Here is a 46,319-nt window from a genome sequence, read left to right on the forward strand (position 1 = left end):
AAGTGCTAGAATCGCTGATAAACCAGTGAACATCGCTGATAAAAGTACTGAAATCGCTGATAAACCAGTGTACATCGCTGATAAAAGTGCCAGAATCGCTGATAAACCAGAAACATCGCTGATAAAAGTACCAAAATCGCTGATAAACCAGAAAACATCGCTGATAAAAGTGCTAGAATCGCTGATAAACCAGTGTACATCGCCGATAAAAGTGCCAGAATCGCTGATAAACCAAAGAACATCGCTGATAAAAGTGCCAGAATCGCTGATAAACTAGAAAACATCGCTGATAAAAGTACTGAAATCGCTGATAAACCAAAGAACATCGCTGATAAAAGTGCTAGAATCGCTGATAAACCAAAGAACATCGCTGATAAAAGTACTGAAATCGCTGATAAACCACCGAACATCGCTGATAAAACCACCAAAATCACTGATAAACCAAAAAACATCACCCAAAACCAGAAAACCTCCCCAACATGTCGGGGAGGTTTCTGTATGTTAAAAGACAATATATTTTACGTAGTCTTTCCAGCCGATTTCTTTAAAATGCTGCCACTCAATCTTTTGAAGAGGCATTGTGCGGAAGGTGCGAGCTAAAATATTGCGTTCTTCATTTGTAATTATAGGTGTTCCAATGTTCATGGAGCCTGTGAAGATAGTAGAATCTGCTGTTTTAAAGGCTACCTTAATATCCTCAAGGCGAATTTTGCCGTTTTCATCAATAGTATAAACGCTACGTTTATTTTTCTTTCCAGATTTCACCCATTCGGAATTCACTTTGAACGCATCGGATGCTTCATTTACGGTAATAGAAGCCTTACCAACAGTTGAAAATGGAATGTCTTCTAGAATGTTATCGGGATGCAATATTACCTCATAGCTTGAAGGTTGAGGTAGTTTTGCAGTTTTGGCTAACTCATTTGTCCAAAGTGATTCATTATTTGTAGCGATTTTTTGTTTTTGGAACACAACGCCTGATAGATCATCTTTGAAATGCTGCAAGTTAAAATCAACGGTTTGTCCATCTTTTACCTTTTGCCATTCATCTTCAGATAAGTAGGCAAGCATAGCCTTTTCTGATGAATAGATTTCGAATGTTACAGCACCAGCTTCTTCTGTGATTTTTGAAATTACACCGTCTGCTGGGCAAATAACACCTTGGCGTGCCTGAATTTGGGCTATTTGCGCATCCATTAATGCTATTTGACGAGTTGTCTCGGCGATGTGACGGTTTAAAATTGCCACTGCTGTTGATGGAGATGTTTGCTGACCTAATTCGAATTGAACAGAGACATTTAACTTATCACTAACCTGATCGGTATTAATAGAGCTTTGCGGGTCACTGTTTTCACCGTATTCAGATTCTATCTGATCTAAAGCAGATTCTAAATCACTTAATTCGGTTTCATAGGCAGTGCGTTCAGCCTCGAGCTTTGTTAATTCACCGTCAACTTCCTCTGTTTTATAGGTAGCTAATATGTCATTGGCCATTACTTCCTGTCCACGTTTTACATCTATTGCAGAAAGGCTTTTTGCATCTGCTGAAATCGTATAGGTTTGTGAAGGTGCAACAATCGCATCCTTTTCAACCGTCTCTACACGTTTACCAGTAGTAGCTCTCTGAAATTCAGCGATAAAGTAGGATCTGGCTACTTTACTATCGTCCTTAAATACAAAATAAGCATTTACACCGATTAATAACGCAATCACAATAATACTCAAACTTGTCCAAGGTCTAGATTTAATAAAACGCATCAACCTAACCCCCTTGTAAACCATTCTTGTAGTGGTAACACACTAACCATTCCGATAAAAATAGCCATTAACACATAAAGTCCGATAATTTTCGCTAATAATGCTTTACGATTGGACTCTTCCTCCCATTTCGAAAGGAACGTGTATTGTACAATAATTGTTAGTAAAGTCGCTACAGTAAATTGATTGATGGCGAATAGCACAAAATCTGTATCAATTACTTGCTGAGCAATTGGTGCAAGTGAAAAGAAGGAGAAGTTGGTTGTGTACCCAACTGCATAAAATACAGCAAATAAAATTGTTTTTTCAATTAGTAAAAATACCATTACATAAAGTTGTACCTTTTGAATCCATTTGTAAGGGATGTCTGTTAATAGATGTAACAAGTATGTAACGCCGTAATAATGGAAGCAATAATAAATGATTCCCCAGGCAATAATCCCAACCATTGATAGTAAACGGGCTGTATAGTATTCATTCAGATTATTCGATGCAAATAATGTTGTTAAGCTTTCAGTGCCCATGCCCCAATACTCACGAATGACAAATAGTATCATAAAGAGCAGGAAAACTGTGAAGGATCGTTTTTTATAGCCTCGTATTTCCCCTTGCTCGACAGCTTGGGTAAAGTTAGTGGGATGCGTTAAGCTATGCCAAAACTTATATTGATAAAACATATATAGCTCCCTTTCTAGTAAATAAATATTAAAGTTGTAGTATACACCTAATTACTGGTAAATAACATAGTAGAAATGCTAAGTTTTTCATAGATTTCCCTCAATAAAGAGAAACATTTTTTTAAGACAATTATACAAAGTTTTTATTACTCGATGTGAGTATTTTTTTTGACCCAATAGCAGGAAGATAATATAAAGTCTAGTAGCACTTTTACTCGTAATTAGACACCTTTTGCCAAAATTTGCACCAGATCAATGCACATAATTCAATTATATAGTATCCTAACAATAACTTCCTATAAAAAGACTATTCAATCTAAAAATAGCAATTATCTTTATGTTAGTAAAGTAGTTAAGCGACTTTATGAAAATAGCTTGAAATAGAGTGGTAAGCACCGATACTAAAGGTAGTAAATTAGAAATAAATATACATATCTATTTTCCTATAATATAGAAAGGGTGGGCATTTTGAAGAAACAAATTAAAGTTGGTATCATTACAAGTCTATTACTAACTCCGGCAGCGATTGCCAATGCTCAAGAAACACAACCTCAAACAATCTCTCAGGAGAATCAAGTAACTAATGTGAATGTAGCAGCAACAGACACTAAATCACAAACCATTGCACAATTTGGAAAACTATTTGATAAATCGACAGCAACAGATATGGCTGCTGCAAAAAGAGATTTAGACCTTTTAAGCTCATATGGTTTTAATAATGATGAAATTGATTTTATTAAAGCGAAATATTACTATACCGAAAATCAAATCAATTTATTAAGAGAAATTAAGGAAATTGGTGCAAGCATTAATGGCATCTCGTATTCTAGCAAAACTTTTGTTCAGGATGTGAAAAAGGTATCAGATCGATATAAGGAATTTTTAGGCACAGAGGATTCTCCAGAAAAATCTTATTTATTTGTTCAAAATACCTTTAAAAAAGCTGTTAATACTGCAATTAACAATACAGCTAAAGATATTGTCGTTAACGTTACAGGCTCATCCTTACAGTATAACTTTGATGATAATGGTCGTAATGGGTATTTCAAAAATAATGGGGCAGATATCGCAAAGCTTAACAAACTGGAAGATGATGCAAATGCGGTAAGTGTAACAATTGAGAACTTAAATACTCTTGTCACATTACTTGGTGACCAATCTTCTACCTCAACTCAAATTGCGGAAGCTGCAGCTAAAATAACTGCTAGCTTTAGCCCGCTCACAGCTGATCAAAAGAAAATTGTCATAGCGCATAATCCAACTAATGCAGCGGTGACACCATATAAAAAATATACAGATGTGTTAGCCAACCTATCCTCGGCTGATCAAGTGATTGCAAGTATTACACAGCTGAATAATAAGAAGCCAGAAGACTTTTCAACTGCTTCAAGCTTTATTAGTGCTGTAACAACAATTGAAACTGCCTACAATAGACTAGATGAAGGCTCAAAGCGTTTAGTTACAAATTATAAAGATTTTGAGCCATATCAGGAAGCGGCTAATGTTTCCAAGCAAATTACAGCATTACGTCCGTCAAGTAATGCCGATTATCGTAATGCAGTAAAGGCAGCAAGTGATAAGTTAACAAACTTAGATAAAAAATTATTTGTGAAAAATTCCGCTGATTTAGAATTAGCTGTGGCAAATATAGCAACAGCACAAGAAATTGAAAAATTAATTTCAGAAATTGCTACAACTACAGATAAAATTACACAAATAGAGAAAGCACGTGCAGCTTACAATACACCAGTCGCACCTGCGGGACAAAAAATAGACGCGACCACTGTCAAGAAAATCGTGAACAATTTGCCGGAGCTAACAAGCTGGGAAAGTTCACATAAAGCTGTTTTAAATGTTATATCTCTTGTAGAAAAGCTAGACCCAACTGCGAAGGATTATACTAAAAAAGTGAAGGCTGCTAACACGGCTTACCAAAAGCTAGACCCTACAAAACGCGAATACGTGAAAAGCTATAAAACGTTGAAAAGTCAAGTAGAGGCGATGGATATTGTGGCACGAATCATGGCCTTAAACACGTCGCAAAAAACATATAAGGAAACTGTCGAACTGTTATCAGCAGACTACGAAAAGCTATCATCCGAAGCGAAAGCACTTGTAACAAATAATGCAGATCTTCAAACAGCAAAAGGCTATATTGCCACAGCGAAAAATTTCGATGATCGTGTGATTGCTTTAGGTAATGAATCAGATACTATATTTGTAGCAAAAGTGGCAGCGTTGTCTTCTGAGTATAAAACGATGGACAAAAATGCAAAAAAATTAGTCACACAATACAAGACATTAACAACTTATGAGAAAAATAATGCCAATGTAGTGAAGGTTATTAAATTAATTGCAGACTTAAATCCAGCAAATAAGGATTATACAAAAAAGGTTTTAGCAGCACGTAAAGCATACAATGCATTAGATCCTGCCTCACAAAAACGTGTCACAAACTATAACCAATTAACTGCAGTCGAGGATGTAGCTACATTAATATACTTAATCGAATCATTGAAACCAACAAGTAAAACGTTTTTAAATGATTTAGATACGGCACGAAAAAATTACGATGCACTACCAACAGAAAAGAAAAATGCTGTCACTAACTATGAAAAGCTTGTTACTGCTGAAACTGAGCTGAAATCTGCACATACAGTTATAGCATTGATCGATGCGGCAGTGCCTGATGATCCGGATTATTTAACGAAGCTCATGAATGCTCGCGTTGCTTACGATAAACTATCATCAGGACAAAAAAAGCTTGTTTCGAATGTGAAGTTGTTAACGGATCGTGAAAAGCAAGTGAAGCCTATTTTAAATGCCATGGTGCAAATTGATGCATTAGAGCCGGGAACAAGTAAATTTGTCAGTCAAGTAAACTCAGCGCGAAAAGCGTACGATAACCTGACAAAGGATCAAAAGCAATATGTAAAAAATATTGATACATTACAAAAATATGAACCAACTGCAAAAGTGATTGAATTAATTAGTAAGCTAAAGCCGTCTAATAAAACATTCAATGCGGATACTGCACAAGCACGTGCATTATACGATGCCCTAAGTAAGGACATGCAACAATATGTAACAAACTACAATTTATTACAGGCTGCTGAGGGAAGTATTTTAGGTGCAGGTAATGTACAGAGCATGATTGATGAGCTTCCGTCTGTCTCGCCAAATCAATATGTTAAACGAATTGAAGAGATACGTGCAGCATATAATGCATTACCAAAAGATCAACAACTAGCTGTTGAAAACTATAGAATATTGCAGGAGCAAGAAAAGCTTATTAAACCAGTTATTAGTGTTGTAAATGAAATTGACAAACTGATGACATCTAAAGATATGGACGGCCAATACCAAAAGATTTTAAAAGCATATGATAATCTTACTGCTACTCAGCGTAAATATGTTTATAACGATCAGTTGCTTCTATCATTAGATAACGTTATTAAAGTTTATAAGAGTATTGAAGATTTAAAGCCGAGCGACAAAATGTATTTTGGTATGATTGAATCTGTGCGAAAAGATTACGATAGCTTGAGTACAATGGATAAGCAAAGAGTATCTAATTACCATATTTTGCTCGAAGCTGAGAAAAGTATGAGTGAAGTGAAGAAGGTTGTAGAAATTATTGCGGGTCTTAATCCGGCGTCTAGCACATATATTCAAGATGTAGCGAATGCTTCTGCGGCATATAAAGCATTAGACTCTAAAATAAAAGGACAAGTCCTTAACTACGATACTTTAAAGAAAGCAGAAAAAGATACAGCGGCAGTATTAAAAGTTGTAGAAGCGATTGGTAAGTTGGACCCTGATGCTAAAACATTTGAAAAGAATGTACTATCTGCAAAAAAACTATACGATGCTCTTACTCTTGAACAACAGGATTTAGTGTATAATTACCGTATTTTACAGGATCATATGAGAACATTAGGTTTAGAATAAGGAGAGAGGGTTAGCCCCTCTTTTCTTCATTTATATGGCCTTGAGGAAAGGGAGCATTAAATTGAAGTTACATAAAGCGTGGGCTGTTGCCACTGCGGTAGCAGTAGTACCATGTGATGCAGTCATTCCTACAGAAGCAGCTACAATGCCATTTACAGATATAAAAAATAGCGGAAGCGAAGCAGAATTATACAATGCAGTTAGTGAATTATATAGTCAGGGAATTGTATTTGGTACAACATCGACTACGTTCAGTCCTTATCAAAATTTAACGCGAGGGGAAGCGGCATACTTTTTAGCTGAAGCTCTAAATTTGGAGACAAAAAATGTGGTGAATCCTGGTTTTAATGATGTACCAGCCTCTCATAAATATTACGGTCATATTGCTGCACTCGCCGAAAAGGGCATTATCCAAAAAGGTACAAATTATAATCCAGATCATTTTATGAAGCGAAGTCAAATGGCAAAGATGTTGACTCTTGGCTTTGATTTACAACAAGCAACTACATTATCTGCCCCTTTTTCAGATTTTACAAAAAATAATGAAACTAATATGTATATTCAAACGTTATTAAATTATGGGATTACACAAGGTACTAGCGCGACAACATTTTCACCGTACACAGACGTTCGACGCGGCCAGATGGCGTTATTTTTATATCGCACCTTACAAAAAAGTGAAAATAATTTTTATATTATTAACATTGAATAAAAGCAAAGACTCACTCTTAGGTTATCCTCAATCTTGGAGTGTTTTTTAAAAAACATTTAGGAAAAAATAGGTATTAATGGTATATTTGCCACTCGGCTGAGCAATCTTATTAAATCTGTAATAACTCTTTTATTACCACGAGTGACTTATCAGAATGGAAATTAACAACAAGTACCATAATTCTCTATCAACGAAAGAGATAAAGATAGTGATTTCTGTATTGTGAAGCCGTTTCATATGTTAGGGCATTGTCGTCAGGAAAGTACTATACATAACTGTATAAAGGGGAGGTAGCTATGTTTAAAAAAGTTTCTGGTGTTGTTGGCATGTCACTTATATTGCTGACTTCATCATACGCTGTGTCTCTGACTAACACATCTGGAGAAGTATTGGCGGCCAGTATTGCAAATGATATTTCACAATCACATTGGGCAAGTAGCTCGATAGAACATATGCTCGAGAAGAACTATATGACAAATTATCAGGATGGCTTCTTTAGACCAGAGCAACCGATTACTAGGGCAGAGGCTGCAGCTGCAATTGCTCGTTCCATGCAGATAAAACTTGATACTACATATACGCCAAATTTTACAGATATAACGATCAACCATCCATATTACAAAGAAATTTGCGCTTTAGTTGAGTTAGGTATTTTACAAGATGGTGATTGTTTCCATCCTGAAGCACCGTTAACGCGTACACAAATTGCCAAAATGTTAACGCTCGCTTATCAAATTGAAGTTGATTCCCAAAATAAAAGTAAGTTTAGCGATGTTAATGAAGGACATTGGGCGAAAGACTATATTGAATCACTTGCAGATGTCGGCATTATTAAAGGGGTCAATGCACAACAATTTGCACCTAATCAATTGGTAACACGTGCGCAATTTGCTTCTATAGTTGAACGAAGTCTCGACTTTTCAACAAAGGTAACCAATTTCGAGCTTGCTTATGACTTTTTATCAAAGTCTTATATACCGACAAAAAATTATTCATCAACCATGTCTAATGATGTCATTCGTTTAGTTAACGTTGAACGACAAAAGAGAAAGTTACAACCACTTACCTATGATGCAGCTTTAACACAAGTCGCAGTTATTAAGGCGCAGGATATGGTGAATCAACAATATTTCGAGCACGAATCACCTTATTACGGGATGCCATGGGATTTAGCGACACTATTCGACTATCCATATACAAGTTTAGGAGAAAATTTAGGAAGAAACATCCCATCACCAGAAGCGGCTGTGAAAGCGTGGATGGCTTCCCAAACACATCGTGAAAACATCTTGCGAGAAAACTACACAAACACCGGGGTAGCTATTGCCGTTGATAGCAAAGGAAATTACTATTGGGTACAGTTATTTTCTAGTCAATAACTTGTACGGAGCGGTGGGGAAATAAATCCCCGCGAAGCAGTGGGAGAATGTTTGCGCGGCGGGAGAATACCCGCGAAAGCAGGGCAAATACCCGCGGATGCAGGGCAAATACCCGCGGAAGAGGGGCGAATACCCGCGGATGCAGGGCAAATACCCGCGAAGCAGGAGCAAATACCCGCGAAAGAGGAGCGAATACCCGCGAAGCAGGAGAAAATCCGCGGCGGGAGAAGCGAATCCTCGCGCACCAGAAGAATACCCGCGAAAGCAAGGCAAATATCCGCGAAAGCAAGGCAAATACCCGCGAAGCAGGAGCAAATACCCGCGAAGCAAGAGAAAATCCGCGGCAGGAGAAGCGAATCCTCGCGCACCGGCAAAATACCCGCGAAAGCAGGGCAAATACCCGCGGAAGAGGAGCGAATACCCGCGAAGCAGGAGCAAATACCCGCGAAGCAGGAGAAAACCCGCGTCAGGAGAAGCGAATCCCCACCCCGCGGCAGCAGAAACGAATCCCTCCCACCCCTCTCCACCGCGGCAGGATCCCCGCGAACAAAAAGCAAATAATCAAACTTAATATGAAACTCGTGTTCTATTGTAACAAAGCATAGCTAATATTACAGGAATGTTACAAAACACCGGGATAGCCATTAATTAATACCCATATTTTAGCGCTGATAAACCACGGAAACGTTGGTGTATCAGCGTTTTTTTTGCTTTCAGAAATCCGTTACACAATTGAAAAATTAAAATAGCATCTTTTATGATAGTCTATGTATAGGCAAAAAAGTTCTGAAAGGGGTATACCGAAATATGAAAAAGAAATGGTTATTACCGATTTTTGCGTCTTTTATGTTATTTACAACAACTCAAATAGATACAGCTGAGGCAGCTACAGCATCTGATGTTACTGAAACAGCGTCAAAATATTTAGGTATTCCATATGTTTATGGAGGTACAACTACTAAAGGGCTTGATTGTTCAGGCTTTACATCTAAAGTGTTTTCAGATTTAGGTATTAAATTAAACCGTACATCAGGTTCACAATACGAACAAGGTACAGCGGTAGAAAAAGATGACCTACAAGTTGGTGACTTATTATTCTTCAATACTAGTGGTAAAGGTGTCTCACATGTATCAATATACATAGGTGACGGAAAAATGATTCACTCACAAACAGGTAAAGGTGTTAGTTACTCAGATTTAAACGATCCATATTATTGGGGTTCTCGTTATATCGGTGCTAAACGCGTAGCAACATTTGATAGTGAACAAGCAGAAGCTGTTAAAGAAGAAGTAAAGGATGCCGCTATTGATTTTACTGTTTACGCTTCTCGTGCTGAAGTGGCAGAGCAAATTGCTAAAGCACTTAACTTGGATACATCCGATAAAAATACGAAATTTACAGACGTAAAACCATCATATGCACATGCTGGTGCGATTGCTGCTGTATCGAAGTTAGGTATTTTTGATGGTGATGGTAATGGCAAATTTAACCCATCTTCACCTATAACACGTGCTCAAATCTCGAAAGTATTAGTACATGCCTTCGGATTAGAGCAACAAGGCGATGTTGTAACATTTGCTGATGCTCCTGCAAACCATTGGGCAAATGAATGTATTTCAATTCTAGCTTCAAATGGTATTACTGAAGGTACAGGGAATGGTAACTACGGTTACGATGAGATGTTAAAAATTTCTCAACTTCAAACATTTATCGAACGCGCACAAAAATTACAAAAATAATTAAATTCCGTATTACTTAGACAAGGGCTACGTTTAAAGTAATACAATGCAAGGAAGTTCTTTTAAATAATGTATAAATTGAGGGGAGTTTGCACTTGCAGGCTCTCTTCTTTTTATGAAATATCAAAATTCAAGGGGTGATGCCTAAAAATAGTAGAATAGTTACATTCGTATGATAGTTTTGTCAGTGGAATTTTGCTAAAATGAACACGAGAACAGGAAGGGAGGAAATAAGACAGTGTATTTCAAAAAAATCAGTCTTATATTATGCGTCTTATTCATTTCAGCTTCTATGTTTACGATACATAGTGCCCAAGCAAGTGGTGGGTTTGTAGATGTTCCTAAAGATCATGAAGCTTATGAAGAGATCAATTATTTAGTTAGTTTAGGTGTTATTAAAGGATATACGGAAAACGGCAAAACGTATTATAAACCTAATAATAACGTAACGCGTGGACAAGTTGCCAAAATGGTTGTTGTTGCTTCAGGTAACAAACCACTAGTTGCCAATAAATCAAGCTTCTCTGATGTAGCAGTTGGCACAGAGCTTTCAGGCTATGTAGAACGTGCTGTACAGCTTGGTTACTTTGCAACAAATACAAAGGGACAATTCTTACCGAATAAACCTTTAACTCGTGATGAAATGAGTCATGTTTTAACAAAAGCTTTTAACCTTGATACAAGTGAATATGAAAATATCGATTCTCCTTTTGTAGATGTGGGTATTACTAATCCATACGTAAAATACGTGAATACGATTTACTATAATGGTATTACAAAGGGAAGCGGCCAAAATTATAATCCCGATAGCCAAGTGACACGTGCACAGTTTGCGTTATTTGTAGCGCGTGCAAAAAGTGAAAAGTATCGTTTAGAGCTACCTGTAAAAGGTGTAGCTGTACCTGATACGTCACAGGTTATTGGATTAGTTTCCTCAACGACTGACGGATTAAATATTCGTAAATCTAAAGATTCTTCATCTAATGCTAACGTTGTAGGTACAGTGGATAAAGGTGGTAAACTATCAGTCTATGCAGTTGATGGAGACTGGTTAAAAGTTACCTATAAAGGTGCCTATGCTTATGTTTATAAAACGTATGCACAGTTTTTAGATGCAGATGGTAATGCATTAGGGAATGTCCAAAAACAGGTTACAACAACACAAAATATAAATCTTTATGTAAAACCAACTTCTTCCTCGAAAATTATTACAACAGTTAATAGCAAAACGAAATTACCAGTTTATAAGACGGTAAGTGGCTACTATTTAACTGTAGTGAATGGTTTACCAGGATATATTGTAGCGAATAGTACAGAGGATGTTGAAGTAGTAAAACCTCCTACTCCAACTCCAGATCCAAATCCGAATCCAAATCCAGATCCAACTCCTCCAGTAGTTTCAGGTGATCTATTAGGTCGAGTGACAGTTGATAATTTAAATATGCGCCAAGAAGCTAACTCTACTTCTGCGGTAGTAAGTAAGCTGAAAAAGGGCGAATATGTTCAAGTAAATAGTATTAACGGTTATTGGGCACAAGTTACTTCTAACGGTCAAAAAGGGTATGTCCATAAATCTTACTTAAAACTATTAAATCAAAGTGGTAATCCGTTAAAAGATCGTATTATCATTCTTGATCCAGGTCATGGCGGTAAGGACCCTGGAACTGTTGTAGGTTCTAATTCCGAAAAAGCCATTACATTAAAGGTTGGCACACTTGTGAAGCAAAAGCTAGAGGCTGCAGGTGCGAAGGTAATGATGACTCGTACGGGGGATACATATCCTTCACTACAAGACCGTGTTGACTTTACAAATGCTAATTACGGTGAAATCTTTGTAAGTATCCATGTTAACTCAGCAGCGAATACGTCTGCACAGGGTACTGAAACATATTATGCTATTTCAACAGGTGATATGCAACAGGAAGACGTTGATCTTGCTACATTTGTAAACAATCAAATCGTTAATAACTTAAATATGAAAAATCGTGGTGTTAAAGAACAGCAATACTATGTAATTCGCAACATGATTATTCCATCCATCTTAGTCGAGCTAGGCTTCCTCACAAATAATGAAGACCGCGCTAAAATGACGGATGATCAATATGCTGAGTTATTTGCTGAATCCATTTACAAAGGGATTTCACAATATTACGCAAAAAAATAATAAAAGAAGCTACATTGTTCATAGTGAACGATGTAGCTCTTTTTTTGTTTCTGCTCACTTATAAAATCGATAGAACATTTTTTACTATAAAAGGCTCATCACCATACGTACAGGGCCTATATTTTAAGAAAAGTCATCTATAACTTTTGGTGATGAACCCTATAAAACCCAAAAATACTAATAGTTACATTCGTATGATGGTTTTAAGTGTTAAATTTTGCTAAAATATATTCGAGAATAGAAAGGGAGGAAAGAGAGCATTGTATTTCAAGAAAATCAGTCTTATGTTATGTATCTTATTCATATCAGCTTCAATGTTTACCATACATAATGCAAGTGCAAGTGGTGGTTTTGAAGATATTTCTCCAAAGCATGAAGCTTATGAAGAGATCAATTATTTAGTTAATTTAGGTGTTATTAAAGGGTATACAGAAAAAGGAAAAACTTACTTCAAACCTAATAATAACGTGACGCGTGGGCAAGTTGCTAAAATGGTTGTTGTTGCTTCAGGTAACAAACCATTAGTTGTTAATAAATCAAGCTTCACAGATGTTGCAGTTGGTAGTGAGCTGTCAGGCTATGTAGAACGTGCTGTACAGCTTGGTTACTTTGCAACAAATACAAAGGGGCAATTCTTACCGAATAAACCTTTAACTCGTGATGAAATGAGTCATGTTTTAACAAAAGCGTTTAACCTTGATACAAGTAAGTATGAAAATATCGATTCACCTTTTGATGACGTAGATATTACAAATCCGTACGTGAAATACGTGAATACAATTTACTATAATGGTATTACAAAGGGAAGCGGTCAAAATTATAACCCAGGTAGTCAAGTGACACGTGCACAATTTGCGTTATTTGTAGCGCGTGCAAAAAGTGAAAAGTATCGTTTAGAGCTACCTGTTAAAGGTGTAGCTGTACCGGATGCGTCACAGGTCATTGGATTAGTTGCCTCAACGACTGACGGATTAAATATTCGTAAATCTAAAGATTCTTCATCTAATGCTAACATTGTAGGTACAGTGGATAAAGGTGGTAAACTATCAGTCTATGCAGTTGAAGGAGACTGGTTAAAAGTTTCGTCAAAAGATACCTATGCTTATATTTCTAAAAAGTATGCACAGTTTTTAGATGCGGACGGTAATACATTAGGAAATGTTCAAAAGCAAGTTACTACAACACAAAGTATAAACCTTTACGTAAAACCAACTTCTTCTTCAAAGGTTATTTCGACTGTCAATAATAAAGTGAAATTACCAGTTTATAAGACAGTAAATGGCTACTATTTAACAGAAGTGAACGGTTTACCAGGTTATATCGTGGCAAATAGTACAGAGGATGTTAAAGTAGAACAGCCTTCTACTCCAGCCCCAAAACCAACTCCAGATCCAAACACGCCATCAGTTACAGGTGACTTACTTGGTCGAGTGACAGTTGACAATTTAAATATTCGCCAAGAAGCTAACTCTACTTCTGCGGTAGTAAGTAAGCTGAAAAAGGGCGAATATGTTCAAGTAAATAGTATTAACGGTTATTGGGCGCAAGTTACTTCTAACGGTCAAAAAGGGTATGTCCATAAATCTTATTTAAAACTATTAAATCAAAATGGTAATCCGTTAAAAGATCGAATTATCATAATTGATCCAGGACATGGTGGTAGTGACGTAGGGACCCTTTTCGATAAAATTCTCGAAAAGAATATAACATTAAAGGTTGGTACTCTAGTAAAGAATAAACTAGAGGCTGCGGGTGCAAATGTATTGATGTCTCGTACTGGAGATACGTTCCCTACATTACAGGGGCGTGTAGATTTTACACATGCTAATTACGGTGAAATCTTCGTAAGTATTCATGTTAACTCAGCAGATAATAAAGCTGCAAAAGGCACCGAAACATTCTACGCTCAAACATCGGGTGATATGTATGAAGAAGATATTGATCTTGGGACATTTGTAAACAATCAAATTGTTAATAACGTAAATATGGAAAATCGTAAGGTCAAAAAATTTAATTACCATGTAATTGTAAATACGAATATTCCGGCCGTTCTAGTTGAGCTAGGTTTCCTTTCAAATAGTGAAGACCGTGCTAAGTTGTCGGATGATAAATATCTTGAGTTATTTGCTGAATCTATCTACAAAGGAATTTTGGAGTATTACTCAAAGCAATAATAGTGAAGAGCTACATCGTCCAATAGTAGACGATGTAGCTCTTTTTGTTTGATTAGTAGTATTCAAAGGAATTTTATCAGCAATTCGGTACTTCTACCAGCGATATCTAGGGGCTTTGCGGCGAAGCGACACATTTAGCGGCGCAATCCCCGAGTTTAGCGGCGAACGGAGAACTTTTAGCGGCGCAATTCCCGAGTTTAGCGGCGAAGCAGGCACATTTAGCGGCGCAATTTCCAAGTTTAGCGGCGAAGCAGGCACATTTAGCGGCGCAAATCCCGAGTTTAGCGTCGAAGCGAGCACATTTAGCGGCGCAAATTCCGAGTTTAGCGTCGAAGCGAGCACATTTAGTGGCGCAAATCCCGAGTTTAGCGTCGAAGCGGGCACTTTAAGCGTCGCAATTCCTTAGTTTAGCGTCGAAGCGAGCACATTTAGCGTCGCAATGCCCGAGTTTAGCGGCGAAGCGGGCAATTTTAGCGTCGCAATTCCCAGGTTTAGCGGCGAATCAGCACTTTTGCTGGTAAAATTCACAAGTTTGCCGGTGAAACTCACAGATTTATCATCGATTGGCTTCACCAGCGAGAAAAACATTCCAATCAATGCTCTAAAAAATCAACCTTTACCCTTGTTATTTTGAATTTGCATGAAGTGTTCTATTTACGAATTGTGCAAAGTTTTGACGTGTTACTGTATCATTTGGTTTAAACGTATTATCGGCATAGCCTGTTGTAATGCCGAGTACATATAAAGCTTGGACATCTTTATAATAAGCATGAGATGTAGGTATATCTGAGAAAGTATGATTCGTGTAGCCCTGTAGTTTGAAGCCGTTGACGAGTGCTCTTGCCATAGCAGCGCGCGTCATTGGCTGATGGGCATTGATTTTGCCATCTTCTAATGCAATAATGCCGTGGCGTAAGCCTGTTGCTAAAACTGCATAGCCATAATCACTTGCTTTGATATCACTTGCATTTAATGTAGCTGAGCTTGATGTTGGAATACCTAATGCTCGCAATATCATTTCTGTTGCTTGTAAGCGAGTCAATGTACCCTGTGGATTAAATTTCCCATTAGATCCTTTCACAATGCCAAGTGCATATAAGTTTTTTATATCATGATAGGCACCATTCGATGATGATACATCTGGGAAGAATGGAGCGGAAGCAATTGTTGCTTTGTTGGAACCTTTTGCGCGTGTGAGCGTTTTAATTTCTGCAATCGTTGCAAATTTTTCATCAGCATTTTTGCGATCATCACGCCCCTCTATAAAGGATGTACGTATCGTATATGTTCCGGCAGCTAAATTACCAGGCATAGAGATTTGATACTTTTCAGAAAGGGTACTAATATCTTTCTTATCAGCATTATCTGTCGTGGAATCAGCAGCAAGTCCTGGAATATAACGTTCGTGCCCTTTACCAACAACTTTATCGTTTGCGTCTAGAATTTCTACTTTCAATGTACCACGTGCAGGTACATTACCATTGTTCTTAACCGTTACAGTGGAGTAGAAAACAAATTTACCAGACGGTGCTACATAACCTTGCACCCCGTCAGAGTAAAGCGTAAGGTTATAACGGCGGGGCACATTGCCATTATGATTTTCGGCTACCCAATTTAGAGCATGCTTCATAAATACTTGTGCATCTTTATCACCATTAGTTGTTGAATGGGCAGCACCATTTTCGTTATCCTGCCAATCAGCTTTAGCATCAATGTTAATATAATCATAGATTTTGAATCCAATTTGAACAACTCGGCCCTTACCGTATTCGATAGCGTGGGCAGCACCAAATTCATTTTTTTTCATTGTTTTAGCCTTGTCAGTGTAATTGTAATCTGAGAAATATAAAATAGGTGTTGCAGATCCTCCTTGCCAAGGCTTAATGATTTCTACCCAATCACGATCTGTTTTTGTTAGATTAAGCTTGCTTTTGCCAAGCTCTTTTGTTGTATTTTGAATAGTTGGATGAACAGTATTTATATTGCTTATTGTTGTATTTCCTAATACAATATCGTCAATAAAACGTGAATTGAACACCTCAGTTAAATTATCCCATTCCATTACCCAAGAATCGACATCATAGATTAATGGAGAAAGATCCATTTGGCCGGATTTAGGGAATTTTGTTGATTCATTACGCGCTGTCTGGAAGGCGAAAATGGCACCACCGCCATTTCGGACGTACATTTTGACATTTTCGCGTTGCTGATGATTCATCATGACTGTATAAGCAAAGACGATTGCATCATATTCACTTAAATTTTCTAAATTGTTTAAGTCTTTCTCATAAATTTTCTCTACTTGGAAGCCTTGTTGCTGATAGAGAAGAAAAGCTTTAAGTTCCTTATTATATGTGGAGCTATAGTCAACCTTTTCAGAAACAGACTGGCCATTAAATGTTCCACTTGGGTGTGTTGTATTGGCGTATTTTTCACTACTTTCAGAGAAAACGACACCGATTTTCTGAGCAGCTTTAGCTTGTGTTGGTGCTAAAAAAGCTATAAGCATAAAAGAGCATGTTACGAGTAGTGAAATGAATAATTTCTTCATTGAATCCACATCCTTAGTTCTATAATTTTTCATTAAAAATTGCACTACATTACTTATATTACACCTAAATAATGGTTAAATCATTAAAAATTGGTTCTTTAGTTGGGATTTTTTATGACATTTGATGAAAAGAATTGTCGATAAAGTGGGGCTAAAATTCTGTTGATTCGAGCTAAATCATATAATGTCTTTTGGAAGAGAGGAGACAGACTGGAAATTAATCGATGATATATATTAGGGATGATATTTGATAAAACTTATCCCATTTATTTCAAGTTGATTGTAGTGGAGGCTGAGCGACTCCTTGCGGCTTATCGGACGCCCCCAGGAAAGTGCTCAGTCGGAACGGAAATCAACCACACATTATAATTTGAGCCATTAATTATCCAAAATGAGAAATTATTGCATAATTTTATATTAAATCGATTCATTCCTTTCTATAAGTCTACATGTATTTATGATATAATAACTTTTGTTTTGTATAAGAAATGAAAAATAAAACAACTATGATTCGCGATAGAGGAGGGCAATCACATCTACTTAGATGTATGACATTTATGAATAAACTGAAACAAACTTTAGCAAAGGTCAATAAGATTGATACGTTTTCACCGTATTTCTTTTTACCTTTTATATTAGTGCTCTATTTCTTTACAAGTCTATTCGATTTCCATCGATTTGAATTATTTAATGTACGTGTGTCAATTTGGCCAGCGGTATTTTTAGCACTTGCTTGCTATTACATCGGTGTGTACATCATTGATAAATTACAATGGACAATCCCATCATTCGGGTTATCCTTCTTAGGGAAATATGTTGTTCATTTTATTGTAATTTTAACTTTAATTGGTTTAACTTCATATTTATTAATGATTTTTGGCGGAGGATTTGGGATTTCTGATGAATCGAATCGACGTAACCTTGATCCAAAATTAAACTTCTTTGCCCAATTATTATGGTTTGGAGTTTTATTGTTATTATCATATAAAATGATTTTAGAAAAGCATATGACATGGAAGAAAGTATTAGTATACGGTTCCATTTATGCGGCTGTTATGTTCTTATTCTTATTAATGGGTTACCGTACACCATTAATTATTATGTTATTTACTGGTATTATTATTTTCCATTATGTTGTAAAGCGTGTGAAATTAACATGGTTCCTTTCTGCTTTGTTTGTGATCGGAGTAGCTTTCTCAATGTTTGGTTTCCTACGTGTCGTATCAGAGGATACAACGAAGGAATTTAATAACCGTGATCAACCAGATGTAGAATTAACTGAAACAGAAAAGGAAAAACTGTTAACAGTAGAGCAACAAGTTAATTTAACGCCAAAATGGATTCGTTCATTGAATGGTGAGAGTGTTACAGGTCATATTGTTTTAAGTAAAATTATTGAATATACGCAAGAGGAAGGCTACCTACATGGTGAACTTCATGCTGGTATCTTGAATACAATTTTACCAGGTGAACAAGTGTCCCCTCGTATGAAAGTAACAGAAGTTGTAAACTCTCTAAGTGTAGATGAAGGTAAATATATTACACGCCCTAATAGAACAACAACACCAACGTTCATCGGTCAGTTATTCTTAGATGGCGGTTATTTACTTGTAGGAATCGGCTTCTTCTTATATGGTGTATTAATCTCATTAATTTATAATAAAGTGAAGCAAGGCGGTATTCGTAGCTTCCACTCAGTAGCCTATGCGTTTGTCATTACACTATTCACAGTGTCTATGCATACAGGCTTACTTGATTTAATATTTATTTTAATGCTTGGCTTTGTTGTCCTAGCCTCGGCGGTTATAAAAACGGACAATAAAAAAACTTCATATTAACAATAGTAGAGATGTCTCAATGGTCAGCTGAGGCATCTCTTTTTTTGTATATGGGCGTTCTATCCGTCGCATCGGTTCATCTATCCGTCAGTTCGATGGTGCAATCCGTCGCCATGAAGGTAGATGTCGATATTTTTCAAAAGTTGGGTGATAAATTAAAATAGTTGGGTGATAAATTAAAATAGTTGGGTGATAAATCAAAAAAGTTGGTCGATAAACGATCAAAAGTTCTCGGCAAATCTCAAAAGTGCAGCTCATTAAAGATTTTGTCGCTGCCGTTGCGCTCCGCTCCACTTTCGCTGCAGAAAAGTGAGATTTTGCCCCAGCCTCTCTTTTTGTATATGGGGCGTTCTATCCGTAATATCAGATCTTCTATCCATCAGTTCGATGGTGCAATCCGTCACATCAGCTCATCTATCCGCCGCCTCTGTTTCTACAGGCACAACGCGTAGTTCTTCAGCAGGAGTGTTGAGCATTTACCTCCAAAACAATATTTTAGAGCCGCCTTCACAGAAAAAAGCCGCCCTAATGATAGGACGACTTCTTATTTATTTTACAGTATTGATCACTTGTACATAGTCTTTGCTAACAAAAGCTGTTCCTGTATGCAGCTTATCAGAAAGAACCTCATACCAGCCGTTTGTAGCTGAGTTTGTGATGATAACAGGCATCCCGCTACGTGCATAAGTGAATAGTGGAGTATCGCCAGTAGATGCGCCTGTACGAACATTTAAGCCGTGTGTAGTTGTTAAGCCAATTGTGTATGGATTATTAGCATCCTTGAAGCCTAACGCTTTTTCAGCACGGTAGTAATGTCCTGCAATTTTTGCACCCCAGTATGGGTCAGAAGCGTATTTTACGTTAAAGCCAAGAGCTTTTGAACCAACTACAGCGCCGTTGGCAAAGTTTCTGCCTGGTGAACCACCTGGCGTGATATAGTTTGGCTGTAAAAACTTATCAACAAGCTCATTGATATTGGCAGCAATACTATCAAACTTTTTCTTTAGTGGATTAGTATCATACTCATACAAACCAAATAAGTTATTTAAGTTTTGTGCATTTGGACTCATACCATAAGCACTTTCATGCTGTGCAAGTGATAAAATAAGCATGGCATTAATTTGCGATTTTGCTTCTACTTCTTTTAATGTTTTGCCTAAACCTATTAATTTACTTTTCTTTGTTGCATCTTTATAAAGAGCAATCCCCGTACTTTCCATCTCAGCTAACTTCTGCATAATATAAGCGTCAATTTCTTCTGCAGTATAGTGTGTTGTTGCACGAGCAGGTAAAAATTGATAGTAGTTATACGCGTCACCTTTAGAAGATCCATCTCCATTTGTGAAAGTGATGCCGTTCCAGCTATAGTATTTTTCACCTGGCTTCATGAAAGAAGGTGCTTTTCCGTACACATAGCTAGAAGAATATTTATTTGTTTTGTAATCGTAGAGCGTGTGTTTAATTTCACCATTCTCATTTGTATAGTAAGAGCGACCTTTGCTCATTGCAAATGGGATTAATGTAACATCAGCCTGTTTTAAGTAACCAACTTGACCAGCTAAACGTACTTTTACTTGTGTTTCATCACTGCTAAGGTATTCCATCTCTGTATTACCTGCAACAGCAATCGAGTCATTAATTGTTTCAGATTTTAGTGCTACATAATTATTTGTCACTACATAGCCTGAAGACATTTTCACAATTTTATCATTTTGAACAATAACCTGTGTATTTTTTGTCATGGCCTTTTCAGCATCTGCAAAGGTAGCGAATCCTTGATTGCCAACTAGTGTGCCGTTTGAAATTTCCTTAATAACGTATTTAGAGGAGTTAGCATTTGGATCGTCAGTGTTCGAAGTGCCGCCGTTTGAATTGCCAGAGTTTGGATCGCCAGTGTTCGAAGTGCCGCCGTTTGTACTTCCGTTGTTAGAATCGCCAGCGTTTGAATTACCGCCGTTTGTACTACCACCGTTAGAATTGCCAGCGTTTGAATTACCACTGTTCGAATTGCCAGCATTTGAATTACCACCGTTCGAAGTGCCACCGTTCGTATTGCCGCTGTTTGAATTACCGCCGTTCGAATTACCGGTATTTGAATCATCAGCAAGTGTCATTAAGCGGTGAACAAATGTAGCAGCTTGTCCAATAGTTGCATTTTTGGTAGGCATAAAGTTACCACCAGAGCCTTGAATGATTCCTAATTGGGCACCTACAGCTACTGCTTGGCGGTAGTCTTTAATAATAGATGCATTATCCTTAAAGGTAATTGTAGGAGTACCTTTAGGGATTTTTAAATAATCAATCGCTCTTTCTAGCATAATTGCCATATGCTGCCTTGAAATAGCGGCATTAGGCTTAAATGTACCATCGCCGTAGCCAGTAATAATCCCAGCAGAAGCAGCAAGCTTAATATCTTTTGCGTACAAATGTGTTGCTGGGACATCTTTAAAGACTATGTTGCTTGATTCTTGAAGATTCATGGCCTTTGCTAAATAAGAAGCGAATTCTCCGCGAGTCACATTAGCATTTGGACGATAACTTCCTTTTGCATCTTTTACTAATGCATTTTTTGAAATTAAATAGCGAAGACCCTGTTCATGGGAATGCCCTGAAAGTTCATCAGCAGCAGATGCTAGTTGGGGTTGCCAAAAAAGCATGCCGACGACAGTCATGAGCAAAGCAATGATTGATAGTTTTTTCATATTTTACCCTCCTAAACTTCTACACTATTTTAACAAAGTTATAGGGTCACGATAAAGGTAAACGCTAGAAAAATCATAAAATGAGACTATATGAATAGTTTTCTTAACAATTACTATGAAACTGGAAAATAGCTTAAATGTTCCATAGCTATTTTGGCATATTTTTGCTAATGTAATAGAAGTAAAACATATGAAGGGAGAGTTGAGGGCTCTATATTACTTAGGAGCGCAAAAAAATGAAAAAAATAGCAAAGAATTTACTAGTTTTAGTTGTATTATTGTCAATGGTTGTTAGTCCGTTAAATGCTTATGCAGCTCAAACGGTCAAGAAGGATTATCCATTATCGAAAGGTATACAGTATAAACAATATACATACAAAGATACCTATACAAATTCTATAAATCATATTGAGATTGATTTAGATAAACCAGATACGGAAGTACAATTAGGTATGCCTGCAACAGTCAATGGCAGAGAATCGACAGTAGCAAATGCTAATCGTAATTCACGTGAGGGGAATCGTGTAGTTGGTGCTATTAATGCAAGTTTCTTCGATATGTCTGAAGGTTTCCCATTATTTTTATTAGCTAAAAATAATGTTATTTTTAACGGTGGTGCAGTTTCAAACGGCTCCGATCAATATATGAATGTCCCTACAGCTTTTGGGATTTCAGCAGATGGCAGTGGTGTCATTGACTATTTTGATTTTGATGTAACACTTTCTCATAAAGGCACAAATTATGACATGTCAGGAATGAACCGTGCACGTAATATTTATGAATCGATTGTTTACACACCACAATTTTATAGTAAAACAACAAATACAAATGAATACGGTTTTGAAATCGTAGTAGATACAGGTTCTCCAATTACTGAAAACAAATTTGGTCAAACGTTAACAGGAAAGGTGACAAAAATTACACCATATGGATCAAAAGAAAAAATATCCATTCCTCCAACTGGCTTTGTCGTTTCTTTACAAGGTGGAGATTGGCACAGTAAGCTAAGTCAAATTGCACTTGGAGATGAGCTGAGTGTTAACTTCTCAATTGATAAGCAGTGGCAGGATGCACAATTTATCATGGCGAGTGGTCCGTATTTAGTAAAGGACAATAAACCTTACATTATGATGAGCACATCTAGTCAGCGTGGAAGAGCGGTTGTACCTCGTACTGTTGTAGCGACAAGTAATAATGGGAAAAAAGTACACTTTATAACGGTTGATGGGAAACAGAAACATAGCGCAGGGATGAATATGGTTCAACTCGCTAACTATTTAGTGTCGCTCGGTGTTGAACGAGCAATTAACTTAGACGGTGGCGGCTCAACAACAATGGGTATTCGAAATTACGGTAATAATAATGTCGTATTAGCGAACATACCATCCAATTCAGGAAACACACAACGTCTTGTGTCCGCAACATTACAAGCTGTTAGTACGGCACCAACAGGTAAAGGAAGATATATTGACTATAAAAATAGTACAAGCAATGCAACTCTTTTAGAAGGTGCTTCGTCTAGTATAGCAGTAAAATATGTTTTAGATGAAAATTATAATGCACTTCCACTTGATGGTCATTTATCGTTAACATCTGAGAATAATACTTTAAACGTTAACGGCTTAAGCTATACTGCAACGAAAGCCGGCAATGATCGTATTTTCATCAACCATGATGGCACTGCTGTTCAATCATTCCAAGTGAAAGTAGTAGATGCTCCGGCAGCAATGAACATTGCACCAACATCAAAAACAGTGAATTCTGGCGAAACTGTCAAATTTACTATGGATGCAAAGGATGACGGTGGTAAACCTCTAGTTTACAATCCATCACAAGTGAAATGGTCTGTAGAAGGAAATATCGGTACCATTACTAATGACGGTAAGTTTACAGCCAAAAATCCAGGTGCTACTGGTAATGTAGTTGCGACTTTAGGAACAAAAAGTGTAAAGGCTCCGGTGACTGTAGCAGCTGCTGGATTGTTTAAAGATATTCCAAATAATTATGTGTACTATAAAGAAATTGAGTATTTAACAAAAAATAATATTATTACAGGTCAAGCAGATGGCACATTTAGACCGAATGATAAACTTACACGTGCACATGCGGCAGTTATTATTAGTCGCGCACTTGGTTTAGATACATCAAACGTAAAAAATCCAGGCTTTAAGGATATTCCTGCGAATCACGTTTATTATAAACAAATCGCAGCTGTAGTTGAGGCTGGTATTATGAGTGGTAAAGGCGGTAATACCTTTGATCCAAATGGTACTTTAACGCGTGCACAAATGGCGAAGGTTGTAGCATTAGCTTATGATCTAGAAGGAACAAGTAACATTAACTTTAAAGATGTATCGAAGGATCATTGGGCATACCCATATGTTCAGCAACTAGCTGCAAATGATATAACTACTGGCTATGGTGATAACACTTTTAGACCAAATGAAGCGATTAGTCGCGCTCATTTTGGATTATTCCTTTATAGAGCAATCCATCAATAACAGTAGTCATTAAAGAAAGGCTTTGCATTTAATAGCAAACTAGTAGTTATACCTAGTTTGCTATTTTTGTTTTTAAATCAAAGGGAGTCGTAGTAGATAGAAATCTAGTTGATTTTTTACCATATTGCAAGAACTATATTACCTTTTAAAGCTCACTTTTTTTTTACTATTTTTAAAAAGAAAGAAAATCTACAATTATGGTATAATCTCAGTATTAAAAAGTAAAAGGATGTTTTTTAATGAAAATAGGCATTGTGGGGAATTACGGCAATGATAATAATGGTGATGAATCAATATTATACGGCATTCTTCAACAAGTAAAACAAACATTTTCGGTAACTAGTGATGACATTACCGTTTTTAGTAATAACACACAACAAACATCCGAACGTTATGGGGTACACAGCTATCCGTTGTATTACAGAAAGAGTAATTTATTTAAAACGTTTATCCATACTTATAAAAACAATAAACAATATGTATCCACATTTGACCTCCTCATTATTGGTGGTGGTGGTATTTTAATGGATTTCTATAAACGTGAGGCTCACCTGTATGGAGCGTATGCAATGATGGCAAAACAAAGTAATGTTCCCTACATTATTTACGGATGTGGCGCTGGACCACTCGATACGATTTCAGGAAAAATCAGTATTCGCGCGATGTGTCGTTATGCAGCAAGTATTTCTGTACGTGACCCTCAGTCTAAAGAGCTTTTGCGAAGTATTGGGGTAAAAAAGTCAATAGAAGTTATTGGTGATCCTGCATTTACATTAAAAGGGGATCGCCAAAATTACGCCAAAAAACCAATTAAAATAGGTGTCTCAGCAGTTCCCTACTATAATGCAAACTATTGGCCAGAGGGAAATGTTGAAAAATATGATGCGTACATTACAGGCATGGCGAAAAATTTAGATTATGTAATTTCTGAGCATAATGTAGAAGTTACGTTTTTTGCTACTAAATTCCCGCAGGACGTTACTGTGACGAAGGATATTCAGAGAAAAATGCAGCGACGTGAACATACAGAAATTATTGAAGAGAATTTGGTGCCGGAGCGATTACTTGAGGTGACTGAGGAGCAGGATATTATTATCGGTACACGTCTACACTCGCTTATTTTGGCAACCAATTCGGAAACTCCGATAATTGCGATATCCTATCATACAAAAGTACAGGATTTTATGTCCTTTGTAGGCGCATCAGATCGTTGCTTGCAAATGCAGGATATAGAGGATGATGAGAAGGCTCTATCCACATTAGTTGGCAAACTAAGTAGCAATTGGGAGCAGTCAATTGCAGAGACGAAACAAATTGCTACCCATATTCATAAAGAGGCCATGCACGGTCAGGAATTAATGAAAAAGGCAGTGACACGTCTATGAAAAAAGTACTCGTCATTAGTAATATGTATCCAACATCTGATCATTTATCATTCGGTATTTTTGTGAAAAACCAAGTCACTGCACTTGAAAAAGCAGGACTAGACGTAGATATATCAGTAAATACAAATCCGGCGACAGGTAAGAAAAACACCATTATGAAATATACAAAATGGGGCTTATCGACATTGATGAAAGGCTTAAAAAACAAAAAGTCTATTGATGTCACACATGCACATTATGTGTTCCCATCTGGTATGCTGTCGTTGCTATTAAAGAAAATGTTTGGTTTACCTTTTATCGTTACAGCACATGGTGGCGATATTGAGCGTATGGCGAAAAAGAGTACAAGAATTCGCAATTGGACAGCTAGTATTTTACGTGAAAGTGAACATGTTATCGCAGTAGGTCCTGTCTTAGCTCAACAAATTGAACAAGATTTTGGGATTGAAAAAGGTAAAATCTCTATCGTTAGTATGGGTGTGAATCGTGAGGTTTTCACAAAAGGAAGTCAAGCAGCAGTGTGCAAAGAACTGCAATTAGCTTCTGAGCCATTCAGATTTTTATTTGTAGGAAATGTTATTAAGCAAAAAGGCGTTGAGGAGCTGTTACAAGCTTTCCAAATGCTAAAAACAAAAGTATCTCGGCCTTTAGAGTTAATTCTTGTTGGTTCTAGAAGAGACCAAGCATTTTTCCAATCCTTGCAACCATTAATCAGTGAAGACGTCAAATTTATAGATCCACTAAAACAACAAGAACTAGTGAAGTGGTTCCAAGCAAGTGATGTCTTTGTATTACCATCCCATTTAGAAGGATTTGGGTTAGTGGCATTAGAGGCTTTAGCAACAGATACACCTGTTATTGCTTCGAATGTAGGTGGACTTGTATCTTTGCTTGGAGAAGGCGCAGGGCATTTAGTGGAGCCCGAAAACGCTATGGTTTTATCCGAGGAGATGCTGCGTGCAGTGAACACGCCAAAAGATCAATATATGAATCGTGAAGCGGTCGACAAAGTATTAGCCATTCACGATGAAAAAAATATAACAGCACGCTGTATAGCGATTTATAAGTCGGCCGTCGAAGGTAGGGATGGCTTATGAATAAATTTATAAAATTAATTGGGGCAGTTGCGATTATTAATGTCGTGGCCCGTGTTTTCGGATTTTTACGTGAAATGATTATCGGATACCAATTTGGTACTGGCCATACTTCCGACAGTATTTTTACTGCGTATATGATTCCAAACTTTTTATATTTAGTAGTTGGAGGAGCATTTACAACTGTTTTTATTTCAATTTATAACCGAGAATCAACCGACAAAGGACTATTCGTAAAGCAGTCGTTTACAATAGTTGCTGTGACAGCGACACTAATGACATTGATTGGGATGGTCTTTGCTGATCCAATTTTAGATAGCTTTAAAACGGATAAGATTGTTAGCGAGGAAGAAGTGGCTTTAACAAGAAATCTTTATTTGTGGATGATGCCATCATCTATATTTCTTGTGTTATCTTCTTGGTATAGTGGTTTACTAAATGTAAATCAAAAATTTCATTTATCGAGCTTTGCCATTTTAATTTACAATGCAATTTTCTTACTGATCGCAGTTGTATTATCGGAAACTATCGGTCCCATTGGATATGGTATTAGCGCATTTGTGAGCGCAATACTAATGGTGTATTTCTTAGTTATCGGTTACCGTAAATTAGATTCGTTTAAGGTAGGATTGTCTTTTAAACAAAATGTATCAACAAAAGAGTTGTGGATAATGGTTGTACCTATTATGCTTGGCGGTGCAACGGTTCAACTTTATGCACTACTACAGCGCTATATAGCAGGGCTATTATCATTAGAAGGAGCAGTATCATCTGTTAACTATGCTTCTAAGTTGATGCAATTCCCACAAGCTATATTAATTACGGCAGTAACGACAGTTATTTATCCAATCTTAAGTCAAAAGGAAGCTGATAATGACCATGCTTCTATAAAAAGCTTGTATTCAAAGGGATTACATTACTTGTTACTATTACTTGCTCCGGTGACAATTTTCTCGTATTTTTATTCGACTAGTCTAATTCAAGTTGTTTACGAATATAACAATTTTACTCCGAAGGCAACGGCTGCAACAGCGCCAGTACTTGCTGTCTTCGTACTTTCTATGTATTTCCTTGCAGCAAACGGATACATTACACGCTTTTACTATGCAAAAGGTGACTCAATGGCACCTGTAATATTTAGTTTACTAAATGTATTTGCAGTAAATATTGCAGTTATTTTCTTAATGGTAGATTCAACTGGAGTAGTTTCAATTGCATGGGGGACTTTAATAAGTTCCATTGTGAACTTTATCATGCTTGTAGTGTATGCAAGTATTAAATATGATCTGAAAATGGGTATTTTCAGCAAAGAGCTACAATTTTTCAGAGCATTGCCACCATTGATCGTTATCACGATTGTTATGTACTTTTCAAGCGAGTATTTAGTATTTGATAACAAGTGGGTAACTTTCATTGTAGGTCTTGTTATTTTTAGTGCTGTGCTTGCAGGCTCCTATTTATTATTTGGAGTGAAGGAAGTAAAAGAATTTAGTGATAAACTAAAAAGAAAACTTTTAAAACAATAGCAAAAAAGTGGGTATCTTAGAAGAAATTCTTTGATACCCTTTTTGTATTTAACTGGGTTATTCCAGGAAAGTCAGGGATGGCATTTTTTAGACGTATGGTATGTTGATTGGAGTAAGTCTGGATGACCCCTTAAATCGTCACAGGTGAGGCCCTGGAGCGAAGTGAAGCGGCTCATCAGTAGCATTCAGTCGGAACGGAGGTCTTTTCTCCGCAATAACGGGCAGTAACTTTATCAGTACCAAAAGCGAAGTGTCAGGTACAAGGCTTCCACTTCAAGGTGTGAGATTAACTGCCCATAAAAGCCCGATTGGTGAAGACTAATAATTAGTGTGGCCCACTGATTAAAGTTTCACTTTATTTTTAAGTAAGGGATTAAAATTCGGATTAGTTAGACAATATAAGTACTTGTTGCAAAAAAAATGTCATATTCATAATATTTTATAGTAAAAAAATAGGGGCTGTATTATAATAATTTTATTCAGATAGCGTGGTATTTTTTAACTTATTTCAGCATTCATTTCCCCTTCTACAGGTGGTAATAAGTTAAAGCCTCTGGTGGATGAAAAAATGGATTATTTTGGCATCACTTAGGATCATCACCAAAAATTGTGAATGAGCCCAGGTGGAACGGAAATCAACCACACGTTATGGTGATGAGCCGGACATATAGATAATTTGGAATTAATTAGTATTAATAATACTTGAAGGAACTACAATCTAAGATAAGGTGGAAAGTATGACAAGAGGTAGGAAGATTAATTCAAATGGTGAACGAAGTAAACAATTATTGCTTGAAAAAGCAGTAGAGCTATTTTCTGAAAAAGGTTATCATAATACAAAAATTAGTGACATTGTAAAAGCTGCCAATGTAACACAGCCAACGTTTTATTTATATTTTGAAAGTAAGGACTCTCTTTATAACGATCTGAATAGACGATTTCAGCGTGGATTTGATGAGATCATGAGTAAACAAGCAGAAGAAGTTGTAAAGGGATTAGAAGGCTTTGTGACAATGCTGAAGCAAAAAATACAAATGTTGTTCGTCTACATAATTGAAAATCCGAAATTAACGAAAATTGGATTATTTGAATCTGAACAGTCATTTTTAGTTAAATCTCAGCTTACACAGCAGTTAATTTACCTTATACACCTCCATGATTGTGATGATGTATTACAATCGTATCGTGTCGAAATTAACGTAGTTGTAGATAGTTTTGTAGGATCCTTGGAGCGTTTAATATTAACAAATTTACTTGAACAAAAAAGACTTCCTTGCGAGCTAGCAAGAGACTTAGTTCATTTATATTTTTTAAGAGAAAATAAAGTGAATCTTTAATCAATGAGGTTTTCTCTTCACTAATCGGGCAAAAAAATTCCCCTCACCACTAAAATGGTGAGAGGGATTTTTTTATTTCTTCACTGTAATATGAAGATAACTGCCTTTTTGAAGCTTTTTATCTGTTTCTTTTTGAACAGATGGATGAACAAGAAGCATATATTCTTGCTCAGGATTTAATGGTTTTGATGGGGTAACAAGTAATGATTGACCCTCAACTTTTGTAGTAATTGGTACCTCGTTACCACCTAAAGCGACGAGCTGTACACTGCCTTCAGCAATTTGCGAAGAAAGTGCTTGTGAGAATTTCACTGTAAATGTTTTAGATGGTGCTACATTTTTTAAGCTTGCTAGCTCTTTATAATTTGGATATTGTTCTTTTATTGCATCGTAATGGGCCTGGAAAATAGGAGGAGTCTTTGTTTGGATATTTGGTTTTACCCCAACTTCATTAATTGTTTTCCCTGAAGGACCTGTAAATTTACCTACTGTAAGTTTTAAATAGCTACCATCACTCAATTCAAAAAAGCCTTGCATAGCGCCTTTTCCATATGTAGTTTCTCCATATAAAATAGCAGATTGCTGATCTTGTAATGATGCTGATAACATTTCAGACGCGCTAGCACTATAGCGATTTACTAGAATGCGTGTATTAGCTGGGAATTTTTCGTTTTGATGGGCTGCACGTACTTTATAAGAGGCATGTGCTTCTTCCAGTAAATAGGCAATTTTTGCTTTTGGGAAGAGCCCCGTCATTTCCTCAGCCGTTGCCACATAGCCGCCACCATTGTTTTGTAAATCTAATATAAAGGAAGTTGCACCACGCTGTTTTAATTCAATAAGCGCGTCCTTAACAAGCTTTGCACCGTCTTCTGAGAAGGATGACATGGCAATATAGCCAACATTTCCAAATAGTAATTTAGATTCCACATTCGGTAATGTGAATTTTTTTCGTGTAATTGTTTTAGTAGAAGTTTTACCATTTTCATGTTTGAGTGTCACTTCTAGTTTAGTACCCTCATCACCGACTAATAAGGACGAGGTTTCTTGTATGGAGCCTCCTACAACTGATTGCCCGTTAATGGCAGTAATAATGTCTCCAGCCACGATACCGGCTTTAGCTGCACCACTATTCTCAAATACTCGTAAAATATGAATGCCATCTTCATGTTCTTCGATGACTACACCAATACCAATTGTTGATAGATTGATGCTATTGATAAATTCCTCAAATTCCTCTTTTGTGAAATATGTGGAATAAGGGTCTAGCATATCAATGATTTCTGGAATTGTTTTGGCGTTTTGCAAATTCCCATTGATAGTCCCAACATAATTTCCCTCAATAATTGCCTTGATCTCTTTTACAAGCTGTTGTTCATTGCTTGCAGCAGATGCGTTCGCAAATGGGAAGATGAAGAAGCTTAGAATAAATACGAAAGACCACAATATTTTTTTCATAGGACACCTCTTTTCTGATTACTTTTATTATACATGAATTACCATATAACCGCGAATAGGGAAAGAGAGAATTTACTGAAAAAAAGAATCTGCAAGCCTTTTGCGAAATAGTAAGTCTATGCAAGATTCGTAGACAGAGACTTACTAGCAAAAAGCAAGCAGATTCTAATTAACTAATAAATGGCTTATCACCAAAAGTTGTGATGACATTTGTAAAACGTATACCGAACAGAAATCCCCCATGATATAGCGATGGACCTGTGTAGAAATTTTAAAAAATCTCTTTTACCTTTTTGTAAGCTTATGAATGATAAAGCCGATAAGTGCGCCGATAATTGCAGGTACAAGCCATCCCAGACTTTGCTCGTATAATGGTAAAGCATTTAAAATATTCTCATATGGTGTAATTCTAATTTTCATTTCCTTTAAACCATCATATAGACTAACACAGAATGTTGGAATTAAAGCTAAAATGTAAACGATTTGTCCACCTTTAAAGAAATGATCGACAAGCGACAGTACCATTAACACCATTGCTAGCGGATAGATAATTAATAGTACAGGCAGTGATGCACTAATAATTGTAGAAAGACCTACGTTCGTAATAGCAGCACTAAAAATTGTGAAAACTATTAAAAATGTTTTATATGATATTTTTGGGAATAACTTATGGAAATACGTAGCATTGGCAGTTAATAATCCTACAGCAGTTGATATACACGCTAGTAAAATTGTAGCGGATAAAATAATGCTTCCAAAATTACCAAATAGAACTTTAGCTGATTTTGCAATAATATCACCGCCATTATCAAAAGTACCAATGGCATCAATACTAGTGTTACCGATTTGGCCAAGAGAGATGTAAACAAATGATAGGCCAATAGCTGCAACAATTCCGGCGAAAATCGTCGTTTTGACTTGTTTTTTAGTATCTGACATACCCATGTCACGCAATGCTTGTAAAATAACGATACCAAAAACGAGTGCACTCAGAACATCCATTGTTAAATAGCCTTGAACAAAGCCTTCAGTCAGAGGTGATACAGTGTATTCTCCCATAGCTCTCCCTGGTTCACCCATTGGAGAAATAAAGCTTTTAACCGCTAAAATTAAAATAACGATCAATAAAGCAGGTGTTAAAATTTTCCCTACACGATCGACAAGCTTTGTAGGGTTAATAGCTAAGTATAATATTAAGGCAAAAAATAATATAGAAGTAATGAACAGTGGTGCCCAATGATCAGCTATTGACTCAGGTAGAAATGGTGCAATCCCTATTTCATAGGAAACAGAACCTGTACGAGGTACTGCAAAAAATGGCCCAATGGCTAAATAAACGATTGATGTAAATATTACACCAAAAGCAGGGCTTACACGATTAGCAAGTAATTGTAAATCCCCACCTGCTTTTGCAACAGCAACGATTGCTAAGAGTGGTAAACCCACACCTGTTATTAAGAAACCAATCATTGCTAACGTAATGTTCTCACCAGCTTGTTGGCCTAATAATGGAGGAAAGATAATATTTCCAGCACCTAAAAATAAGGCAAATAATAGTAAACCTACTGCTAAATTTTCCTTGATGAAAAGCAAACTGTTTTTCATAAAAATTAAAACTCCTTTAATTGAAAAGCTGAAACTTTCTAAAAATTTTAAATACAGATGTGTATGTTACCATAGTAATACGAATCTTGCAATTAATATCTTTTTGTGATTCGTCGGATTCTGTAGTATTTAATAAGATTGATAATTTGTTTGAAAAATAGTCAGTTTTTCCGATTTCTCATTACTTTGATATCTAGTATGATAGACTCACAAGGAAATATTCTAGCATGAACGGAGGCAATTTGGTATGAAAAAATCAAAAAAATTGAGAATACTAGCTTTAAGTACGATAGCTACTTCATTTTTAGCACTACAGACCGCAGAAGCAGCTACATATACCGTACAAAAAGGGGATACTCTATCTAAAATCGCCCAAAATCATCAAGTAACAGTACAAGATATAAAAAGCTGGAACAAATTAAAGGATGATATGATTTATGTGGCTCAAAAACTTGAGATTTCAAAACAATCTACTAATGAAACAGTAAAACCTTCAAATCCATCAACAACAAAACCAACAACACCTACAACACCACCGAAGTCTACAACTGATTCTCATACAGTAGTGAAAGGTGATACATTATCAAAAATTGCTAAGCAATATAATGTGACACAGAAGGACATAAAAGATTGGAATGGACTTACGACTGACACTATTTACGTTGGACAGGTGTTAAAATTATCTCCAGGAGCTACAATACCTGAGAGTGAAAATGGGCCTTCTGGTGTAGGAACACCATCAAAAGAAACGTCTAAAGAGCCTACAGCTAATGGACAAGCTGTTTATAAAAAAACAATAGAAGTAGCTAATACATTGGTAGGAACTCCATATGTCTATGGCGGTATTACACCAGAAGGTCTTGATTGCAGTGGCTTTATTTACTATGCCTTTAATCAAGGTGGTTTGAAAATTGGAAGAGACAGTAGCGAAGGATATTTTAATGGTAATACAACACAAGTTAATAATCCGGTAGCGGGAGATTTAGTATTTTTCGAGAATACGTATAAAAATGGAATATCTCATATGGGTATTTATCTTGGTGATAATAAATTTATCCATTCAGGATCAGATGGTGTTGAAGTTTCAGATGTTACGTACTCCTACTGGTCTCAAAGATTAGTATCTTATAAACGATTCGACGGTATAAAATAAAGGTAAAGCGATTTTTGCATACACGCAGAAATCGCTTTTTTCATGCAGTGAGATAGTAATCGCTGATAAGAAGGTGGACATCGCTGATAAAAAGATGAATACCGCTGATAAAAAGGAGAACATCGCTGATAAAAAGGAGAACATCGCTGATAAAAAGGAGAACATCGCTGATAAAATGTTCCATATCACCGCTAGAAATCTCCAAATGAAAAAATCCCTTCTTGCTATGAAAAAGAAGGGATTTTGATAGTTTATCTCGCATTAACGGGCAGTAATTGATCTGTACGGAAAGCGAAGCGTCGGGTACGAGACTCCCAGCACAAAAGTAGGGAAATTAAGTGCCCGATTGGTGAAAACAAATAATCAGTGGGGATGAAGAAAACCCCACTGATTAAAGTTTCATATTATTGTGTTACGCGTGCTGTCCAGCGAGAAAGATCGGCATCTTTTGCATCAACAAGCTCTGCAGGAAAGATGAATGTCCAAGGCTTCGTTGAGTCTGGTTGTACAGTTAAGATTGGATCCATTTTAAATGAACCTTTAGCAATTTGTTTACCTGTTGCATCAATAATTTCTAGTGGTAATTGTTCAAGATTAATAGCTTTATTATGTCCATTACGAATGAAGATAGACACGTTTAAACTACCATTGTCAGCAAATTTTGCTTGCAAGCCAGTGAAGTTAACTTCTGTTTCACCTAACTTAGGTAAAGTTTTTACGATTTTTGCAAGCTCCTCTTTTTGTGCTGCAGGAAGTTGTTTTTCCCATGATGGATCTAATTCTAATTGGTGACCGCGTAGGGAAACAAGATTGAATGCAATTTTCCAGCCGTCTTCTGGTACTTCATCGACTTTGATCGTTGATTTTTCAAATTCAAATACCCATGGACGAGCACATTCTGCTGGAATCGTGCCAAGTGCTGCAAAGTCGAATTTTTTAGATGCTACAAGCTCATCGTTTTTATCCATGATGTAAAGCTCAATTTCACCTAACTCGATATCTTGAGGCAATGATGAGCGGAAAAATGCACGCACTTGCCAATTTTTAGAGCGTAAATCTTCTTCAATACTAATAGAAGAAAGTGATAATTGATTTGGCTTCAATGGTTCTAGCTCATTAGCAAGGAAATTAAAAATGTATTTTTGCTCCTGTGGAACATCCCAATCAGGGTGGAATGATAGCTTCGTTACGACATCACGATTATCGCTAGTATCCGTAGTAGCACTTCCTAATATGTCTTTAGAGTCAATTGTGTTTTCTTGAACAACCTTGTCTGATTTTTTAAAGAATGAAAATAAGCCCATTATTGTACCTCCATTTGTGCTTCAATCATTTTCATGAAGCCAGTAATTTCTATAATAATAGAACGACGTAATTCTTGGAAATTCTTCCCGAATAATTCAAGTCCTTCACGTTGGTAAATTCGCATTGGATCTTCTTGCTGGTAATGACGTAAGCCAATTCCTTCTTTTAAGTGTGTCATGGCCTCTAAATGTTTCACCCAGCCACTATCTAAGTAGCTTAGCATTACTTGTGGAATAACTTTCACTACTTGTTCATTCTCAGCGAATTTCTCCATCTTTGCTACTAATTCATCAACAGGTTTTTGCAATGAATCTAAAATAGGGATTACTTTACCTACTTCTCTATCAATTGTGACAGGTGAAAGGAAGAGACTATTTAAGGTTCTTTCCATATCATCATAATCCCATTCAACAGAAGGTAATTCTTCAGAAGCGGCTTCACGTACCGCAAAGTCTACAGTTTCATAGAACATTTGCTTTAATTGTTCTAATAAATTTTCACCAGCTAAAATTTTGTCACGCAGACCGTAAATAACTGTACGTTGGTCATTAATAACATCGTCTAATTTTAGGTTGTATTCACGCATACCGTATTGAGAGCCTTCAACAATACGTTGTGTACGGTTAATGAGTTCTTGAACATCTTTGTTTTGAATAATGCCTTCATCTACAACCATTTTTGCAGAGAATTTTTCAACATCTTCTTTTGCATAGCGGCGGAACATATCATCTTCAATAGAGAGAATGAAGCGGCTTTCACCTATGTCACCTTGACGACCTGAACGACCGCGAAGCTGATTATCTACACGACGGCTTTCATGCTTTTCGGTACCGATGACATATAGGCCTCCAAGTGCATGAACTTCTTCGCCTAACACGATATCTGTACCGCGACCAGCCATATTGGTAGCTACAGTAATACGACCTTTCTGACCAGCTTGAGAAATCAGTTCAACCTCTTGCTCGACTGTTTTAGCATTCAACAATTGGAATTTTAAGCCTTCTTTCTTCAAGTAATCGGCAACCGTTTCAGACTGCAGTATTGACGTTGTACCAATTAAGATAGGTTGTCCCTTTTCGTGGCGACGTTTTACTTCTGCTGCCACGTACTTATATTTATCTTCTTGTTTACTGAAAATAATATCAGGCTGATCGACACGTTGACGTGGGCGGTTTGTTGGAATTTGAATAACTTCCATACCGTATACTTCTCGAATTTCTTTTTCCTGTGTTTTCGCTGTACCCGTCATCCCAGAAAGCTTCGGATACATACGGAAATAGTTCTGAATTGTAATCTGTGCCTGTGCCTTATTTTCTTCAGTAATCGTGACACCTTCTTTTGCTTCAATCGCTTGATGTAAGCCATCAGATAGTGAACGACCTTCTAAAATACGGCCTGTGAACATATCAACAAGCTCGATTTTGTCATCCTTAACGATGTAATCAACATCACGCTTGAACATTACATGGGCACGTACAGCTTGGATAACATAATGGTACAGTGTTTGGTGTTCAAGATCATATAGATTATCAACATTAAAGGCAGCCTCAACCTTTTCAATGCCTTTCTCTGTTAAAGAAGTAGCTTTTGTTTCATCATCAAAATCGTAATCTTCTTCTTCTTTAAAACGGCTAGCTAGCATAGAAGCAATGCGATGTAGTTCATCATTCGCTGCCATTTTCCCAGCGATAATAAGCGGTGTTTTTGCCTCATCAATAAGTACACTATCGACTTCATCGATAATAGCGAAGTGATAAGGACGTTGTACTTTATCAGCCAAGCTATGTGCCATATTGTCACGTAAGTAGTCAAAACCGAACTCAGTACCCACACCATATGTTATATCAGCATTATAGGCTTCTTTTTTTGCGGCTGGCTCCATCATTGGTATATTTAAACCAACTGTTAAGCCTAGGAAACGATGAATTTGACCAACAAGTTCGAAGTCACGCTTAGCTAAGTAGTCATTAACCGTAATGACGTGAACACCTTTACCTTCCAATGCGCGTACATAGGAAGGGAGAGAAGCGACAAGCGTTTTACCTTCACCTGTAGGCATTTCTGCAATATTACCTTCAGTTAAAACAAGACCACCGATAAGCTGTACATCAAAATGACGCATACCTAATACACGTTTTGAGGCTTCGCGTACAACAGCAAATGCGTCTGGGATGATTGATATAATTGGTTCACCTTGTTCTAAACGATCCTTGAAAATAAAAGTCATTTCTTTTAATTCTTCATCTGACTTGTTGACATATTTTTCTTCAAGATTATTAATCTGATCTACTATTTTATAGTAGCGTTTTAATTGACGAGCACTTGTTTGCTCATTGTTGCGTTTAAAAATTGAGAACATGAAATTTACGCTCCTTTTAAGTTGTCTAAATGCTAGACACTACATTATTTTATCAAATTTTACGAATGGTGACTACATTTGACATGCAGCATTCTACCATATTAAAAAAGGGGAAAAATATTTGTGAAATCGTGGAAATTAAATAGAAAAAGTATATTTCGGCGCGCATTCGTGCTATAATCAATTAGGATTTACATGTAGATTATTTGTTGAGGAGGAGAGACATGCTTTACGTGTCTTTAATAGCAGCATTCATTGCTTCCATATTGTTAACTCCACTAGTTAAACGATTAGCGTTCAGAATAGGTGCTGTCGATGCACCAAACTATCGAAAAGTACATGCACGAATTATGCCAAGACTTGGCGGATTGGCGATTTTCCTTTCGTTTTTAATAGCTGTGGCTATATTTCAGCCAATTTTGATTAAAAATATAGATGGTAGCGATTATTTACTGGCAATAATAATTGGTGCTTGTATCATCGTAGCGACAGGTGTCATTGATGATATGCGTGAAATTTCTGCAAAGGCGAAATTGCTCGGTCAACTTGTTGCGGCACTTATCGTTATTTTTGTAGGTGGCATTCAAATTAGTACAGTTAACTTACCATTCGTAGGTGAATTAGATTTTGGATTACTGAGTATCCCTTTAACAATTATTTGGATTGTGGGTATTACAAATGCCATTAATTTAATTGATGGCTTAGATGGTCTAGCTGCTGGTGTTTCAACGATTGCTCTTATGACATTAGCTGTCATGGCATTTATTATGAGCAATATGTTTGTATTAGCAATGGCTTCCATTTTAGCAGCAGCAACATTTGGATTTTTATTTTACAATTTCCACCCAGCGAAAATCTTTATGGGGGATACAGGAGCATTATTCCTTGGCTTTATGATATCGGTGCTCGCATTACTTGGATTTAAAAATGTAACGTTCGTTTCATTTATTATCCCAGTTATTATTCTAGGTGTACCAATCTCTGATACATTCTTTGCGATTGTTCGTCGAGTGCGTATGAAGAAAAAATGGTCTGATCCAGATAAATCACACTTACATCACCGTTTACTGGATATGGGCTTTACACATCGTCAAACAGTACTCCTTATTTATGGTATTGCCATCATGTTTGGATTAGCAGCTATCATTTTCTCTATGGCAAAAGTGTGGGGCGCGATTTTACTCGTAGCTGTCATTTTAACTGCCATTGAAATTTTGGTTGAAGTTATCGGACTCGCAGGTAAAAACTATAAGCCGCTATTAAATTTTGTGCGGATATTTAATAAATAAAATGTTAAAGTAATCATTCATTTTTAATGTGTGATTGCTTTTTTTTATGGGGTTTAGAGGGAGTAGAGGGAGAAAGTCTTGATCCATGTGAGTTTAGCATGGGGAGATTGGAGATGTGCTTGGGTAGAGTGGAAAAGTGATCGGGTAAGGTGGAAAACTGCTCGGGTAGGGTGAAAAAGTGATCGGGTAAGTCGAAGAACCGCTCGGGCGGGGTGAAAAAGTGATCGGGTAAGTCGAAGGAACGCTCGGGTAGAGTGAAAAAGTGATCGGGTAAGTCGAAGGAACGCTCAGGTAGGGTGGAAAAGTGATCGGGTAAGTCGAAGAACCGCTCGGGTTGGGTGAAGAAGTGATCGGGTAAGTCGAAGAAAAGCTCGGGTAGGGTGAAAAAGTGATCGGGTAAGTCGAAGAACCGCTCGGGTAGGGCGAAAAAGTGATCGGGTAAGCCGAAGAACCGCTCGGGTAGGGTTAAAAAGTGATCGGGTAAGTCGAAGAACCGCTCGGGTAGGGTGAAGAAGTGATCGGGTAAGTCGAAGGAACGCTCGGGTAGAGTGAAAAAGTGATCGGGTAAGCCGAAGAACCGCTCGGGTAGGATGAAAAAGTGATCGGGTAAGGTGGAAAACTGCTCGGGTAGGGTGGAAAAGTGATCGGGTAAGTCGAAGAACCGCTCGGGTAAGTCGAAGAACCGCTCAGGTAGGATGGAAAAGTGATCGGGTAAGTCGAAGAACCGCTCGGGTAGAATGAAGAAGTGATCGGGTAAGTCGAAGGAACGCTCGGGTAGGATGAAGAAGTGATCGGGTAAGTCGAAGAACCGCTCGGGTAGGGTGAAGAAGTGATCGGGTAAGCCGAAGAACCGCTCGGGTAGGGCGAGAAAGTAATCGGGTAAGCCGAAGAACCGCTCGGGTAGGGTGAAAAAACGCTCAGGTAGGCTGGAAAACTGCTCGGATAAGCCGCTCAGTCGAAACGGAAATCAACCCCTAGCATTACCGAAGAGCCCTAAGCTACTTAATACGACACTTTTAACATTAATAGTTTTTCAACAACATCAAAAGCCCTTTCCACAAATAAATGTGAAAAGGGCTTTTAGAGTTACTGTGCGTCTTTGTTATCTTTTGCATCATTTCCAACAGCGTTATCTTGATCGCTATTGTTATTCGTTAAGCTAGTAGATTTTTTATTTCTTTCAAGATGGTTATTAAGTGTTTCTGATGCTTCATCAACCGATTCTTGATTTAATTTATAGTAGTAAACACCAGTAGACATATCATCTGTACCTTCTAATGTTAAAGAATCGATACTTGGCATTCCTTGTGTTAAATAAGATAGGAATGATTTCATCTCACTGAATGTCAGATTTGTCTTCATGTTATCACCAAGTGCTTTAATGACATCATCGTATTTTGTAATAGAACTTGCAGAAGAAGCTTTCTTGATGATGGCTGTTAAAATTTCTTGTTGACGTTTACCGCGTTCAATATCACTGTCTTGCTTACGTGTTCTTGCAAGTGCGAGTGCCTGACTACCATTTAAATGCTGTAAACCAGGTTCTAAGTTAATTGCATTGCGATCGAATTCGTCTTTTTCGTGTAAAGCATATGGTACTTCAGCTTCGATTCCACCTAATGCATCAACAACGTCAATAAATGCATTAAAGTTCATACGAACATAATAGTCAATCGGCACATCTAATAGTTGTTCTACTGTGTCAATTGTTGAAAGTGTTCCACCATGAGCATGTGCATGCGTAATTTTATCTTTACGTCCCATAGAAGGAATATACACATAAGAATCTCGAGGGATACTTAACATTTTAATTGTTTTTGTTTTATTGTTTAATGTTGCTAGAATTAGTGCGTCGGAACGTGAGTTTTCAGAACCTTGTCCGCGATTTTCACTATCATCAACACCTACAAATAAGATTGAAACATTATCTTTTACTGGTTTTACTTTTTCTTCCCGAAGTGCAGAACCTTCTCGACCTTCTAATTCTTCATGTGCCGAGTTAGCTGCATGCTCTGCTTGCTTTGTAATATAGACTGCATAAGCCGTCACACAAATTACTAAACTAGCAACAAGAAGAAGTGATACTTTTATTATTAGGGAAGATTTAGAAGACCTCTTCTTGTGTTTATTTTTAGTTCTATTTTTCATATTTGATATATTCTCCTCTGAATTTTGGGAATAATGATGGGATTAAACTAAACTCTATTCAAATACAATTAGATGTGATTGATAAAATAGCTCAACATTAAAATTATACTATGGATATTTGGTATTCGACAATTAAAACTATTTATTTCACAACAAATTCAATAAATTGGGCATTTTCAAAGGTAATGTTTGCCTGCCCATTTGTCAGTTCCGTCATCCAGTTTCGGAACTGTTCTTCTTCCTCTTTTGGTACAGATACAATGATATCGACGCCTTCTAAGTAGCGAATTTCTTCTAATGTATACGAAGAACCTCGAATTTCATTTTCAACTTTACCAAGCCATGTGTAATCAATGGCAATTTTCATAAAATGATGAAGCTTGCGTTCAACTACTTGTGCAGCAAGTAAACCTTCAGTTGTTGCCTTTCCGTAAGCACGAATGAGACCGCCACCGCCAAGCTTAATGCCACCAAAGTAGCGTGTGACGACAACGACCGTATCCTTTAAGCCCTGTTTTTTTAAGACTTCTAACATAGGGACGCCAGCTGTGCCACTTGGTTCCCCGTCATCATTTGCTTTTTGAATATGATCATGCTCTCCAATAATATAGGCTGAGCAGTTGTGTGTCGCATTATGATGCATTTTTTTTATGCGTTCAATAAAAGAAATTGCATCCTCTTCTGTTTCTGCACGTTCTATATAAGTAAGAAAGCGAGATTTGGAAATAATAATTTCGCTTTCACCGTATCCTTTTACTGTTAAATAGTTTTCTCTCATCAGTATCAATCTCCTTTTAGGTAGAGTTCTATTCTATAATTTTCATAAAGAAAAAGCATTAAATTTTAACAGGGGAATGCTATAATAGGTGTAGACTATGGAATATATGAAATTGGTCTATTAAAATAGTAAGTAATCATAAGACATTAGACTGGGGAGTACACTATGTTTTCAACTGATACCTTCGATTTAAAGTCGCTTGATGGCATATTTAATCGAATGTTAGATACAATCATGAGCTCAAAAGACGATATCTTTATTATAAGTGAACAAAGCCGCATAAACTTCGAAGATATGCAAACAGAGCTGGAAATTGTTCGAAAACAAGTTGCAATTGTTATTGATGAAGGCGATGCTTTAGAAAAGAGTACTCAGCTTGCTAAGCAAAGACTTGTATTAGTAAGTAAAGCTTTTGATAATTATACCGAAGAACAAGTTAGAGAAGCATATGAAACTGCACATGATTTTCAAGTGAAGCTTTCCGTTATTAGAACACAAGAAAAGCAGCTGCGCGATAAAAGAGATGATCTAGAGAGAAGATTAAGAGGATTACTCGATACGATTGAACGTGCAGATCATATTGTCAATCAAGTAAATGTCGTCTTGAATTACTTAACTTCAGATTTAAAAAATGTTGGTTTAGCACTTGAACAAGCTAAAATGAAACAAGATTTTGGTATACGTATTATCGCGGCGCAAGAAGAAGAGCGGAAACGTTTATCTAGGGAAATCCATGATGGACCTGCTCAAATGCTGGCAAATGTACTAATGCGCACTGATCTAATAGATAGAACGTATCGTGAGAAAGGCATTGAAAATGCTTTGGCTGAAATTGCTGATTTAAAGAAAACAGTGCGTAATGCATTAACTGAGGTGCGACGTATTATCTATGATCTAAGACCAATGGCACTAGATGATTTGGGCATTGTTCCGACATTGAAAAAATACGTATCGACAGTGACTGAATACAATCCTGGTGTTGAAGTTCATTTTCAATCGAGAAGCACCGAAAAGCGTATACCATCAAATTATGAAGTATCTATTTTCCGATTAGTGCAAGAGTGTGTAACTAATGCCATGAAGCACGGGAAATGTAAGGAGATATGGGTAAAACTTGAGTGGTTGACCAATGCCGTAAATATCGTTGTAAAGGATGATGGCATAGGTTTCGATCCGCAGGTAGTTAAAGATCATTCCTTTGGGATTTTAGGAATGAAAGAACGTATCGAAATTTTGGATGGTACAATCTCCATTACAAGTGAGATAAATCGAGGGACAACGGTATTATTTAAAATTCCGTTGTGATGAAGCAATCGTTGCAGAAATTTAGGGGGTAAAGACAAATGACGAAGATTATTATTGTAGACGATCACCAGCTATTCCGCGAAGGAGTAAAACGTATTTTAGATTTTGAAGATACGTTTGATGTGGTAGCAGAAGGTGACGACGGTGCAGATGTGGTTTCATTATATGCTGAAAATCAACCAGATGTTGTGCTAATGGATATTAATATGCCGGGTAAAAATGGAGTAGAGGCTACGGCAGATTTAATTAGTGAATACCCAGACGCAAAGGTTATTATGCTATCAATTCATGATGATGAAACATATGTAACACACGCGCTAAAATCGGGATCACTTGGCTATATGTTAAAAGAGATGGATGCTGACGAAATCGTTGAAGCCATTAAAGTAGTTGCGAATGGTGGATCGTATCTACATCCAAAGGTAACTAAAAATTTAGTAGCGGAGTTCCGTCGCCTTTCTGAGCATGAAAATAAAGGTAATTTCCATCAAACAGAAATTCGTCGCCCATTCCATTTACTAACAAAACGTGAATGCGAAGTATTACAATTATTAACAGATGGCCAATCTAACCGTACAATTGGTGAGACACTGTTTATTTCTGAAAAAACAGTTAAAAACCACGTTTCAAGCATTTTACAAAAAATGAATGTAAACGACCGTACACAAGCCGTTGTTACAGCTATTAAAAATGGCTGGGTTGAAGTACGCTAATTGCATAACATTGAATTAAAATCTGTTTTTAAAAGCTACTATCTTATGTAGTAGTTTTTAAAGCAGTTTTTTTTATGGCCGAATACATCTGGGGAGAATAACCTCCATTAGATAAAAATGGCTCATCACCAGAAGTTGTGAATGACATTTATTAAGACGTATGGTTTGTATATAAGTTGATCTTCTTTACGACTGGGCGACTCCTTGGGGATCAGCGTCATAGATGAGATCCTGGAGCGAGCATCGCGAGTGAAGCGGCTCATCGGACGCCCCCCAGGAAGCTTTGCTCTGCGCGAAAGCGAAGCGTCAGCAACAAATGTTTTATCTGTGCGAAAGCGTAGTGTCAGCAACAAATGTTTTATCTGTGCGAAAGCGAAGCGACAGCAACAACAAATGTTTTCTGTAGCGAAAGCGAAGCGACAGCTACAAAGCGCCCGGTCGGAACGGAAATCAACCACACGTTTTGGTGATGAGCCATAAGAATGGGGAAATCCTGTGCGTAACTAATTTTGTTAAAAGTGTAACAATTTAAGTTTAGAGATTACTTCAATGTGCAACATTTTAAAATCGTGGGCGTCATAAGAATGATGTAGCACCTAAATGTTGAAAATTCACAACAAAATTCCTACGACAGGATTTATATGCTACAATATGCGCGGGAGGTTTTTTGATGTTAAAGAAAAGTTTTCTAGCAGTTTTTACCTTATTAATGTTAACTGCCTGTGGTAATAAAGATGAAGAGATGAGTGCGGAAGATCGTGCAAAAACGATTGAAGATGGAACAGTTGGTTTTGAGATGGTGGGCGATAATGTAGAAAAAGCCACGAATGTACCAGCAAAAGAAGAAAAAGCCATTTTAACAGCTTTCGATGAATATATCGCTGCATTAAATGAAGAAGAAATTGATCGTTACATGCAAACAATATCGAAGAATCCAAAAGGTTTTAAATATGATGAAGAGAAGGTTTATGCAACCGAGGTCTTCAATCAATTTGATAGTAAACGTGAAGTAAAAAATGTGACCATTGCGAAATATAATGATGAAGAAGCAGAGGTCTTTGCCAATATGAAAATGCATTCTCTGCAGCTTGAAACAAACGTTGAACATGAAAGTGCAGGGCGTCAAGTAACAGTCTTTGTAAAAGAAGATGGGGGCTGGAAGGTAACGAGCGTCTATTATATTGGAGATGACTCTAAATCAAGCACGGGCAAATAAAAATAAGGAATTTTTGATAAACCTCTATGGGATTTCACGAGCTTTCCGAGAGGTTCTTATACATAGAAAATGAATGTGAAATGGATGTTAGGGTGTTAACTTGATTGGACAATAAGTTTAACAGCCTGGCAGACGTCTAGAATGAAGAAAGAGTATATCAAACTTACTCCTATTCGAAGTTTGGACGAGATTACGCAATGTCGTAATTCATTTCACATTCATTTCTTTTTATCTGTAGCGAAATCGAAGCGACAGCAACAAATGTTTTCTGTGCGAAAGCGAAGCGACAGCAACAATTGCGCTGAGGCTCAATTGATTGTAAACTAAGTAGAATAGGAGAGTGGACATGAATGAGGACAGCAATCGTAACAGATAGTACTGTATATATTCCGGCTGAGGAACGAGCAAGCTTAAACATTCATATGATTCCGTTAAGTGTAAATATCGCGGGGCAATTATTTGCAGAAGAAGTAGATATCACGGCATCTGAATTTTATGATAAAGTACGCGGGGCAAAAGAATTTCCAAAAACAACACAGCCCCCAATCGGAGAGTTTGTTTCTCTCTTTGAAGAGCTGGCAAAAGAGTATGATGAGGTAGTAACTATTCATTTATCAAGTGGAATCAGTGGAACATATCAGGGCGCAGTTCAAGCAGGCGATATGTTGGAAGGCATTGATGTGTATGCTTTTGATAGTGAAATATCCTGCGCGGCACAGGGTTTTTATGTTTTACGAGCAGCTGAAATGGCTGCACAAGGTTGTTCAGCAAAAGAAATACTTGCTACATTAGCGGACATGAAGCAGTATATCCGAGCTTACTTCATTGTAGATGACTTAGCGCACTTACAACGTGGGGGACGTCTGTCTTCAGCAGCAGCATTGATTGGCGGCTTATTACAAGTAAAGCCTGTACTGCATTTTGTGGACAAGGTCATTGTACCTTTTGAAAAAATTCGTACGCGTAAAAAAGCATTAAAGCGTGCGGAGGAGCTAATGGCTGAGGATGCTAAAAAATATGAAGCAATGGACGCTGTTGTTATCCACGCCAATTGTCAGGCAGAAGCGGAAGAATGGCTAGCACAACTAGCAGCAGCTTATCCAAACGTTAGCTTTAAATTGAGCTATTTTGGTCCTGTGATTGGCACACATTTAGGTGAAGGCGCAATAGGGCTAAGCTGGATAAAAAAATAACCTTAGATAAGAAAGTCTCTACAGAAAATAAAATGTAGAGGCTTTTTTTATTTTAGGAAGTATCCGGTTTCGACGGAAGAAACGAGAGAATCGCTGATTAACGCGTGGATATCGCTGATAAAAGCCGGAGAATCGCTGATAAATCTGTGAAAACCGCTGATAAAAGTCGGAGAATCGGTGATAAACCCATGAATATCGCTGATAAAAGTCGGAGAATCGCTGATAAATCTGTGAAAACCGCTGATAAAGTCCAAGAATCGCTGATAAACCCATGAATATCGCTGATAAAAGTCGGAGAATCGCTGATA

General features: G+C 37.1%; 37 protein-coding genes (1 of these 37 only partly in view). 24 read left to right on the forward strand and 13 right to left on the reverse strand.

Features of this window, described 5'->3' with window-relative positions; genetic code table 11:
- The 4 genes in view from QRN68_RS09355 to QRN68_RS09370 are tightly spaced (at most 46 nt apart) and all read right to left on the reverse strand, a layout consistent with a single transcriptional unit that may run on beyond the window.
- On the reverse strand, positions 1-75 hold the 5' portion of the coding sequence (locus QRN68_RS09355; protein WP_285396561.1) for a hypothetical protein. 540 nt of this gene lie to the left of the window's left edge; the window shows 75 of its 615 coding nt (coding positions 1-75); it begins with the start codon at positions 73-75; its stop codon lies off the left edge, out of view.
- A complete protein-coding gene (locus QRN68_RS09360) occupies positions 6-455 on the reverse strand; it encodes a hypothetical protein (protein WP_285396562.1) in 450 nt (149 codons plus the stop codon). Before QRN68_RS09360 ends, QRN68_RS09355 begins: the two co-directional genes overlap by 70 nt.
- A 46-nt stretch (positions 456-501) precedes the next feature.
- A complete protein-coding gene (locus QRN68_RS09365) occupies positions 502-1,758 on the reverse strand; it encodes an efflux RND transporter periplasmic adaptor subunit (RefSeq protein WP_285396563.1) in 1,257 nt (418 codons plus the stop codon).
- On the reverse strand, positions 1,758-2,435 hold the full coding sequence (locus QRN68_RS09370) for a hypothetical protein (protein WP_285396564.1): 678 nt from the start codon (positions 2,433-2,435) through the stop codon (positions 1,758-1,760). The genes QRN68_RS09365 and QRN68_RS09370 overlap by 1 nt, the downstream gene beginning before the upstream one ends.
- A gap of 468 nt (positions 2,436-2,903) precedes the next feature.
- On the opposite strand from QRN68_RS09370, the gene QRN68_RS09375 reads away from it, so the two are divergent.
- From QRN68_RS09375 to QRN68_RS09410, 8 genes are all read left to right on the forward strand, one after another.
- Positions 2,904-6,386 carry a hypothetical protein gene (locus QRN68_RS09375; RefSeq protein ID WP_481817445.1) on the forward strand — a complete coding sequence of 1,161 codons (3,483 nt, stop codon included), beginning with the start codon at positions 2,904-2,906 and terminating at the stop codon, positions 6,384-6,386.
- Between the two features lie 61 nt (positions 6,387-6,447).
- Positions 6,448-7,098 carry an S-layer homology domain-containing protein gene (locus tag QRN68_RS09380; protein ID WP_285396566.1) on the forward strand — a complete coding sequence of 217 codons (651 nt, stop codon included), beginning with the start codon at positions 6,448-6,450 and terminating at the stop codon, positions 7,096-7,098.
- 296 nt (positions 7,099-7,394) lie between these two features.
- Positions 7,395-8,477 carry a CAP and S-layer homology domain-containing protein gene (locus QRN68_RS09385; protein ID WP_285396568.1) on the forward strand — a complete coding sequence of 361 codons (1,083 nt, stop codon included), beginning with the start codon at positions 7,395-7,397 and terminating at the stop codon, positions 8,475-8,477.
- A 47-nt stretch (positions 8,478-8,524) separates the two neighbouring features.
- Positions 8,525-9,082, forward strand: a complete 558-nt coding sequence (locus QRN68_RS09390) for a hypothetical protein (protein ID WP_285396570.1) — start codon at positions 8,525-8,527, stop codon at positions 9,080-9,082.
- 202 nt (positions 9,083-9,284) lie between these two features.
- Complete coding sequence (locus tag QRN68_RS09395; protein ID WP_285396571.1) at positions 9,285-10,217, forward strand: C40 family peptidase; 933 nt, start codon at positions 9,285-9,287, stop codon at positions 10,215-10,217.
- A gap of 292 nt (positions 10,218-10,509) precedes the next feature.
- Positions 10,510-12,381, forward strand: a complete 1,872-nt coding sequence (locus tag QRN68_RS09400) for an N-acetylmuramoyl-L-alanine amidase (protein ID WP_285396572.1) — start codon at positions 10,510-10,512, stop codon at positions 12,379-12,381.
- A 314-nt stretch (positions 12,382-12,695) separates the two neighbouring features.
- Complete coding sequence (locus QRN68_RS09405) at positions 12,696-14,555, forward strand: N-acetylmuramoyl-L-alanine amidase (RefSeq protein WP_285396573.1); 1,860 nt, start codon at positions 12,696-12,698, stop codon at positions 14,553-14,555.
- Between the two features lie 439 nt (positions 14,556-14,994).
- A complete protein-coding gene (locus tag QRN68_RS09410; protein WP_285396574.1) occupies positions 14,995-15,189 on the forward strand; it encodes a hypothetical protein in 195 nt (64 codons plus the stop codon).
- Here the strand turns inward: QRN68_RS09410 and QRN68_RS09415 are convergent.
- Positions 15,181-17,106 carry an S-layer homology domain-containing protein gene (locus QRN68_RS09415; RefSeq protein ID WP_285396575.1) on the reverse strand — a complete coding sequence of 642 codons (1,926 nt, stop codon included), beginning with the start codon at positions 17,104-17,106 and terminating at the stop codon, positions 15,181-15,183. The two genes, QRN68_RS09410 and QRN68_RS09415, sit on opposite strands and share 9 nt — an antisense overlap.
- Positions 17,107-17,663: 557 nt before the next feature.
- Between QRN68_RS09415 and QRN68_RS09420 the strand changes: the two genes are divergently transcribed.
- Both QRN68_RS09420 and QRN68_RS09425 read left to right on the forward strand, forming a co-directional pair.
- Complete coding sequence (locus QRN68_RS09420) at positions 17,664-18,944, forward strand: oligosaccharide repeat unit polymerase (protein ID WP_285396576.1); 1,281 nt, start codon at positions 17,664-17,666, stop codon at positions 18,942-18,944.
- Between the two features lie 11 nt (positions 18,945-18,955).
- Complete coding sequence (locus QRN68_RS09425; RefSeq protein ID WP_285396577.1) at positions 18,956-19,108, forward strand: hypothetical protein; 153 nt, start codon at positions 18,956-18,958, stop codon at positions 19,106-19,108.
- Between the two features lie 384 nt (positions 19,109-19,492).
- On the opposite strand, the gene QRN68_RS09430 is transcribed toward QRN68_RS09425, so the two are convergent.
- The gene (locus QRN68_RS09430; protein WP_285396578.1) at positions 19,493-21,646 is read right to left on the reverse strand and encodes an S-layer homology domain-containing protein; all 2,154 of its coding nucleotides are present in this window, start codon (positions 21,644-21,646) and stop codon (positions 19,493-19,495) included.
- A gap of 236 nt (positions 21,647-21,882) precedes the next feature.
- Here QRN68_RS09430 and QRN68_RS09435 point away from each other — a divergent pair, with 236 nt between their 5' ends.
- The 5 genes from QRN68_RS09435 (at position 21,883) to QRN68_RS09455 (ending at position 29,489) form a co-directional block, all read left to right on the forward strand.
- Positions 21,883-24,147 carry an S-layer homology domain-containing protein gene (locus tag QRN68_RS09435; protein ID WP_285396579.1) on the forward strand — a complete coding sequence of 755 codons (2,265 nt, stop codon included), beginning with the start codon at positions 21,883-21,885 and terminating at the stop codon, positions 24,145-24,147.
- Positions 24,148-24,386: 239 nt separating this feature from the next.
- Positions 24,387-25,532, forward strand: a complete 1,146-nt coding sequence (locus QRN68_RS09440; RefSeq protein ID WP_285396581.1) for a polysaccharide pyruvyl transferase family protein — start codon at positions 24,387-24,389, stop codon at positions 25,530-25,532.
- Complete coding sequence (locus QRN68_RS09445; protein ID WP_285396582.1) at positions 25,529-26,629, forward strand: glycosyltransferase; 1,101 nt, start codon at positions 25,529-25,531, stop codon at positions 26,627-26,629. Before QRN68_RS09440 ends, QRN68_RS09445 begins: the two co-directional genes overlap by 4 nt.
- On the forward strand, positions 26,626-28,152 hold the full coding sequence (murJ, locus tag QRN68_RS09450) for a murein biosynthesis integral membrane protein MurJ (protein WP_285396583.1): 1,527 nt from the start codon (positions 26,626-26,628) through the stop codon (positions 28,150-28,152). Before QRN68_RS09445 ends, murJ begins: the two co-directional genes overlap by 4 nt.
- 737 nt (positions 28,153-28,889) lie before the next feature.
- Positions 28,890-29,489, forward strand: coding sequence for a TetR/AcrR family transcriptional regulator (locus QRN68_RS09455; protein WP_285396584.1), 600 nt, complete (start codon positions 28,890-28,892; stop codon positions 29,487-29,489).
- A 72-nt stretch (positions 29,490-29,561) separates the two neighbouring features.
- On the opposite strand, the gene QRN68_RS09460 is transcribed toward QRN68_RS09455, so the two are convergent.
- Both QRN68_RS09460 and brnQ read right to left on the reverse strand, forming a co-directional pair.
- Positions 29,562-30,947 carry a S41 family peptidase gene (locus QRN68_RS09460; protein WP_285396585.1) on the reverse strand — a complete coding sequence of 462 codons (1,386 nt, stop codon included), beginning with the start codon at positions 30,945-30,947 and terminating at the stop codon, positions 29,562-29,564.
- Positions 30,948-31,232: 285 nt separating this feature from the next.
- Positions 31,233-32,552, reverse strand: coding sequence for a branched-chain amino acid transport system II carrier protein (brnQ, locus tag QRN68_RS09465; protein WP_285396587.1), 1,320 nt, complete (start codon positions 32,550-32,552; stop codon positions 31,233-31,235).
- A 247-nt stretch (positions 32,553-32,799) separates the two neighbouring features.
- On the opposite strand from brnQ, the gene QRN68_RS09470 reads away from it, so the two are divergent.
- Entirely contained in the window at positions 32,800-33,705 is a 906-nt protein-coding gene (locus QRN68_RS09470) for a C40 family peptidase (protein WP_285396589.1), read from the forward strand.
- Between the two features lie 73 nt (positions 33,706-33,778).
- Positions 33,779-33,952, forward strand: coding sequence for a hypothetical protein (locus QRN68_RS09475; protein WP_285396590.1), 174 nt, complete (start codon positions 33,779-33,781; stop codon positions 33,950-33,952).
- A 157-nt stretch (positions 33,953-34,109) separates the two neighbouring features.
- On the opposite strand, the gene QRN68_RS09480 is transcribed toward QRN68_RS09475, so the two are convergent.
- Complete coding sequence (locus tag QRN68_RS09480) at positions 34,110-35,009, reverse strand: accessory Sec system S-layer assembly protein (RefSeq protein WP_285396591.1); 900 nt, start codon at positions 35,007-35,009, stop codon at positions 34,110-34,112.
- Positions 35,009-37,369 (reverse strand): accessory Sec system translocase SecA2, encoded by a 2,361-nt coding sequence (gene secA2 / locus QRN68_RS09485; protein ID WP_285396593.1) that lies wholly within the window; start codon positions 37,367-37,369, stop codon positions 35,009-35,011. The genes QRN68_RS09480 and secA2 overlap by 1 nt, the downstream gene beginning before the upstream one ends.
- A gap of 224 nt (positions 37,370-37,593) precedes the next feature.
- On the opposite strand from secA2, the gene QRN68_RS09490 reads away from it, so the two are divergent.
- Entirely contained in the window at positions 37,594-38,658 is a 1,065-nt protein-coding gene (locus tag QRN68_RS09490; protein ID WP_285396594.1) for a glycosyltransferase family 4 protein, read from the forward strand.
- Positions 38,659-39,744: 1,086 nt separating this feature from the next.
- On the opposite strand, the gene QRN68_RS09495 is transcribed toward QRN68_RS09490, so the two are convergent.
- Both QRN68_RS09495 and QRN68_RS09500 read right to left on the reverse strand, forming a co-directional pair.
- Positions 39,745-40,806, reverse strand: a complete 1,062-nt coding sequence (locus QRN68_RS09495) for an LCP family protein (protein WP_285396595.1) — start codon at positions 40,804-40,806, stop codon at positions 39,745-39,747.
- Between the two features lie 142 nt (positions 40,807-40,948).
- Complete coding sequence (locus QRN68_RS09500; RefSeq protein ID WP_285396596.1) at positions 40,949-41,584, reverse strand: YigZ family protein; 636 nt, start codon at positions 41,582-41,584, stop codon at positions 40,949-40,951.
- A gap of 165 nt (positions 41,585-41,749) precedes the next feature.
- Between QRN68_RS09500 and QRN68_RS09505 the strand changes: the two genes are divergently transcribed.
- The 6 genes from QRN68_RS09505 (at position 41,750) to QRN68_RS09530 (ending at position 46,011) form a co-directional block, all read left to right on the forward strand.
- Entirely contained in the window at positions 41,750-42,889 is a 1,140-nt protein-coding gene (locus tag QRN68_RS09505) for a sensor histidine kinase (RefSeq protein ID WP_285396597.1), read from the forward strand.
- A gap of 38 nt (positions 42,890-42,927) precedes the next feature.
- On the forward strand, positions 42,928-43,602 hold the full coding sequence (locus tag QRN68_RS09510) for a response regulator (protein WP_068986512.1): 675 nt from the start codon (positions 42,928-42,930) through the stop codon (positions 43,600-43,602).
- A 204-nt stretch (positions 43,603-43,806) separates the two neighbouring features.
- Positions 43,807-44,082 (forward strand): SH2 domain-containing protein, encoded by a 276-nt coding sequence (locus tag QRN68_RS09515; RefSeq protein WP_285396598.1) that lies wholly within the window; start codon positions 43,807-43,809, stop codon positions 44,080-44,082.
- 190 nt (positions 44,083-44,272) lie between these two features.
- A complete protein-coding gene (locus QRN68_RS09520; RefSeq protein WP_285396599.1) occupies positions 44,273-44,818 on the forward strand; it encodes a nuclear transport factor 2 family protein in 546 nt (181 codons plus the stop codon).
- Between the two features lie 141 nt (positions 44,819-44,959).
- Positions 44,960-45,145 carry a hypothetical protein gene (locus QRN68_RS09525; RefSeq protein ID WP_285396600.1) on the forward strand — a complete coding sequence of 62 codons (186 nt, stop codon included), beginning with the start codon at positions 44,960-44,962 and terminating at the stop codon, positions 45,143-45,145.
- Between the two features lie 23 nt (positions 45,146-45,168).
- Complete coding sequence (locus QRN68_RS09530; RefSeq protein ID WP_285396601.1) at positions 45,169-46,011, forward strand: DegV family protein; 843 nt, start codon at positions 45,169-45,171, stop codon at positions 46,009-46,011.
- A gap of 97 nt (positions 46,012-46,108) precedes the next feature.
- On the opposite strand, the gene QRN68_RS09535 is transcribed toward QRN68_RS09530, so the two are convergent.
- A partial coding sequence (locus QRN68_RS09535) for a hypothetical protein (RefSeq protein WP_285396602.1) occupies positions 46,109-46,319 on the reverse strand: 211 nt, incomplete at its 5' end.

Source organism: Lysinibacillus sp. fls2-241-R2A-57, assembly GCF_030209535.1.
Taxonomy (GTDB): domain Bacteria; phylum Bacillota; class Bacilli; order Bacillales_A; family Planococcaceae; genus Lysinibacillus.

Excerpts from the sequence above, each read along its gene's own strand:
- QRN68_RS09410 (WP_285396574.1), top strand. The coding sequence starts at position 14,995 with ATGCCCGAGTTTAGCGGCGAAGCGGGCAATTTTAGCGTCGCAATTCCC.
- QRN68_RS09530 (WP_285396601.1), top strand. The coding sequence starts at position 45,169 with ATGAGGACAGCAATCGTAACAGATAGTACTGTATATATTCCGGCTGAG.
- QRN68_RS09470 (WP_285396589.1), top strand. The coding sequence starts at position 32,800 with ATGAAAAAATCAAAAAAATTGAGAATACTAGCTTTAAGTACGATAGCT.
- QRN68_RS09445 (WP_285396582.1), top strand. The coding sequence starts at position 25,529 with ATGAAAAAAGTACTCGTCATTAGTAATATGTATCCAACATCTGATCAT.
- QRN68_RS09480 (WP_285396591.1), bottom strand. The coding sequence starts at position 35,009 with ATGGGCTTATTTTCATTCTTTAAAAAATCAGACAAGGTTGTTCAAGAA.
- QRN68_RS09525 (WP_285396600.1), top strand. The coding sequence starts at position 44,960 with ATGAAGAAAGAGTATATCAAACTTACTCCTATTCGAAGTTTGGACGAG.
- QRN68_RS09495 (WP_285396595.1), bottom strand. The coding sequence starts at position 40,806 with ATGAAAAATAGAACTAAAAATAAACACAAGAAGAGGTCTTCTAAATCT.
- QRN68_RS09415 (WP_285396575.1), bottom strand. The coding sequence starts at position 17,106 with ATGAAGAAATTATTCATTTCACTACTCGTAACATGCTCTTTTATGCTT.
- QRN68_RS09500 (WP_285396596.1), bottom strand. The coding sequence starts at position 41,584 with ATGAGAGAAAACTATTTAACAGTAAAAGGATACGGTGAAAGCGAAATT.
- QRN68_RS09395 (WP_285396571.1), top strand. The coding sequence starts at position 9,285 with ATGAAAAAGAAATGGTTATTACCGATTTTTGCGTCTTTTATGTTATTT.
- QRN68_RS09520 (WP_285396599.1), top strand. The coding sequence starts at position 44,273 with ATGTTAAAGAAAAGTTTTCTAGCAGTTTTTACCTTATTAATGTTAACT.
- murJ (WP_285396583.1), top strand. The coding sequence starts at position 26,626 with ATGAATAAATTTATAAAATTAATTGGGGCAGTTGCGATTATTAATGTC.
- QRN68_RS09505 (WP_285396597.1), top strand. The coding sequence starts at position 41,750 with ATGTTTTCAACTGATACCTTCGATTTAAAGTCGCTTGATGGCATATTT.
- QRN68_RS09365 (WP_285396563.1), bottom strand. The coding sequence starts at position 1,758 with ATGCGTTTTATTAAATCTAGACCTTGGACAAGTTTGAGTATTATTGTG.
- brnQ (WP_285396587.1), bottom strand. The coding sequence starts at position 32,552 with ATGAAAAACAGTTTGCTTTTCATCAAGGAAAATTTAGCAGTAGGTTTA.
- QRN68_RS09425 (WP_285396577.1), top strand. The coding sequence starts at position 18,956 with ATGTCTCAATGGTCAGCTGAGGCATCTCTTTTTTTGTATATGGGCGTT.
- QRN68_RS09510 (WP_068986512.1), top strand. The coding sequence starts at position 42,928 with ATGACGAAGATTATTATTGTAGACGATCACCAGCTATTCCGCGAAGGA.
- QRN68_RS09390 (WP_285396570.1), top strand. The coding sequence starts at position 8,525 with ATGTTTGCGCGGCGGGAGAATACCCGCGAAAGCAGGGCAAATACCCGC.
- QRN68_RS09405 (WP_285396573.1), top strand. The coding sequence starts at position 12,696 with ATGTTTACCATACATAATGCAAGTGCAAGTGGTGGTTTTGAAGATATT.
- QRN68_RS09455 (WP_285396584.1), top strand. The coding sequence starts at position 28,890 with ATGACAAGAGGTAGGAAGATTAATTCAAATGGTGAACGAAGTAAACAA.
- QRN68_RS09435 (WP_285396579.1), top strand. The coding sequence starts at position 21,883 with ATGAAAAAAATAGCAAAGAATTTACTAGTTTTAGTTGTATTATTGTCA.
- secA2 (WP_285396593.1), bottom strand. The coding sequence starts at position 37,369 with ATGTTCTCAATTTTTAAACGCAACAATGAGCAAACAAGTGCTCGTCAA.
- QRN68_RS09370 (WP_285396564.1), bottom strand. The coding sequence starts at position 2,435 with ATGTTTTATCAATATAAGTTTTGGCATAGCTTAACGCATCCCACTAAC.
- QRN68_RS09440 (WP_285396581.1), top strand. The coding sequence starts at position 24,387 with ATGAAAATAGGCATTGTGGGGAATTACGGCAATGATAATAATGGTGAT.
- QRN68_RS09490 (WP_285396594.1), top strand. The coding sequence starts at position 37,594 with ATGCTTTACGTGTCTTTAATAGCAGCATTCATTGCTTCCATATTGTTA.
- QRN68_RS09420 (WP_285396576.1), top strand. The coding sequence starts at position 17,664 with ATGAATAAACTGAAACAAACTTTAGCAAAGGTCAATAAGATTGATACG.
- QRN68_RS09430 (WP_285396578.1), bottom strand. The coding sequence starts at position 21,646 with ATGAAAAAACTATCAATCATTGCTTTGCTCATGACTGTCGTCGGCATG.
- QRN68_RS09385 (WP_285396568.1), top strand. The coding sequence starts at position 7,395 with ATGTTTAAAAAAGTTTCTGGTGTTGTTGGCATGTCACTTATATTGCTG.
- QRN68_RS09460 (WP_285396585.1), bottom strand. The coding sequence starts at position 30,947 with ATGAAAAAAATATTGTGGTCTTTCGTATTTATTCTAAGCTTCTTCATC.
- QRN68_RS09400 (WP_285396572.1), top strand. The coding sequence starts at position 10,510 with ATGTTTACGATACATAGTGCCCAAGCAAGTGGTGGGTTTGTAGATGTT.